This is a genomic window from Microbulbifer elongatus, assembly GCF_020524885.1.
In the GTDB taxonomy this organism is placed as follows: Bacteria; Pseudomonadota; Gammaproteobacteria; order Pseudomonadales; family Cellvibrionaceae; genus Microbulbifer; species Microbulbifer elongatus_A.
This window is the reverse complement of the sequence record NZ_JAIVKJ010000002.1, coordinates 1,036,073-1,093,743: the sequence shown is the minus strand read 5'-3', so window position 1 is coordinate 1,093,743 and position 57,671 is coordinate 1,036,073. Positions and strand designations below refer to the sequence as shown.

The window sequence follows — 57,671 nt, the reverse complement described above, 5'->3', positions numbered from 1 at the left end:
CTCGACGGACTGGCCGGATTCGAAATAAATGGCCTTCACTTTGCCCTGGGCCTGGGTTGTGACGTCGACACCATTCACCGCACGTAAGCTGCCAACGGCATTCAGGCGGGCCTGCCAACGCTGCTGCTGAACACGGCTCGCGGTCACGGTGGCGGGCGGCAGCGACATGTTGTCCATGGCTTGATTCATCATGTACATGCCGAAAAACTTGAAGCCGAAGATGCCACCGAAAACCACAAGGCAGCCCACGAGCATCCAGAACATGCGCCGATTAAAAAACTGCCTTGCCAGTGTCATACATCCCTTCCATTACCACCGACCCGTCCGTGGGCCTACCACCATGTCAACTGCGCGTCATTTGTTGAAAACCGCTTTATCTCCTTCAAGAGTTGCGTGAACGGTGTCGGCCGGAGCAAATTTTCCAGACAGCACATCTTGGGCCAGGGGGTTCTCGATCCACATCTGGATGGCGCGCTTCAACGGACGCGCGCCGTATACCGGGTCGAACCCGACATCAGCAAGCTTGTTGAGCAACTCCTCGGAGACTTCCAGCTTGAGATCCCGATCCGCCAGACGGTTGCGCAGGTTCTGCAGCTGTATCTCCGCAATGGAGCGTACTTCGGCGCGATCCAGGGGGTGGAAAACCACTACCTCATCGATACGGTTAATAAATTCCGGACGGAAGTGATTACCCACTACATCCATCACCGCCGCTTTCATCTGACGGTAGTGGATCTCACTATCCACTTCATCGTCGTCTTTGGCGCTAGCGTATTTCTGGATCAGGTCTGAGCCCAGGTTAGACGTCATCACCACTACGGTGTTGCGGAAATCGACGGTGCGCCCCTGGCCGTCGGTCAGGCGACCATCTTCCAACACCTGCAGCAGAATATTGAATACGTCCGGATGCGCCTTCTCCACCTCATCCAGAAGCAGCACCGAATAGGGCTTGCGGCGCACAGCTTCGGTGAGATAGCCACCCTCCTCATACCCGACATAGCCGGGAGGAGCGCCAATCAGTCGGGCGACCGAGTGCTTCTCCATGAACTCCGACATATCGAGGCGCACCATGGCATCTTCGGTATCAAACAGGAATTCCGCCAGCGCCTTGCACAGTTCGGTCTTGCCCACACCGGTCGGGCCGAGGAACAGGAAGGAACCATTGGGCCGATTGGGATCCGCAAGACCTGCACGGGAGCGGCGCACCGCATTGGATACCGCCTCTACCGCTTCGGCCTGCCCGATCACGCGATCGTGTATGGCACCTTCCATTTTCAACAGCTTTTCCCGCTCGCCTTCGAGCATCTTGGACACCGGGATACCGGTCCAGCGGGAAACCACTTCCGCCACCTCTTCATCGGTCACCCGATTGCGCAGCAACTGGTTGTCGCTGGTATCGCTGGTATCGGAGGCCAGCTTAAGCTGTTGCTCCAGCTGCGGAATTATTCCGTACTGGATTTCGGACATACGCGTCAAATCGCCAGCGCGACGCGCGGCATCCATATCCAGCTTGGCCTGTTCGAGCTTGTTCTTGATATCTGCACTGCCTGCGAGCTTGGCTTTCTCCGCCTTCCAGATCTCCTCGAGATCGGCGTACTCTTTCTCGATGCCGTCGATATCTTGCTCAAGCTTCTGCAGACGCTTTTTCGCTGCCTCGTCATCCTTGTCTTTTTTCACCGCTTCGCGTTCGATCTTCAGCTGGATCAGGCGGCGCTCAAGCTTGTCCATTTCCTCTGGCTTGGAGTCGATCTCCATACGAATACGGCTCGCCGCTTCATCGATCAGGTCGATGGCCTTATCCGGCAACTGACGGTCGGTGATATAGCGCTGAGACAGCTTGGTGGCAGCAATAATCGCGGAGTCAGTGATGTCCACGCCGTGGTGAACCTCGTAGCGCTCTTTCAACCCACGCAGAATGGCGATGGTGTCTTCCTCACTGGGCTCATCCACCAACACCTTCTGGAAGCGACGTTCCAGCGCCGCGTCTTTTTCGATGTACTGGCGATACTCATTCAGGGTTGTGGCACCGACGCAGTGCAGCTCACCGCGAGCCAGCGCCGGCTTCAACATATTGCCCGCATCCATGGCGCCTTCCGCCTTACCGGCACCGACCATGGTGTGCAGCTCGTCGATAAACAATATGACACGGCCTTCCTGTTTCGACAGTTCATTCAGTACCGCTTTCAACCGCTCTTCAAATTCCCCACGGAATTTGGCGCCGGCCAACAGGGAACCGAGGTCCAGCGACAGCAGGCGCTTGTCTTTCAGCCCTTCAGGCACTTCGCCGTTAACGATGCGCTGGGCGAGCCCCTCGACAATGGCGGTCTTACCAACGCCCGGCTCACCGATCAGTACCGGATTGTTTTTGGTGCGACGCTGTAGCACCTGGATGGTGCGGCGAATTTCATCATCGCGACCGATGACCGGGTCCAGCTTGCCAGCTTCCGCACGCGCCGTCAGGTCCATGGTGTATTTATCCAGGGCCTGACGGGCCTCCTCTGCCTGCGGATCATTCACTTTCTCATCACCGCGCACTTTGGTAATGGCATCCTGCAGATGTTTCAGGTCGCCGTGGGCATTGAGGATTTTGGATACTTCACCGGCAGCGGAATCAAAGGCTGCCAGCAGAACGGTTTCGCTGGCGATAAAACTGTCGCCGTTTTTCTGGGCTTGCTTATCCGCCAGATTGAACAGGCGCATCAATTCCTGGGACATGCCGACATCCCCGGTCGGCGCGCTAACGGTAGGCAAATTGTCGAGACGCTTGGCAAGATCATTACGCAGGCCGTTGATGTTAAAGCCAGCCTGATTCAGAAAGGCGGTCACACTACCGTTGGACTGATCCAGTAGCGCCTGCAGTAAATGTTCGGGATAAATTTGATTGTGGTCGCGCCCCACGGCGATGGATTGTGCGTCCGCTATTGCCGCCTGTAAGGGGTTGGTCATCCGATCGATGCGCATGGTGCTCTTGCCCTCTTATGATCATTGACGCGCCGGAAAATGGAAAAAACGGCGCTGGGAAACGCAATGACGAATACAGTCTAGTGCTGATCTTCAATTTGCGGGCTGGTGACGGGTTTTCAAGCTTTGTTGGTTTTCAGCCCCGAAGGAGGTGAAGTGGCGAAGCTGCACTGGGCAAAGGTTTTCGAAACCGCTGTGAATACGTCCATGTACGCTGTGTCGGCGACATCCCTGTCGCCGACGCTTTCGAAAACCTTCACCCAGCACACCTTCTTAAATTCAAAGCACACATACCCCGGGCGGGGTCTTTTCACAACGAACAGGAGAACTACGTGCTTACTTTTCAATCCAGATAAGTGAGGCCATACGCCCGGTATCCCCATCCCGGCGGTAAGAGAAGAATTTCGCCTCTTCGGTAACGGTACAACGATCACCACCAAATACCTGCGTCACCCCCAACTCAGCGAGCTCGGCACGACCGAGAGCGTAGATATCGGCGAGAAAGTGCAACGGCTTGCTCGTGTGGGGCACAAAGCACTTGGTAATAGCCTCGGCGTGGGATTCACTCATGGCTGATTCGAATGCCGCTTCGAGTACATCAACACCACACTCGAAAGCTTGGGGTCCAATAGCGGGCCCCAACCAGACCGACAGGTCCTCCGGCGCACTGGACATGGCGCGGATGGTTTCGCGAATCACCCCACCAGTCAGACCACGCCAACCTGCATGAATCGCAGCCACCTCCGATCCGCCGCGATTGCACACCAGTAGGGGCAGGCAGTCTGCCGTCAGCACTGCACACACGACACCTTTCTCGGTCGAAAAACTGGCATCGGCTGTTCGCACCTTGCCATCGCTGTGTGCCTGCACAGCCTTGTCGCTGTGGATTTGTTCCAGCCACTGGGGATCACTGGGCAGATTCAGCTCCTGCTTCATCTGCTCCCGGTTGGCCGTGACCGCCTCCGGCGTATCCCCCACGTGGTCTGCAAGATTGAATCCTTGATAGACCCCCTCGCTGTGGCCACCTTGTCGGAGCGTAACGAAGGCGCGCACATTGGCCGGGACGGGCCAGTCGGGCTTAAGGTAGTGATCGGCAGCCATGGGCAGTCCTGTTAATTCTCGGGTTTACATTCAGTCGTTATCGGCGCGCATCAGCTCGAGCAGCTGCAGCATATCCTCCGGCATGGGTGCCGACCAGTGCATGGGCTCTCCAGTTGCCGGGTGGATAAGTGCCAACTCCGCCGCGTGCAGGGCCTGACGGGGAAACTGTTGCAACGCTTCGACTAGCGCCGGTTCTGCCCCCGTCGGCAGTTTGTTGCGCCCGCCATAGAGCGGATCACCAACCAGCGGGTGCCGGATATGCGCCATGTGCACGCGAATCTGGTGGGTGCGGCCGGTTTCCAGCTGACAGCGCACCAGTGTGTGGCCGCGAAACCGCTCCTGCAGGCGGTAGTGAGTAATCGCTTCCTTGGCGCCCCCCATCCCGGCATTAGGCAATACCGCCATCTTCAGGCGGTGGGTGCGGTGACGCCCCATGGGGGCATCCACAGTCCCGCCGCCACTCAGGGTGCCCTGTACGATAGCGTCGTACTGGCGGCTCACGGTGCGGGCCTTGAGCTGGTCGACCAGGTCCGCCTGTGCCTGCAGGGTTTTTGCCACCACCATCAGGCCACTGGTGTCCTTGTCCAGGCGATGCACAATACCGGCACGGGGGATATTCTGCTGCCCGGCGCAGTGCGCCAGCAGACCATTCAACAGGGTCCCGTCGGGGTTACCCGCTGCCGGGTGTACTACCAGGCCCGCGGGCTTGTTCACCACCAGCAGGCTGTCGTCCTCATAGACGATTTCGAGGTCCATTGGCTGGGGCTGCCATTCGCCCTGAGGCTCCAGTTCCGCACGCAGTTGCAGCTGTTCGCCGCCAAATAACTTGTCCTTGGGTTTGCCGGAGCGCCCGTCGACCGTGAGTTGGCCGCCTTTGATCCACGCCTGCAGACGCGCGCGCGAGTAGTCAGGGATCAAATCCGCTGCGATCTGGTCAAACCGTTGCCCGGCATACTCTGCCGGCACTTGAATATCGAGTTGTATTTGATTGCTCATCCGAGAGGGTCTAATACTTTGGGCTGGCGGGGACGCTGTGGTTAAATAGCTGCCCTTCAGCCCCCGGTGAATTTTGGGCGGCTAGTTTAATAAGGTTGAGACAAATAATGATAGAGCGAGGGGCGATGTGGTCCTGGAATAATCAGGCCTGGAAAACGCTGTGGCTGGCATTGCTGGCCGTTTTGGTGGCCTCGTGCGCCAGCACGGATGAAGAACAAGAGGGTCTGCCCTCTGGCAACCGGACCGAACAGGCCTTCTATGAAGCTGCCCAGCGGCAGCTCAAATCGAGCCAGTGGGAAATGGCAATCAAGAACCTGCGGGCCCTGGAAGACAACTTCCCCTTCGGCAACTACGCCGAACAGGCCCAGCTGGAACTGATCTACGCCTATTACCGCGACTACCAGAACGATGCGGCCATCTCCGCTGCGGACCGTTTCATCCGCCTGCACCCGCAGCATCGCAACGTGGATTATGCCTATTACATGAAGGGACTGGCTTCGTTTACCGAGGGCAGCGGCCTGTTTGAACGCTTCCTGCCAACGGACATGACTCGCCGTGACCCGGGCTCTGCACGGGAATCCTTTGCCTATTTTGCCCAGCTGATGGCGCGCTATCCGGACAGCCGCTACGCTCCGGATGCTCAGAAGCGCATGATCCATCTGCGCAACCTGCTGGCACGCTATGAGATTCATGTGGCCAACTACTACTTCAAGCGCAACGCCTACCTGGCAGCCGCCAACCGCGGACGCTACGTGGTGGAGAACTTCCAGCAGACGCCTGCCGTGCCCGATGCCCTGGCAGTCATGGTGCAGTCTTACCACCTGCTGGAAATGCCGCAGCTGGAATCGACTTCCCTGTCGGTGCTGCGCACCAACTACCCGCACCATCCGGCGTTCCGCAAGGATGGCAGCTTCAATTACAAGTACTACGCCGGCGCCAGTGGCCGCAGCTTTATCCACCGCATAACCCTGGGCCTGTTCGAGAAGTCAGACCCCCGCGGGTTCGATAGCCGCGAGCTGTACAACGCCGAATATCGACCGGAAGAAGCACCGCTGCCGCCAGAGCTGTAAGCGGGTACGCTTCAAACAAAAAGGCCCCGCCGGGAAACCGACGGGGCCTTTTTGTTTCGCCCTCACGGGGCTGTATCTGTCGGCGTTATTCGCCGGCTTTCCAGCCATTGGTGATCGGGTAGCGCCGGTCGCGCCCAAAGCCGCGCTCGGAAATCCGCACCCCAACTGCCGCCTGACGGCGCTTGTATTCGTTGCGATCCACCAGCCGTACCACTCGCATCACGGTTGCCTCGTCAAAGCCTTTACCAATGATGTAAGCGGCGCTGTGATCTTCGTCGATGTAAAGGCGCAGAATCTCATCCAGCACCTCATAGGGTGGCAGGCTGTCGGAGTCCATCTGATCTGGCGCCAGCTCGGCACTGGGCTCACGGGTGATCACGGTTTCCGGGATAACCGGCGATACCGAGTTGCGGTAGCGGGACAGCTCGTAGACAAGCACCTTGGGCACATCCTTGAGTGCGTTGTAACCGCCAACCATATCCCCGTACAGCGTGGCGTACCCAACCGCCATCTCACTCTTGTTGCCGGTGGTCAGCACCATAAAGCCTTTTTTGTTGGAGATGGCCATCAGCAACATACCGCGGGCACGGGCCTGTAGGTTTTCCTCGGTGGTGTCACGCTCGCTGCCAGCAAATTCCTTTTCCAGTGCTGCCATGGCGGCATCGAAAATGCCCTCGATTCCGATCACCCGATAGTGGACGCCCAACCGGGTAGCTTGGTCGGCCGCATCATTTTTCGACAGGTCCGAGGTATAGCGGAACGGCATCATCACCGCCTCCACCCGGTCCGGGCCCAGCGCGTCCACCGCCACCGCCAGGGTCAACGCAGAATCGATACCACCCGAGAGCCCAAGAACCACACCCTTGAAGCCGTTCTTGTTCACGTAATCGCGCACACCAAGCACAAGGGCCTGATAGACCGAGGCCAGCCCTTCCAGAGGCTTGGCGTCGTTGCCTTTTGCCAGGGTGACCCCATCGCCTTCAGCCTCAACAGTCACCGGCAATAGGCTTTCAACAAATTCCGGCGCACGCGCGCACAACTCTCCACTTGCGTCTACCGCAAAAGAGCCGCCGTCGAATACCAGCTCATCCTGCCCCCCGACAGAATTCACATAGACAATGGGCATCTTGCCGGCTTGGGACTGTCGGGCAAGCAGCGCAAGACGTTCCTGGGCCTTGCCGCGATGGAAAGGGGATGCATTGATATTCAGCATCAGCTTGGCACCTGCGCGCTCCGCCTGGGCAATGGGCTCGGGGTGCCAGATGTCTTCGCAGATAGTGATCGCGGTGGGAATTCCCTTGATATCGATGACACAGGGTTGCTCGCCCGGCACGAAGTAGCGCAACTCGTCGAACACCTGGTAGTTGGGCAGCTTCTGCTTGGCATACTCAGCCACCAGCTCCCCCCCCTGAATGAGGCCTGCCATATTCAGCACAGTGCCAGCGATAACACGCGGGTATCCGACCAGTACCGCACAGGGAAGGTCAGCTTCCTTCAGCTTGGCCAGAGCCGCGTCAATACGCTTTTGCATACTTGGGCGCAGCAACAGGTCCTCGGGTGGATAACCACACAGAGTCAGCTCCGGGAACAGCACTATGTCCGCACCGTATTCACGATGCGCCCGCCGCGCGACTTCGACCACCTGGTCGGTATTACCGGGAATATCTCCCACCAGCAGATTGATTTGCGCCAGCACTAGCTGCAAAGTAGACATCTTTATACCCCATAGATTTCAGGCGGCTATTGTAGCTGCGGAGCCCGGGCAAACAATATCTGCGGGCCCGAACACTGCCGCCCCGACCAGGACATAACACCCTGGCGCACAGTACCCACTCACGAAAAGAGAATAAAAAGTGAGCAGCCGCCCTATCAGCGCTTCCGAACGCGATGGTATACCCCCAGCGGGTTCAGCGACGGAAACATCCCCAAGACCAACTTCCACGAGCCAACCACCACCCGTCGGTGGCGGCTTCCAGCTCAACTTGCTGCCGCGGGATCTGCTGAAAATATATGCATGGTACCGCGTGGTCATCGCCTTGATCCTGCTGGGGCTATTCGCTTCCGGGCTGAGCCGCGGCGCAGTAGGCACACTGTTTCCCGCACTGTACTTCAATACCGCCATTAGCTACGCGATTCTGAATATCGCCTGGCTGCTGTTTCTCTACCCTAGTCAGTTTCGCACCAGCCCGGTGCGGATCGGCAGTATCCTTAGCTGCGACATACTCGCCTTTCTATTGTTGATACAGGCCAGTGGCGGCCTAAACTCCGGTACCGGCTATCTGCTGCTCACTACCTGTGCCGTGGGGTCACTACTCCTCGATCGACGCATGGGTGCCTTCCTCGCCGCCATCGCCAGTATTGCGGTCATTACACAGCAACTGTTCCGCATACTGTATGGCCAGGCGGGCACCCAGGATATTGTCTCGGCGGGCAGCCTGGGGATACTCCTGTTCACTTGCGTAACCGCACTGCAGTACCTGTCCGCCCACATCCGCTTGGCCAATGAAAAGGCGGAGAAAGAACGCAGGCAGGCAGTGAGACAACAAAGGCTCACCCAACAAATTGTTGCGCAGATGCGCACCGGAGTAATGGTACTAAATGAAAATGGTAAGACAGAACTGATCAACCGCGCAGCGCAGCAGCTGCTCGGTCATCAACATTTGAGCGGCGGCCAGCCCGGAAACGAGTTACTCGAAAGTCTGGTAAAACTGCGGCAACAGGCCAAGGGCGCCAGCGGGGTAATCAAAGGTGCCGGGCAAGCAGATATCCGCGCGAGCCTCACCGAGCTGACCAGCAATATGCGGGACAGCACCCTGGTCTTTCTGGAAGACAATCGCAAACTGACCCAGCAGGCCCAGCAGTTGAAACTTGCCTCCCTGGGCCGCCTTACCGGCTCAATCGCCCACGAGGTACGCAATCCTCTGAGTGCCATCAACCACGCTGCGGAACTACTTGCCGAGTCCACTTCTATTACAGGTGAAGATCGACAGCTTACCGAGATCATCAGCAGGCACAGCCGGCGAGTAAACCAGATAATAGAAAATGTCATGCAGCTGTCACGCAGACAGGCGCCAAAAACCGAAGTGCTCGATTTATGTCAGTGGGTGAAGCAGTTCCTGCAGGATTACCATAGGGAATCTCCAGAGGAATACCAGATTTCGCTGATCTTACCGGTTAAACCGGTATACGCGCGCTTCGATCCCGATCAGATGGCACAGGTGGCAACCAATTTATGCAACAACGCCGTGCGCCACTCTCGCAAGGCCACAGGTGAATATTTTGCTATCGTAAGCGTCCATTTCAATCCTCAGCGCGAGTGCGCGCAGATGGACTTTGTCGACATCGGCCCTGGTGTCGCCGAGGAGCACAAGGACAAAATATTTGAGCCCTTTTTCACAACCGAACCTTCCGGTGCAGGACTGGGACTGTATATCGCCCGCGAATTATGCGAATCTACCCGGGCGAACCTGTACTGTTGTAGAGACCGCCATAAGCGCAGTTGCTTCAGGGTAGAGTTCGCTAACGTAGAACAGATTTTCTAATGAAGTTTGTGATTGTCGATCAATAATAACGCCGACGAATATGACCGACCGTCAACCCATCGCCCTGGTCGTAGATGATGAACCCGATATCTGCGACCTTATCTCAATGACGTTGCGCCGAATGAACGTTCGTGCCGACGTGGCTATGTCCATTGCAGAAGCCCGCAGACGCCTGTCGGAAAAGCAATACGATTTTTGCCTGACCGACATGCGACTGCCTGATGGTGACGGTCTGGAACTCGTGGAAACTATTCGGGACCGCCCGAAAGACCAATCTATCCCCGTCGCCGTCATAACTGCACACGGCAATATGGACACCGCGATCAGTGCGCTAAAACTCGGTGCCTTTGACTTCGTCAGCAAACCGGTCAACCTCGAGCGCCTCCGCGCCCTGGTGCAACTGGCGCTGCGCCTCGGCGAGGATCGCTTCTTCCAACAGCAGGAATTTCCACCCCTGCTGCAGGGGCAATCCCTGGCTATTCAGGCTCTGCGTACCGCCATTGAGAAAGTCGCTCGTAGCGATGCCCCCGTGCATATTAGAGGGGAAAGCGGTGCCGGAAAGGAACTGACCGCCCGCTGCATTCATGAGCTGGGACCCAGATCGGAAAAGCCGTTTGTGACCGTCCACTGCTCTTCCATTCCGCCACAGCAGCTGGAACCGCTGTTGTTTGGTGGAAGCAATGACGATCAAGATAAGGGTGGGCTTCTGCACGCTGCCAATGGCGGCACCCTGTACCTCGATGAAGTCACCGCGCTCCCTCAAGAGGTTCAGATAAAGCTTCTGGAGACCATTGAAAGTAAGCGCTTCCCACCCAGTGGCGGCGAGTCATCAAGGCCCGTGAATATCCGGGTAATGAGCAGTACGCAGAAAAACCTCGCCAACGAAACACGCAACGGTTTGTTTCGCAGTGATCTCTACTTCCGCATTAATGTGATTGAACTGACGGTGCCCCCTCTGCGCACCCGGATAGATGATATCCCCTTACTGACTCGCTACCTGCTGCGTCGCATTACGCAAAGCACCCAGGGCATTCCCCCCAGAGCAAGCGCCGATGCCATTTCCGCACTGCGGGGTTACCACTTCCCTGGCAACCTGCGCGAACTGGAGAATATTCTGGAGCGTGCGCTGGCGCTGTGTGAGTCAAGCACCATTCGGGCCGAGGATCTCGACCTGACCGCCCCCCCGCCGGCACCCGCCGACGAAGACCTGGAAAAAGTCATCGACCTGAGCCATGCGGCCCCCGCTGAAGAACTGTGGGATTCACCCCGCGAGGCCTATGCCGGACAGTTTGCCGTCGCTGGGTTTGATACCCTGGATGATTTCCTGCAGACCATCGAACGGGACGCTATCGAGTCCGCTTTACAACAGACCCACTGGAACAAAACCGCTGCAGCGGAAAAACTGGGGATCAGCTTCCGATCATTGCGGTACCGGCTGAAAAAGCTGGGGCTGGAAAACGAATAACCCGGCACGAAGCCGGGTCACTCTCTCCGTGATTCTCAAAAAATCACGCTTTAAATCCCTGAATATTTACCAGCAATCGGTACCAAGCGAGCCGGAGGCGCCCTTTACTCCGGCCTGAGTCAGCGTAAGGCTGCCACACTTGGTGTCGCCTGCCTGTGTTGTCCCAGTAACCGGTGCGGCGGTCAGGGTAAAGGTCGTCGCTGTGAGGGTGCCGGTTACCGTATACATCCTTTCACCAGAATTGACCGAATCACCATCGACGAGTGTCTGCCCTAAAGCGCAGTTGGCATTGGTGTAGTCACTATAGGCGGTAAAGCAGCGCTGTAGACGCTGCGACACATCATTCAAAGCAGCCTTGGCATCCGCACGATTACTCTTGCGTACCGACTCCATATAGGAAGGATACGCAATTGCAGAAATAATGCCGATGATCGCCACTACGATCATCACCTCAATCAGGGTAAATCCACGTTCTGCTCTTTTCATTTTTCTCTCTCTTTATCGCAACTGTCGCCAGGACATACGGCCCACAGCATCAATCGGGAAGTCACCTTCTTCCACATCCAGTTCACCTTTGATGTTACTGGTTGGCAAATAAGCCTTCTCGCCGCCACGGATAATGTCAGAATAACTGATTACCGCGTAATCTACCTCCACGCCATCTTCACCGAAAATGCTGTGGCTATCATAGCGGTCGCCAACCGCCACCAGCTCCATCAACCAGCCGCTGCCACCAAATGAACAGGGGTCCGATGAGGTGATCAGGGTCGGGAACAGCAGACGATCATAAACCAGCAGCGGTTTACTGGTGATCCGCTCGCCAGTGACACTACCACCAAAGCTCAAGTCCAGGTACCAACCTTTCTTGTTGGCCCACCATGAAGTGGTCTCGTTGTCCTGCACATCGCGCGTTCCATCCGCTTGTGTAGCAATGCTTTTCTCCATCAACGCCAAACGGCCACTAATTACGGCATCCTGGTCCGCCAGTGCGTAGAAGCTGTTTATCACATCCCCTACCGCATTATCCGCGCTGGAAATATAACTGCCGGTGCCGAAGTACACCATGACAGCACCACTCATCTGGTTGTTGAGACCAAGTGTCGGGGTGGCAGTGATCGGCTGCACTTTGCCATTCGGGTCAACCGCGGTGAAAAATGGATCCTTGGCGCCACCGTTGCCGAATGCGACGTCCCAGTTGCTGGCATTGTTGGCACTCAGATCAAACTTCCACATATTGCCCAACAGGTCGCCGGCGTAGGCCGCCACCACTTCACCATCACCATTGGTCAAAAGTGCTGGGCCGGCGAGCCCGTTGTTACTTGCATCGCTCACCTCAATCACCTGGGTCTCATTGAGCGGATCATTCAGGTCTATCGCGATAAGACGGGCACGGGTATTTTCCGAGTTATAGCCATTGCCAAAAATTAGCTTCCAGCCGTCGTTGGTGGGTGCAATGATTGGCTCGCCGATGATATTACCGATGCCGGGAAACTCTGCTTCGGTAAGTTCAAACAAAACGTCACTCTCGTCAAACCCATCCGGATTGGTGACGTCGAGCGCAAAGATACCCCGGCCGCCAGCACCCAGAGAGCCCACTAAAATATTCTTCCAGGCGCCATTGACGTACGCATCGCCCACGAACAGCTTGCCGTCCATACTGTATGCGTGTGGGTTGGTACTGGTTCCGTAATCCGCGGCGCTCATGTCTGCCAGCTGCTCGTACACGCCTGATGGGATATAGGCAAACAATTCAGATCCCGTCGACGCATCAAACGCGTGCAACATACCGTCATTCGCGCCCACATAAATCACATCTCGGCGATTCTCCTTCTGACCGGAGTAATAAGTCTCGTAGGCCAGACCTCCGAGTTCCTCGGAAAGCAGGTGGAAGTTGTATTTCTTGTCGCCGGCAAAGACCGGGCTCGAGTTGACGATATCGCCAAGAATTGATTCGCGATCCCGCAGCCCGGTCACATCCAGCCCGCGCACCCAGTTTAGCCGTGCCTGGCCCTCGAGGTCGGTACCACCGTCTTTCAATGCGTCCTGCTGTGCGGTGGAGAGGTTGGCCCAGGCAAAGTCCACACCGCCACCGTTGTAAGTGACGATGTTACGCATGGCATAGCTGCTGAATTTGGAATCGTCCGTTTTCCACTTGGTAGAACCTACGGTACCGTCACTGTTCAGATTCAGGGCCCTCAGCTCACCACTCCAGTTGGTGCTGTTAAACAGCGCCTGATAAATCACGGTGTCGGTACCAAGACGGGTGGAGTTGGTCGCTACCGAAGACGCAGAGCCGTCAGTTCGACCCACGATGTTTTCCAGTACCTCTGACAGATCACTTGCAAAAGCTTGTGGGTCTGCAGCACTAAAGAAGCCACCGCGACCATTTAGCGAGGCATGCAACAAGTCATCAATCTTGTCGGAATTACCCGAGCTGGGGTCAGGCCAGGTGATGGTGTCACCGGACTCTATCGCCGCGAAGGCATCGTCACTATCAATAGAGCCTTCCACCCCCAAGCCAACGCCAAAAGTGACCATGTGCTGCCAGAACGCGGGGTCAATACTGCTATCCTTTACCGGAACATCATTGCTCAGGTCAGTTCGCAGATCCCGACTCCAGTAATACATAGCAACATCCGCAAGCGTATTACTGTTGCTATCTGAGAAGGGCGATACCGCGCTATAGGTATACGATTGACCCTCTGGGCCCGTTATTTCACTACCCGCAGTACCATCAACGTTGGCCCGAGCATCCACGGTGCCGGCCTGGTTACCATTCCAATAGCCATCAGTCATCAGGATTGTATAGCTGGCGCGACACGCCAGGTGCCCAGTGCTGTCATCCACACCGGGGTCCGCCCCCCAAGGCCCCTTGTTATCGGTGCGCGAAAAATACTGCCCGGCATCATCGAGAGCCTGCCGTAATGGGGTACCGGAAGTGGGTACATCTCGGGCGTATAGCTCGTCGAAAAAGTTCTGGCGGTTGGACCCAGAAAAGGTTCGCACGCCATCGACGATAGTGCCTGTATTCACGCCATCGACATCACCATTGCCCTTGTTGATGGCGCCAAAACCAACGCGCATGTCTTCGCCTTGCTCCGAAAACGCGCGACCGATACCGGCACGCGCCGCAAGTGTGCGCGAGCGATAATAGGTATACCAGTTGGCAAAGTTCTGGATTTCCTGATCGTAGGTACAAACTCCGGCAATACAGTCCGTACGCTCGGTGCGGTCATGACCAGTGTAAGTAGCCGTAGTAGACCTGATTTCAACCTTTGAATAGTTGTCCCAGTCCCACGCGCTACCGCTTCCGCTGTGCCAGAAGTATGTAGCGGGCCAGTAAGTCTTATCTTCACTTGTCGAGCTGCAGGTTATGCTGCCGTCAGTCCCCTGGCTACAACTACGCCAGCCATTGCTGTTGTAGTTTCCGTTGGTCACCGTGAGATCCCGGGCATTTTCATTTACCGAGTCAGTACCACTGGGACAGTCCCCGGTATTTTCGGGATTGTGCAATGCGCAGCTAGGTGTGGCATTAGGGTACAGGCTCCCGTCGTACTTTACCCAAGGCGTATAAGTTACCGAAGGGTCATAATAACTTTTGTTGTACTGAGGCGATCGGGTCAGAGCATTGTATGCATTATTACTATCTACAGTGGGTACCTGATAATCGCCATTTTCAGTCTGGTTGTATCCGTTATTCCCATACACACCGTCCGCGCGCGGAAAAATATAAGCTGTATCCCGTCGATACTCTTCCGGGGTAATTTCAAAATGCATGGAGCCCGAATCATCAATGATAAACATCACGTTCGGCGGCGCACCGTTACTGAGAAACAGCGGACTTTGCGCCAGATCCAGGGAGACAGCGCTGTGAGAAGCTCCTAGAGACAAAAGGGTCGCCACTAACGCACTACTGAACTTTTTGATGATCACATTCTTGGCCATGAATTCTTTCCTCTGCCAAACTCAGCGTTTGTATGTGGACTGCAGAATAACGACGGCACCATTGGTACCCCCCTCTCCGCGACTGGTTACGCGGTAAAAAGTCGTATCTTCGGTTTTCAGCGTGCTTGCAAAGTCGATCGCACCACCATCCATACTCAGAGTTGAGGAGCTGGTAACCTCCTCAATCACATAGCGCGGCTGGGATGTCACATATTCCAAGCCCATGCTGGTCGTCGCGGAGGCCGCGGCCCAACCATAGGTGTCCCAAAAGCCGGTACTGCTGGAGCCATCAATGGCGTCGTACAAACCGACAGTTGTGCCATCAAATACAGGTAGAGTGGCATTGGTCAGCAGGTTCTCACCTTGCCGTAGGCCGGCTTCCGCCGCCTGAAATGCGAGGTTGCGATCACGCATATTACCGGCCATTAACTCCTGCATATTGCTGCCGCGAATCGCAGCCATACCGACCAGCGTCATTAACAGCACCATAATCAGCCCGACAATAAGGGTCATTCCCCTTTGTTTCCCGAGCGAGCGACTAACCGATCCAAGGTTCGAATTAGCTTGCATTATTCTATCCAGCGATCATTTATTGATTATCAGGGCAAACGACTACGGATACCGACAGTGTTAATAAATACCTGTCGTAACCGGCGGTCGCCGGGGGCATTATTGGTCGTTCCGTTAAACGTGTACGGCTGGGCATCCTCAAGCACATTGTCGTCGGTACTCTGCACCAACAACTGAACGCGCACCGCGGATACGTCTTCCCAGGCATTGGCTGTGGTAATTACATCCGCTTCTTGATAGGTATCAGGTACGTTATCGCCTGAAGTATCACGACCATAAAGCAGCTGCATGTCCTGCACGCCTTCCAGTAGTTCCTGCGCCGTACCACCATTAATCTGCTGCCACAGGCTGGGCATGCCGGACGTACCAGCGGCGACGTAGTAAATCGAGGTATTCATCTTGATGATTTCAGAATCCGGGCCAAAGGTTTCTTCCGGATTACTATTCCCGCCCCAAGACGTCTCGGCATTTCCGGGGTCCGCGTCCGCACCAGAATGCACGACATTGACTTCGAGCGTTCCGCCCGTCGTCTGCAGGTTGGTCACCTGAAAAACCCGCGCTTTGGAACAGTCGGAGACAACGAGAATATCGTTTTCACACAGCCCACTGAAGCTATCCTCACCCGTATCACAGGTGGCCGTCACGCCGGTGTTCTCGGCAAACAGCTGTGCGCTGTCATTGTTCTTGGTCACTCCGACACTGTTTCCGCCGGCACTGCGGACGACCAGTGCATCGGTGCCTTGCAAGATATTCGCGGGATACTCAGCGTCAGGGGTCGCACCGACATCATCCAGGCCCTCAATCGAAACACCAAAGTCATATTGCAGGCTGCTGGCGTTATTCAGGGTATTGTGGAAATTCAAATTCCGGCTCATACACCCCATATAACCCGCCATACGGATATCATCCGCGAGAAACTCCATAGCCAAACGGCCGGTTTCCTGCACGCGGGAAAGGGCCTGCTGGGTAGAGAAGGTAGCGCGGCTGGATAAAAACAGCTGCACTACCCCTGTCATCAAAATCAGGCCGATGGTGATGGAGATCATCAGTTCGACCAGAGAAATACCGCGTTGGTTACGCATACGCATTGCGACCTCAAATTCGAGTGGTATAAACGAAGGAGCCCTGATCTTCGCTCGCTTCGCCGGAACTGTTCTGCTCAGCCCACTGTACAGTCACCGTACACAGGCCACTTGCAGCCACACATTGCACCGCGCCATCGGCACCGGGAAGCATGGTTTCAATGTTGGTTAACCATTCCGACATATCGGTTTGCGCTGTGGTAGTGCCACTTGGCTTGTCTGCAGCCATCGTCTGGGAGTAGGCCGACATATTGGCGCGATTGATGCGCACTCGATCCAGGATATCGTAAGCAAGAATGTTGGCTTGAGAGCGCAGATAAGCGCTATGGTTATATTGCAGGGACCGGCTCTGCAGTGCAGCCAGCGCCAACAGCGAGGTTCCGAGAATCAGTACGGTAACCAACACTTCAATCAGTCCTGCACCCTGTTGTTTGTTCACTCTGTTACTCCCTTACACTTTTATGGGCAGCCGGTGGTGCTTTTTGCCATATTCAGCAGGCCCGCAACCCCCACAGTGACATCTCTGGCTGTCACACATCCACTGGCACTCGCATTGATCGTTACGGCTCCGTTTGCAGAGCGCCCTAACATACCCTTACGGGTAAAGCGGATAAACGTCACCGCATTGCCGCCCTGGGAAGCCGCCACGGCTTCATTAGTGCCCGGCGCCTCCCATTGTCTCAGTACCGTATCCACAGTAACCGCAGCAGCATCATCAGAGGCCGCGCTATCCACTACGACTAGCCAGCTATCTGCAAAAGAACCATCGCAGGCGGCGCCATCGGTACTGCCGCAGAGAGACACCCGAGCCCCACGTTTAACGGCCTCGGTGCGAGCAAAACTCAGGGCAGTCGCCATGTCTTCCCCCAGCGACAAAGTACGGTTGTTAGCGACCATGGTATTAAAATTGGGGATAGCGATGGCCACGACAATCGCAAGGACCGCCATCGTTACCATCAATTCGATCAGGGTTAGCCCCCGCTGTTTGAACCCCATGGAAAACTCCCCTTCCTATAAACGGGACAATTTTTATATTTTTACCGGAAAAGTTCTGCGTAAAAGTACCACTCACGAGTCACTCACTTTTTGCACAACCTGGTACAGAAAGCGACCAAATACTGGCGCAGATTCCTCTTTGGACCAGTTTAACCCGATGAACCCGGTGGATATACAGCGACCCCGATGATAATTTTTTCGCACCCTACCATGTCGATCGCACAACGCAGACGCGCAGTCGACAAGCGGTATGATCAGGGGAGCAAACGGTTGCCAGGAAGGCAACCGATTAAAATTTACACACATTTCAGGGAAGAAAAGTGCACTCTCGAGGCCTCACGCTGCTTGAGCTACTGGTCACGCTCAGCATACTGGCGATTCTCGCTGCGGTCGGTATACCCAGCTTTACCAACCAGGTTGAATCCAGTCGCACCCGCACAGCCGCAGACCAGCTCTACCAGGCCATTCAGCTGACCAGGGCGAAAGCCGTCACCGTAAATCGGCGCGCGACCATTCGGCATCTAGGCAGCTGGAATACCGGCTGGGAAGTATTTCTTGATCGGGATTTTGACGGGGTGCGGGATTCAGGTGAAGAGCTGTTGTTTACTAGTGGCGCTGTAACCGGGGCCAGCATTTACGCCAACAACCCTCTCGCCAATTATGTATCTTTTGTTGGCAGTGGGGAGAGCCGGTTCGCCGGAAGCGCATCCGGTGGTGGCTTTCAGGCCGGCACCTTTACCGTATGCCCCACTGGCGGTGGAGAGGGCTTTCGGCTGGTGCTGGCCCGCAGCGGAAGAGTGCGGCACAGCCGTGCATCCTCCACCGACTGCCAGCAAGCGGCAGGCAACTAAGCGAGACGTATCAGGCCCGCAACTCTTTCGGCAGGCTGAAGCTGATGTTTTCCGGGGTGCCTACGATTTCGCTGGGAGCATCGGCACCGAGTTCGCGCAATTTCTGGATCACCTGTTCTACCAGCACTTCTGGTGCGGAAGCGCCAGCGGTGATTCCGATAGTGTTCTTGCCTTCGACCCAGCGCGCATCGATACACTCCGGGCCGTCGACCAGATAGGCTTCGGCTCCACAGCGCTCGGCCAGCTCTCGTAGTCGATTGGAATTTGAACTATTGGGGCTACCCACCACCAGTACCAGATCGCACTCCAGCGCCAGCTGCTTCACCGCATCCTGACGATTCTGGGTGGCGTAGCAGATATCGTCCTTGCGCGGGCCACGGATGTTGGGGAATTTGCTCCGCAGGGCATCAATCACCCGGGAAGTATCGTCTACAGACAGAGTCGTCTGGGTAACGAAAGTGAGATTATCCGGGTCCTCAACCTCCAGCTGCGCCACGTCCTGCTCGTCTTCCACCAGATAAATGGCACCGCCATTTCCGGTGTCGTACTGCCCCATGGTGCCCTCCACTTCCGGGTGGCCCTCGTGGCCGATCAGGATGCACTCGCTGCCGTCGCTGCTGAACTTGCTCACCTCCATGTGGACCTTGGTCACCAGCGGACAGGTAGCATCAAAAACTTTCAGCCCGCGGCTGGCCGCTTCCTGCTGCACCGCCTTGGACACGCCGTGGGCACTGAAGATGACAATCACATCGTCCGGCACTTCATCCAGCTCGTCGACAAATACCGCACCGCGCTCGCGCAGGCTATCCACTACGAATTTGTTGTGGACTACTTCATGGCGCACGTAGATGGGTGCACCGAACACATCGAGGGCACGGTTGACGATGTCGATAGCGCGATCAACACCGGCACAGAAACCGCGGGGATTGGCGAGGCGAATTTGCATCTTGCGTTGTCCTTGACCTTTCTAACCAAACAATTAGTTGACGGAGGCCACTTCGAGAATTTTCACGTGAAAGAATACGGTCTGGCCGGCGAGCGGGTGGTTGAAGTCCACTTCCACATCGTCTTCGCCAATTTCCCGGATCACGCCCGGCAGTTCGCCGTCGCCATTATCGAAGGAGACAACCAGCCCCTCCTCCAATTCCATGTCCGGTGAGAAATGCCCTTTCTTCACTTTCTGGATATTGGACGGGTTGCGCTGGCCGAAACCTGCCTCCGGGGGAATCTCAATTTCCGCCTCGTCGCCAGCCTTTAGGCCGAACAGGGCGTGTTCAAAACCGGGCAACAGGTTGCCGTCCCCCACCATAAACGTGGCCGGCTCGCCCTCAAAGTTGGAATCGATCTCGGAGCCATCGTCCAACTTGAGGGAGAAATGCAGGGTTACACGGCTGTGTTCGCCAATTACGTTATTACTCATAAACTGCTCTGAATTCTTACACTTCTGCGCCGTTCTTGCCGGGCTCTTCGCTTTTGTCTTTGAAAAACAACAGCTCGATAACCAGCATGGCGGCACCGACGGAGATGGCCATGTCCGCGACATTGAATACCGGGAAGTGCCAGCTGCCGTAATAAACGGAAATAAAATCGCGCACGTAGCCCAGTACCATACGATCCCACAAGTTGCCGAGGGCACCGCCTAGAATCAGCCCCAGGGCGATCGGTTCCCAGCGTTTTTCTACCGGCAGTCGCTTGATCCAGACAACGACCACGCCACTGAAAATCACCGCAACGGCACCAAAGAACCAGCGCTGCCAACCGCCGGCATCGGCGAGAAAGCTGAATGCCGCACCGTAGTTCTCCGCATAGGTAAACTGCAGGAGACCGGGGATAATCTGCAGCGCCGGGCCGTACATAAAGCGCTCTACCGCCCACACCTTGGTGGCGATGTCGATAACGATCACTACCAGCGCCAGCAGGTACCAGCGCCAGGGGGAAGAGAGAACTCTAGGCATAGTGGCGCACCTCACCCTTGCCGCTCACATTCTCCACGCAGCGGCCACACAGTTCCGGGTGCTCGCTGTTACTGCCCACATCTTCACGGTAGTGCCAGCAGCGACCGCACTTGGGCGCATCCACCTTGTGAACGGCGACACGCAGACCCGCCAGCTCGGTTTCTTCGGCGCCGGCGGCGTCAGAAATTGGCTGCACAGAGGTCGATGAGCAAATCAGCACGAAGCGCAGCTCGTCTTTCAGTAAATCGAGTTTCTGCTGCAGTGCCGGGTCCGCAAACAGGGTGACGGACGCCTGCAGAGAGCCGCCGATATTGCCGGCACCGCGCTGCTCCTCAAGCACCTTGTTCACTGCCGTTTTCACATCAGCGATGGCATCCCAGAATTCGCCATCCATTTCCGCGTTTTGCGGCAGTTCCGGGAATTCGTGCCACTCCGCCAGCATCACACTGTCTTCGCTGTTGCCCGGTACAAACTGCCACAGTTCTTCCGCAGTAAAGCTCAGGATCGGCGCAACCCAGCGCACGAAGGCCTGCATAATGTGGTACAGCGCAGTCTGTGCAGAGCGACGCGCAACGCTGTCTTCCTGGGTGGTGTACTGACGATCCTTGATGATATCCAGGTAGAAACCACCCATTTCCACTACACAGAAGTTGTGCAGCTTCTGGTAAATCTGGTGGAACTGGTAGCGGTCGTAAGCCCCGACAATTTCTTCCTGCAGCTTCGCAGCCTGCTCCAGCGCCCAACGGTCCAGTGCCAGCAGTTCATCTGTCGGCAACAGGTCTGTTTGCGGGTCGAAGCCGGCCAGGTTGGACAGGAAGAAGCGCGCGGTGTTGCGCAGGCGGCGATAGGAATCCGCCGTGCGCTTAAGGATTTCGTCGGAAACCCCCATCTCGCCACTGAAATCGGTCGCAGCCACCCACAGGCGCAGCACATCCGCACCCATCTTGTTGATCACGTCCTGCGGTGCCACTACGTTGCCGATGGACTTGGACATCTTGCGGCCCTGCGCGTCCACAGTGAAACCGTGGGTCAGTACCTGCTTATAAGGTGCACAGTCGTTGATAGCGATAGAAGTCTTCAGGGACGACTGGAACCAGCCGCGGTGCTGGTCAGATCCTTCCAGGTACAGATCCGCCGGGAAGCGCAGTCCTTCACGGCGATTCAGTACCGCGTAGTGGGTCACACCGGAGTCGAACCACACATCCAGGGTGTCGGTGACCTTCTGGTAGTTATCCGCATCGTCGCCCAGCAGCTCTTTGGCATCCAGCTCGAACCAGACGTCCATGCCGCCCTGCTCGACTTTCTGCGCGACCTTTTCCATCAGCGCAGGGGTATCCGGATGAATTTCATGGGTCTCTTTATGTACAAACAGCGCGATAGGAACGCCCCAAGTGCGCTGACGGGAGATACACCAGTCCGGGCTGGCGTCGAGCATGGAATCAATGCGCGCCTTGCCCCAGCCGGGAATCCACTGCACTTCATCCGCCGCTTTCTGCGCATGCTCGAGCAGGTCGTTCTGTTGCATGCTCACGAACCACTGCGGAGTCGCGCGATAAATCAGCGGGGTTTTGGTGCGCCAGCAGTGCGGGTAGCTGTGTACCAGCTTGTCCTCAAACAGCAGTACGTCTTTTTCTTTCAATAGCTCGACAATCTTGCCGTCCACCTTGTACACGTGCTCACCGGCGAACAGCGGTACCGCATCGCGGAAGAGACCATTGTCATCGACGTAGTTCAGGGTCTCGATGCCGTAGCGCTTACCCACATTGAAGTCATCCGGGCCATGATCCGGCGCGGTGTGGACGCAGCCGGTACCGGCGTCGGTGGTGACGTGGTCGCCGAGGATGATCGGCAGCTGCTTGTCATAGAAAGGATGGTTGACCTTCAGGTGCTCAAGTGCGGCGCCCTGAATCCGACCTACCACTTCACCGCTCACGCCAGCGGCTTCCAGCACGGCATCTTTCAATTCTGCAGCAACCAGCAAACGCTCGTCGCCCACCTGCACTACTACGTATTCGAGATCCGCGTTGACAGAAACCGCCTGGGAGGACGGCAGGGTCCAGGGAGTAGTCGTCCAGATCACGACGGAAAGTTTGCCATCACCGGCATGACCACCCGCGGCATCGGCGATTGCCAGCGCGGTTTCTTCTGTGGCCGGGTATTTCACGTAGATAGAGAAGGAGGTTTTATCCTGGTACTCCACTTCCGCTTCCGCCAGCGCGGAACCGCCCACCACACTCCAGTAAACCGGTTTGAAGCCGCGGGACAGGTGGCCATTTTTCACCACACCGCCGAGGGCGCGGATGATGTCTGCCTCGAACTGGAAGTCCATGGTGCGGTAGGGGTTGTCCCACTCGCCGTATACGCCGAGACGGATAAAGTCTTTCTTCTGACCTTCTACCTGCTTGGCGGCGTACTCGCGGCATTTCTGACGGAAGGTTTTGTGATCCACCTTGACGCCGGCTTTGCCGACTTTCTGCTCGACCTTGTGTTCGATGGGCAGACCGTGGCAGTCCCAGCCGGGCACGTAGGGAGCGTCGAAGCCGCTAAGGGTTTTCGACTTGACGATGATGTCTTTCAGGATCTTGTTAACCGAATGCCCGATGTGAATATCGCCGTTGGCGTAGGGAGGGCCATCGTGCAGGATAAATTGTTCACGACCGGCACGGGCTTCACGAATCTTTTCGTAAAGCTTGCCTTCCTGCCATTTTTTCAGAATCTCCGGCTCCCGGTTGGGCAGGTTGCCACGCATGGGAAAGTCGGTCTGGGGAAGATTCAGGGTCGCTTTGTAATCGGTCATTGGCTATCTACTTCGGTTGTAGCTCAGAAATTTTCACTAATATGATCTGCGTTTCGCGCTTTCTCGAAGCTCCCGAGCTTACGGAGCACGAAACTAAAAATTGAAGCGGGAGTAATGGGGATCAGGTTTCAAAACCGTCGGTGACAGGGACGTCACCGCCGGAGCGTACATGGATGTACTCGCAGCGATTTTGAAACCTGATACCCATTGCTTCCGCGCCACCGGACTCGAACCAGAGTTCTGATCCCGGGTTTCGGGGCCCCACTTAACCAAGGGCTGTGGCAACAGACCACCGGGTACAGGTTTTCAGGATCGCTATGAACCCATCCCTGGGCGCTGCGGCGGCGACGTCCTGTCGCCGACGCTCCTGAAAACCTGTACCCGGCGGTCTGTCTTCGCATCTGAACTTTCGGCGCTGTCAGATACGAAAAGGTAGTTCCTGTTACTCAAGCAAGTTTGCGATTCGCAAACCAGACTTTCGCGTTTTCGATATCGTCGGCGATTTTCTGCTTGAGTATTTCCAGAGACTCAAACTTTTCTTCATCGCGCAATTTATGGCAGAAGGTAACCGCGATTTCGCGGCCGTACAGGTCGCCGCTGAAATCGAACAGGTGCACTTCCAGCAGTGGCTTTGCACCTTCGCCCTCTACCGTTGGGCGGAAGCCAACATTGGCAACGCCGGCGACTTCCATACAGCTGCCACTCATTGGACTGCCGTTTGTGCGCTTGGCAGTGACGGTGTACACCCCCACCAACGGCGAACGGTAGCGGTGTAACCGCACATTCGCCGTAGGAGCGCCCAGCTGCCGGCCCAAGGCGCGGCCGCGGGCTACCAGGCCGGTGATTCTGTAGGGTTTGCCCAACAGCTGCTCGGCCAATTCAAAATCTGCATTCTGCAGCGCTTCGCGGATACGCGTGCTGCTTACCCGCTCACCCGCTATTTCCAGGGTCGCGGTGTCTTCAACACTGAAACCAGCATTGGCCCCTGCTTTTTGCAATAACCCGTAATCGCCGCTGCGATCACAGCCGAAACGGAAGTCATCACCCACTACAAGGTGGCGCACGCCGAGGCCCTCGACCAGCACCTGCTGGATAAATGCATCGGCACTCAGGCTGCGCAGGCGCTCGTTAAACTGCAGGCAAAGCACCCGGTCTACGCCGGCATCGAACAGCGCCAGCACCTTCTCTTTAAAGCGCATCAACCGCGCTGGCGCTTTCTCGCCCGAGAAATACTCGTGGGGCTGGGGCTCGAAGACTATCGCTACCGAGGGCAGTTTGTGTTCCGCCGCCCGCGCCCGCAACTGGGTAATGATGGCCTGGTGGCCCAGGTGTACACCGTCGAATGAACCGATGGTGGCCACACAGCCCTGGTGGCGCGGCCGCAGGTTGTGCAGCCCGCGAATCAGCTCCCGTTGCTCGGTCACAGTGCTTCAACCACCTTTCGTCGCCATTGCAAAATCAAGCGGCGCAGTATACCGGATTTCCATGGCTTCTGGGCACCGTCGGAGGTCATGAAGCGGCGCGAAAATGTCGCGGCCGCAGGCCACTTGCCAGCAGGATAAGGCCATAGGTGGCACCACCGACGGCTACCAGGGCGCCCATGCGCCAGGCGCGCTCCCACCAGGCCCACTCGTTCCAGGCGGGCCAGTAGTGGAGTATGGAAAGCAAAACGGCCGCCATAGCCAAATTCGCCAGCAGCAGGCGCACCAAGTAACCCCGCCAGCCGGGCTCCGGCGCGTAGACGCCGCCCTGACGCAAACCACGATATAACAGGAAGGCGTTGATCGCCGCCTGTCCGGCAGTGGCCGCAGCCAGTCCCATGTGGCCGAGCTGGAAATACATATGCAACGGGACCACAAACAGCAGGCTAAGCACCATTTTCGAGGCGATGGCAATCAGTCCGAATTTTACCGGGGTGGCCGTGTCCTGACGGGCGAAGTAGCCGGGTGCCAGCACCTTGATCAGCATGAAAGAAAGAAGGCCGAAGGTATACGCACGCAATGACCAGGCAGCCATGGTCATATCCCGTGGGGTCATGTTGCCGTACTGGAACAGCACGGTGAGCAGGGGCTCGGCCAACACAAACAGCGCAACCGCGGCGGGCAGTGCGATCAGGGTGACGCTGCGCAAGGCCCAATCGATGGTGTGACGGAATTTTACCGGATCTCCGCCGGCGTGCTGACGGGACAGGTTCGGCAGGATTACCGTGGCCACAGCAACCCCAAACACCCCCAGCGGAAGCTCGACCAGACGATCGGAGAAATAAAGCCAGGTCACCGACCCCGTGGGCAGGAAAGATGCCAACACTGTGTCCAGCACCAGGCTGATCTGGGTCACGGATACGCCAAAAATGGCCGGCGCCATCAGGCGCAGAATCTTGCGCACCCCTGGGTATTGCCAGTCCCACTTCGGGCGCGGTAACAACCCCTGGTGCATCAGGAATGGTATCTGGAACAGCAGCTGCACGACGCCTGCGACCAGCACCCCCCAGGCGAGCGCCATCACCTGTGGCTCAAACCAGCCGGCGGCTACCGTGGCCGCGGCAATCAACACCAGATTCAGGAGAACCGGCGTCAGCGCCGGAATCGCGAAGCGGTCGAAGCTATTGAGGATGGCCCCCGCAAAGCCGGTCAGCGAAATCAGCATCAGATAAGGAAAGGTGATGCGCAGCATTTCGGTGGCCATGGCGAATTTCTGTGGCTCGTTGCCGCCCCACCACCAGCCGAAGGCAAAAATGCCGGCAACCAACGGCGCGCACAACACACCGAACAGGGTCACCAGTAACAGAGTGCCACCCAGGGCGCCGGCCACTCGGTCATTCAGCTCTCGGACCGCGGCAAGACCACCATTCTGTCGATATTCGGCCAGCACCGGAACGAACGCCTGGGCAAAAGCGCCTTCGGCGAATAGCCGGCGGAAGAAATTGGGGATTTTGAACGCCACAAAGAAGGCGTCCGCCGCGTCACTGGCACCGGTCAGTCGCGCAAATACCACGTCCCGTGCCAACCCCATCACTCGCGACAACAATGTGGCACCACCGACCACGGATGTTCCGCGCAATAGCCCCCGTTGCGGGCTATCTTTCTGGGCCTGCGGAGTCTGATCCTTTGAATCCTGTTCGGGCGAAGATGCTGCCACGTCGCGATTTCCTAGTTATTCGTTCCCAGTTCCTGGTAACCGATAGCCGATTTGTGGCCGGCAAGTCTACCGCAATCCACTTTCCCGGCCACCTTCACCGGGAAACCTCCCGATATTTTGCGAACCGCGAACCTACGGTTGGCGCACAGGGGAACTATACTCAATTTGAGCAGTTGGCGAGCCACAGGGAGTGGTGGCAACAGAGGAGAAACGGAATGACCATCAACGCATTGATCATTGCTCTGATTCTGGCGGTGCTTCTGTACGCCGCGGTCGCTCTGGGCCCACGCCCTCAGAGGATTCGGGTGCGTATCGACCAGCCCCGGGATCAGCGCTACCGGCGCCGCCAGCAGTGACGTCTGCCCCTGAGCGCGAAACGAGGTCCAGGTACTTTTGGCGGCTTGGCTCAGGGGTTGAACCACGTCACGGGGCAAGCTGCCACATTTCGCCATAATTGCTGCGGAATTTGCCCTACGGGCGCCATGCCAGTGCCTCCTTGCAGGAGTTAAATGACTCTCAACCGAAGCGGGAAACCTACCCGGTCGGATCCAAAGAGCAGTCATTTCAATCCAATCGCAAGGAACACGATCATGAAAAAGATGTTGATGGCAGTAACCCTGAGCAGCATGGCCCTGAGCGGTCTGACCCAGAATGCAACCGCTTCCGCTGAAGCCGCCACTGACACCGAGAAAGAATTACAGGGCTCAGCCCTGACTCCGGCCAAGCAGGCCACTGTATTTACAGGCGCTGCAGTAACGGGCGCCGCCGTAGGTGGACCGGTTGGCTTTATTGCCGGCGCCCTCGGTGGAGCCTGGCTGGGCGAACAGATCAAGCAAGCAGAAGAGGCAGACATGCTCGCAACTCAACTGACCGAAAGCCGCACCGAACTGGGCAACCTCGCACAACAGCTGGATGCGGCGCGACTGTCCGCCAACGACGCCCGTGAACTGGCACTGGAAAGCCTCGAGTTCCAGATGCTGTTCACCACCGGCGACGACGAGCTCCAGGAAGCCCAGGAGCGTCAGGTAGCCGCCATGGCCGACTTCCTTAACCGCCACCCACAGCTGCAAGTTCACCTTGAGGGGCACTCCGACCCCCGCGGCAGCGACGGTTACAACAATGTTCTCTCTGACCAGCGTGCGCTCAGCGTACAACGCGCCCTGGAAGCCTACGGCGTAGCGCCGGAGCGCATCGAGCGCCGCGCCCTGGGTGCCAGCAAGTCCAAGGCCCGCAAAGGGGATCTGGACGGCTACGCCCTGGAGCGCCGGGTAGACATCCACTTCGGCATGCCCGAAGCGGTTGCCGGCTCCTTCTAACAGCGGCCCCTTCTTTTACACCACCGTTTAATCCACCGGTTATCGCTCTGCAAAAGCGACAGCCGGTGGCGCTCCCGAGCAACCTCAAGTGCAACCCTGTAAGCTGTAACCTTGCGCGCAGCCAGCCTGTCTGCGCGCTTTTTTGCACTTGTCGATCACTTACCTTTGCCTATAGCCCTACTGTTCGGGCATGATTTTCCGCACTAACCAATACCCGCGCATGCCAGTAAGCGGTTTAAAGACCGTCGGAACCTTCGCGAACAGCACCCAAAAAAGCCGCAAGATAAGAACAGCCCATGAGCAGCCCCACCATTGCCATCGTTGAAGACGAGATCGCCATTGCCGAGAACTACCGCGATGCCCTCCGCCGCACCGGCTACCAGGTCAATCTCTACCACACGCGTCCGGATGCACTGGCCGCCTTCCAGCAGCGCCTGCCAGACCTGGCGGTAATCGATGTCGGTCTTGGCGCGGAAATCGAGGGTGGTTTCGACCTTTGCCGGGAGCTGCGCGCCATGGCGCCGACCCTGCCGATCCTGTTTCTCACCGCGCGGGACTCGGAGCTGGACATCATCTCCGGCCTGCGCCTGGGCGCCGACGACTACCTCACCAAAGACATCTCCCTGCCCCATATGCAGGCGCGCATCAGCGCCCTGTTGCGGCGGGTCAGCGTCATGCAGTCCCAGAGCGATGAGGGAGAAATCCTGACCCAGGGCGACCTGACCCTGGACGTCTCGCGCCTGCACTGCCATTGGAAGGGGGAACCGGTAGACCTGACGGTGACGGAATTCTGGATTGTGCACGCCCTGGCCAAACGCCCGGGCCATGTAAAATCCCGCAGCCAGTTGATGGAGGCTGCGCGAGTGGTGCTGGATGACAACACCATCACCTCACATGTGAAGCGTATCCGGCGCAAGTTTCAGGCCATCGACAGTAGCTTCGACGCCATCGGCACTGCCTATGGCATGGGCTACCGCTGGCAGGTTTAACACGCCAATTATGAATCTGCGACGTCAACTGGTCCTGTTGAGCCTCTGCACCTTGGCACTTCCCTGGGCGGGCTGCCAATACCTGCGCCAGGTAGACAAGGCCCTGAGCCAGGGGCAGATACAGACCCTGGAGGCCACCGGCAACGCCATTGCCGCGCGCCTTGCCAGCGCACCGGAACTGGTCGCGCCGGATCCTCGCCGCACAGGTCGCCCGCCGGGCGCACAGTTGTACCTCAACCCACTGTCCCAGGCACCCACTCTGGACGGCTACGGTGAAGAGTGGCGCGCGCTCAACCTGCGCCCCCGACAGCTACCGGACCAGAATGACGAGGCATTTGCACGGGTTACCCTGGGCAAACACAGCGACCGGGTGTACCTGTTGCTGACTACTGAAGACCGCAGCCCCAGTTACCACGACCCTCGCAGCAGCAGCCTTTCCAGCGGTGACACCGTGGAGATCTACACCGCGCGACAGCACTACACCCTGCCCGTCGCCAGTCAGGGACCGGTGCGCGCGCTCTACTACAACGCACGGCGCGGCGACTACGAGCGCGAACTGCGCCTGCGCGGGCGCTGGACCGCTTCCCCCCGCGGTTATCAGATGGAACTCTCAATCCCTTTCGCCCTCACCGGTGGCGAGCTCGCCATCCGCGTGCTCGACCGCACCCGGAGCGACGGCGATACCCCTGCGCGCTTCGCCTCAACCTTGCCGGCGGATGGCCGTCCCGGCGCCCTGGTAGAACCCCTACCTGCCCTTCAGCAGGAGCTGGAACACTTCGCGCGACCTGAGCTGCAATTGACGGTGGTGGATCAGGAGGGGTTTGTATTGGCGCGCTCTGGAGACGTTTCGGGAAGCGGCAGCGGTAGCAACAGTGAGGGCGACATTGAGAGCGCCCCGCTGGAGGATGGCCGCTGGATTCGCGACTGGTTCTACCGCCAGGTGCTGGCCACCGATCAATTGCCCCCCCTGCCCGAAGGCGAATATCCGAACACCCTTACGGAAAACAAGGAAACCGCCTCGCAGTGGTTCAGCGCGCCTGCAGGTTCGCAGCGCACCGCAGGGGACCAGCGTATTGGCGCCGTAAGCGTTCCGGTGGTTACCCGCGCAGACGACATTATCGAGCGCCCGCTGCTGGGCCGGGTGATTGCCGCCCAGTCGGCAAGCGCACTACAGTCACTCACAGAGTCGGCCGCCCGCCGCCTGTGGCTGACCACCGCCGGCGCCGCCGGCCTGGTTCTGCTGTTACTACTGGGGTACGCGAGCTGGCTGTCCTGGCGCATCCGCCGCTTGCATCGCGCCGCGCGCAACGCCGTGGATGCCAGCGGCCGCCTGCGCGGCGATTTCCCACGCCCCTACTTAAACGACGAGCTCGGCGCCCTGAACCGGGCTTTCGCCAGCCTGCTGGCCGAGCTGGACCACTACCACCAGTATCTGCGCAGCCTGGCGAGCAAGCTTTCCCATGAGCTGCGCACCCCGCTGGCAGTTGTGCGCTCGTCCCTGGACAACCTCGCTGCCGGGGAGCTGGATGAGGACAGCCGGCGCTACGCCGAGCGCGCCGCGGACGGCGGCGCCCGGCTCTCATCCATACTCAACGCCCTGTCCGCCGCCAACCACCTGGAAGCCAGCATCAGCCAGGCGGACAAGGAGACCTTCGATCTCGCGGACCTGTTGCAGCTTCTTACCCAAAGCTATGCCGACGCCCACCCGCAACACCGCTTTGACCTGCAATGCCCGCAGCCCCCCCAGCACTATTGCGGAGCGCCCGAGCTACTGGCGCAATTGCTGGACAAGCTGGTGGACAACGCGGTGAGCTTCGCCCCTGAAAACAGCGAGATCGACCTGGCGCTCGATGTGCATCGCCAGGAATACCATGTAAGCGTGCGCAACGAGGGGCCGCTGCTGCCGGAGGGCTTCGGCCAGAAGCTGTTCGACTCCCTGGTTTCGGTGCGCGACGACGGCGGCAAGGCGGGCCACCTGGGACTGGGACTGCATATCGCACGCCTGATTGCGGACTTCCATCAGGGCACCCTGGAAGCCACCAATCGGGACGACGGGAAAGGGGTGGTCTTCACCCTGCGACTGCCGACCTGATCCCCACCCGAGCATACGGTTTCACAAGGAATCCCCCCGGTCACAAACTGCCCGCCACAGCGGTTGACAAACAACCAATGCTGGGGATAATGTCGCGTCCCAAACGGGCCCCCGGCCCGATGTTCGAGTTTTACAGATTCCAGACAGGAGCAACCGGTGGCCAATTCACCTCAAGCGAAGAAACGCGCGCGCCAGAACGAAAAGCGCCGCAATCACAACGCCAGCCTGCGCTCCATGGTGCGCACCTACATCAAAAAGGTAGTTGCAGCCATCGATGCAGGTGATGCAGAAAAAGCCAAGACCGCTTACGCGGAAGCTGTGCCGGTTATCGACCGCATGGCCGACAAAGGCATTATTCACAAGAACAAGGCTGCTCGTCATAAGAGCCGCCTGAATGCCCAGATCAAAGCACTGGCTGCCTGATTTTCAGCAAGCCCGCTTTCTGAGCAATAAAAAACCCCGCAAAAGCGGGGTTTTTTATTGCCTGAAACTTGTGAACACAGAACCCTTTACAGCAGGATCAAATTGTCTCGGTGGATCAACTCGTCGTCATCGCGGTAGCCGAGCAGGTCGACGATACGATCGGAAGGCTGGCCACAGATTTTCTGCGCTTCGCCACTGTCGTAATTCACCAACCCCCTGGCCACTTCCACGCCCACCTCGTTGACACAGCTCACCAGTTCACCGCGGTGGAAGCGCCCCTCGACACCCACCACACCCACCGGCAGCAGGCTTTTACCCTGATTGCACAGCGCGCGCGCGGCGCCAGCGTCCAACTGCAACTTTCCACGCACCTGTAACTGGCCTGCCAGCCAACGCTTGCGGGCGGTCAGTGGATCCGCCTCCGGTAACAGCAGCGTGCCCAGCTCCTCGCCAGATACCACACGCTCGATTACTGAATCGCTGGCGCCACCCACAATCACCGTTCTCGCCCCGGAGCGCGCCGCCAGCTGTGCCGCGCGCACCTTGGTGGCCATGCCACCGCGGCCGAGGCCGCTACGGGAATCCCCTGCCATTTCCACCAATCGCGGATCTGTGGCAACCGCCTCACGCACCAGCTCGGCAGCGGGATTGTCGCGGGGGTCCTCGGTAAACAGGCCGTCAGCATCTGTCAGGATCAACAGCACATCCGCCTCCACCAGGTTCGCCACCAGCGCACCCAGGGTATCGTTATCGCCAAAACGAATCTCGTCAGTCACTACCGTATCGTTTTCATTGATGATGGGTACCGCCCCCAGGGACAGCAGTGTCCTGATGGTACTGCGCGCATTGAGGTAGCGGGTGCGATTGGAAAGGTCGTCATGATCCAGCAGGATCTGCGCGGTGCGGCAGTCGTACTGACCGAAAGCGTGCTCATACACCTGAACCAGGTGACTCTGACCTACGGCGGCGGCCGCCTGCAATTGATGGATGGACTCCGGGCGCTTGCGCCAGCCGAGGCGATCCATCCCGGCAGCTACCGCACCAGAGGACACCAGCAGCACCTCGATACCCTGGCGGCGCAGGGCGCTGATCTGACCGGCCCAGTTGTAGATGGCCGCGCGGTTAACGCCGCGACCATTGTCGGTAAGCAGTGCACTGCCGATTTTGATAACCCAGCGCTTGCTGGCGGAAAGCTGTTGGCGCGACGACGAGATGGAATCCATTTCTTCCTCTATCAGGACGCGCCCCCACAGGAAAACCTTCAAGCAGGATATATCGCTGAAGGGGCGGATAACTCAGGGACGATATTCTACATCGACGTCGTAGTCATCGTCGTCCCAATCTTCGTCATCTTCATCAACTTCGCCGGATTCTTTCGCAGCCTTGCGCTTGGCCCGCTGCGTATCACGCAACTCCTCGATGCGCTCACGCGCCTCGCGTTGCATTTGCCGCTGCGCTTCCTGCTCCGCTTCGAACAATTCGCCATCACGTTCTTCCCGCTCCTTGAGCTCCTCCAGGAAGTCCATCAGCTGACCGGACAGCACATCAGTGCCCTCACCGCGAATGGCGGCAACGCGGAACACCGGCCCCTGCCAGCCCAGCGCATTGACCACGGACTGACAACGCTCTTCCAGCTCATCCGCCGGCACCAGGTCGGTCTTGTTCAGCACCAGCCAGCGCTCACGCCCGGCCAGTGTCGGACTGAAACTTTCCAGCTCGCGCTCAATGGCCAGCGCATTCTGCGCGGGGTCGGAGCCGTCAAACGGCGCCAGGTCGACCAGGTGCAGCAGCACGCGGCAGCGCGTCAGGTGCTTGAGGAAACGGATACCGAGACCGGCACCCTCGGCCGCCCCTTCGATCAGGCCCGGAATATCGGCAATCACAAAGCTGCGGTACTTCTGCACCTTCACCACACCAAGATTCGGCACCAGTGTGGTAAACGGGTAATTGGCCACTTTCGGCTTGGCCGCGGACACTGCACGAATAAACGTGGACTTGCCCGCATTGGGCAGACCCAGCATGCCCACATCCGCCAGCACCTTCAGCTCCAGCTTGATGTTGCGGCGCTCGCCCTCACTGCCCGGCGAGGTCTGCCGCGGAGCGCGGTTGGTGCTGGACTTGAAGCGGGTATTGCCAAGCCCGTGCCAGCCGCCCTGGGCCACCAGCAGCTTTTCACCAGGCTCCAGCAGGTCACCGAGGGTCTCACCGGTGTCCACATCGATAGCGGTGGTACCCACAGGCACCTTGAGCTCCAGGCTCTCACCCTTGGCGCCGGTACAATTGCGACCGCGCCCGGCCTCGCCGTTCTGGGCCTGATAGTTGGGCTGGTACCGGTAGTCCACCAGGGTATTCAGTGACTCATCGGCCACCAGATAGACCGAACCACCGTCGCCGCCGTCACCACCGTCCGGGCCACCCTTGGCGACGAATTTCTCGCGCCGGAAGCTCAGACACCCGTTACCGCCGTTGCCGGCCTGCACCGTAATCGGCGCTTCATCTACAAATTTCATGACTCTACTTACCGGGTAATCCGGTCTTCAGTGTAATTTGCGGCAGATCAATACAAAAAAGCCCCGCAATTGCGGGGCTCTTCGATCGGGCGTTATGACCGCTTAGGCTGTTTCGATGGAAACAAACTTGCGGTTGTTGGCGCCTTTCACCTCAAACTTCACTACGCCATCAGCGGTAGCGAACAGGGTGTGATCTTTGCCCATACCAACGTTTACGCCAGCGTGGAACTTGGTGCCACGTTGACGAACGATGATGCTGCCTGCGGAAACCGCTTGGCCGCCAAAGCGCTTAACGCCCAGGCGTTTACTCTCGGAATCGCGACCGTTGCGCGTACTACCGCCAGCTTTCTTGTGTGCCATGAGTAGTTACTCCTCTTCTATGACCTGGTGATTAGCCTTTGATGCCAGTGATTTTAACTTCGGTGTACCACTGACGGTGGCCTTGACGCTTCATGGAGTGCTTACGACGACGGAACTTGATGATCCGTACTTTTTCGCCGCGGCCGTGGCTCAGCACTTCTGCAGTCACCTTGGCACCTTCCACTACCGGCGCACCGATGTTGATGGTGTCACCGTTCACTACCATCAGAACCTTGTCGAAATCGACAGATTCGCCAGTAGCAACTTCAATTTTTTCCAGGCGCAGAACTTCGCCTTCTTCTACACGGTGCTGTTTACCACCGCTTTCAATAACAGCGTACATATTTCTATGCTCCAACAAAATGGACGACACGAAGCAGCGGCGGGATCACAAAGGTGAAAAGTGACCGGTTAGCCAGCATTTTGGGAGCTTGCGCCGTTGATGATTGATACTTCTTTCCCAACTCACAAGCCTGCCACAGGGCTGACCCGGTTCGAGCGGGGCGCAGATTCTAATCAATTCGCACGATTGATACAATAGTGCACTTTTCCGGCAGACTGCCTTTCCGCCCGGGGCCAAAACAGCTAGGCTTGCCGCCGTAAACCGACCAGACAAAGAAAGATAGAAGTATAAGGACCCTGCATGTTGCCCTTTCATCAGGTAGCCGCGGACGACTTCGCCGCCGTCAACCAACACATTCTCGACCAACTGCACTCTGATGTCCCCCTGGTGGAGAACATCGGTCACTATCTGGTCGAAGCAGGCGGCAAGCGCCTCCGCCCCCTGCTGGTGCTGCTGTGCAGCCGTGCAGCTGGCTACCGTGGCGCAGAGCATATCGGCCTCGCCACCATCATTGAATTCATCCACACCGCGACCCTGCTGCATGACGACGTGGTGGACACCTCTGACATGCGCCGCGGCCGCCTCACCGCCAATGCCCAGTGGGGCAATGCGCCAGCGGTGCTGGTGGGCGACTTCCTGTACTCCCGCGCCTTCCAGATGATGGTTGCTCTAAAGGACATGGACATAATGTCCATTCTCTCCGACACCACCAACACGATCGCCGAGGGCGAAGTACAGCAGTTGGTGAACGCGGGCGACCCAGCTGTCACCGAAGCCAACTACCTGAGCGTAATCCACAAAAAGACCGGCGCCCTGTTCGAGGCAGCCTGTGAGACCGCCGCGGTACTGGCCGGTTGCAGTGCGGACGAGCGCGAATCCCTCAAGCTATACGGCCGCCACCTGGGCTCCGCCTTCCAGCTGGTAGACGATGCCCTGGATTACCGCGGCAACTCGGAAGAGCTGGGCAAGAATGTGGGCGACGACCTGGCCGAGGGAAAACCCACCCTGCCACTGATCTACGCCATGGCCAACGGCACTGCCGAGCAGGCGGCACTGGTGCGCGAGGCAATCGAGCAGAAATCGGCCGACAAGCTGGAGCAGATTGTCACCGCCATCGAAGCCTGCGGCGCACTGGACTACACCTTTGAACGCGCCCGCGCCGAGGTGGACCTGGCCCTGGAAAAGCTTGAGTTCCTGCCCCAGGGAGAGCACAAAACCGCCCTGCAACAGCTGGCCCGCTTCGCCATAGAAAGAACTGTCTGAACAAACACTCAGGCAATAAAAAACCCGGCAGATTCACCGGGTTTTTTATTTTACGACTTTGGTAATTTCCGTGACGCTCGCGCTTAGAGCTTCATATCCCCAAAGAAGTTTTTCACCCCTTCAAACCAACCGGTCTGGCGCGGTGAGTTTTTCTTTTCACTCAGGGTGCCAGAAAACTCTTCCAGCAGCTCTTTCTGCTTGGTCGACAGATTCACCGGGGTTTCCACCACCACGCGACACAGCAGGTCGCCGGGCGCACCGCCGCGTACCGGGGTTACCCCCTTGCCACGCAGACGGAACAGTTTACCGGTCTGGCTTTCTGCCGGAATCTTGAGTTTGACCTTGCCATCCAGGGTCGGCACTTCCATCTCGCCGCCGAGGGCCGCAGTGACGAAGCTGATCGGCACTTCGCAATACAGGTTCTTGCCGTCGCGCTGGAACAGTTCGTGCTCGCGCACCATCACCTGCACATACAGGTCGCCCGCGGGGCCGCCGTCCGGTCCGGCCTCACCTTCGCCGGCGAGGCGGATGCGATCACCGGTATCCACACCAGGTGGCACCTTCACGGACAGGGTCTTGGTCTCTTCCACCCGGCCGCGACCGTGACAGCTGCCACAGGGGTCGCTGATTACACTACCGCGTCCGCGACAGTTGGGGCAGGTCTGTTGCACAGAGAAGAAGCCCTGCTGCATACGCACCTGACCGGCGCCACCACAGGTACCACAGGTCTGGGGCTGGGAGCCGGCCTTGGCACCGGAGCCGTGGCAGGTGCCACAGTTGGCTAGGGTGGGCACCTTGATCTTGACGGTGGTGCCGCGCACCGCGTCTTCCAAGTCCAGGTCCAGGTCGTAGCGCAGGTCGGAACCGCGCTGCGGGCCACGGCGGCCGCCACCGGCGCCACCACCAAAGATATCGCCAAACACATCACCGAAGATGTCGGAGAAGCCACCGAAGCCGCCGGCACCGGCGCCGCCCGCCTGACCGTCAACGCCGGCGTGGCCGAACTGGTCGTAGGCCGCTTTCTTCTGCGGGTCGGACAGGACTTCGTAGGCCTCGTTGGCCTCTTTGAATTTGTTCTCCGCCTCTTTGTCGTCTGGGTTGCGGTCCGGGTGATATTTCATCGCCACCCGGCGATAGGCTTTTTTCAGCTCTTTTTCGTCCGCGCCTTTGCTGACACCGAGGACTTCGTAGTAATCGCGTTTGGACATAGCTCTGTGTGTTCTATTTAAACTGAAGAAGGCGCGAGAGCTCCGCTGAACCCCCGCGCCTTTTTATTACCCATTTTTGTAGGAGCCTGCTTGCAGGCTCCTACATCAGAGGGCTAGGACAAGTTGGGATTACTTGTCTTCTTTCTTGTCGTCTTTGACTTCTTCGAACTCAGCGTCCACTGCATCGTCACCGCCGGACTGGGCCTGCTCGGCCTGTTCCGCGGCCGCTTCGCCGGCCTGCGCCTGCTCTGCGTACATCTTCTGGGCTACCGGGCCAGAGGCTTCGGTGAGCTTGGTGGTAGCAGCTTCCATGGCAGCCTTGTCGTTGCCCTTCACCGCTTCCTCGGCTTCCGCCAGTGCGGCGTCGATTGCGGCTTTCTCGTCCGCAGTCGCCTTGTCACCGGCTTCTTCCAGGGTCTTGCGGGTGGCTGAGATCAGGCCGTCGAGGGTGTTGCGGGTAGTCACCAGCTCCTCGAACTGCTTGTCCGCTTCGGCGTTGGCCTCGGCGTCCTGCACCATTTTTTCGATCTCGTCATCGGACAGGCCGGAAGAGGCCTTGATCACAATGGACTGCTCCTTGCCGGTCGCCTTGTCTTTGGCGTGCACGTGCAGGATGCCGTTGGCATCGATATCGAAGGTCACTTCGATCTGCGGCATGCCGCGCGGTGCCGGCGGGATGTCGGCCAGGTCAAAACGACCCAGGGACTTGTTCTGCGCCGCCTGCTTGCGCTCACCCTGTACCACGTGAATGGTCACGGCAGTCTGGTTGTCATCGGCAGTGGAGAACACCTGGGACTTCTTGGTCGGGATGGTGGTGTTCTTGTCGATCAGCGGAGTCGCAACACCACCCATGGTTTCGATACCCAGGGTCAACGGAGTTACGTCCAGCAGCAGTACGTCTTTCACGTCACCGCCCAGAACCGCGCCCTGGATCGCCGCACCAACGGCTACCGCTTCATCCGGGTTTACGTCTTTGCGGGGCTCTTTGCCGAAGAATTCGGTTACCTTGGACTGCACCAGCGGCATACGGGTCTGACCGCCCACCAGAATCACTTCGTCGATGCTGGAAGCAGACATGTCTGCGTCGGCCAAGGCAGTTTTTACCGGCTCCAGGGAGCGGGTTACCAGTTCTTCTACCAGGCTTTCCAGCTTGGCACGGGTCAGTTTTACAACCAGGTGCTTGGGACCGGTGGCATCTGCGGTGATGTACGGCAGGTTCACTTCGGTCTGCTGGCTGGAGGACAGCTCGATCTTGGCCTTTTCGGCAGCTTCTTTCAGACGCTGCATGGCCAGGGGGTCGCCCTTCAGGTCGATGCTCTGTTCTTTCTTGAACTGCTCGGCCAGGTAATCGATCAGGCGCAGGTCGAAGTCTTCACCACCGAGGAAGGTGTCACCGTTGGTGGACAGCACTTCAAACTGCATCTCGCCGTCAACGTCAGCAATCTCGATGATGGAGATATCGAAGGTACCACCACCCAGGTCGTACACCGCGATGGTGCGGTCGCCGCCCTTCTTGTCGAGGCCGTAGGCCAGCGCAGCCGCAGTCGGCTCATTGATAATGCGCTTAACATCGAGACCCGCAATACGGCCAGCGTCTTTGGTCGCCTGGCGCTGGGAGTCGTTGAAGTAGGCCGGCACGGTGATTACCGCTGCGTCTACTTTCTCACCGAGGAAGTCTTCCGCGGTTTTCTTCATTTTCTTCAGCACTTCGGCAGAGATCTGCGGCGGTGCTTTCTTGTCGCCCTTCACCTCTACCCAGGCGTCGCCGTTTTCGGCTTCAACGATGGAGTAAGGCACCATTTTGATGTCTTTCTGCACAACGTCGTCTTTGAATTTGCGGCCGATCAGGCGCTTCACCGCGAACAGGGTGTTGGTGGGGTTGGTCACCGCCTGACGCTTGGCAGACTGGCCTACCAGCACTTCGTTGTCGTCGGTGAATGCAACGATGGAAGGCGTAGTGCGATCGCCTTCGGCGTTTTCAATAACGCGGGCCTTGTCGCCGTCGAGTACCGCTACACAGCTGTTAGTGGTACCCAGGTCGATGCCGATGATTTTTCCCATGGATCTGATTCCTCACTTTTCGGCGCACGCCCGCTCTATGCCTGGCGCTACGCGGTTTAATTCGGTTGCTGCTTATATTGGTGCCGCCGTTCACATTTCAAGGGCGACTCTTAAATTCGACGGCACATGGATGTGCCGCTCGCGAAACAGAGCCACGCACTGATCGCGGAAAACTGAACTAGGGCGCTTTGCTGACCACGACCATTGCCGGGCGTACCAGACGACCATTCAGGCGATAGCCTTTCTGGAAGACGTCGAGCACGGTATTCGGCTCCACATCCGGATTGGGCACCTGGGTCATTGCCTGGTGCAGTTCCGGGTCGAAAGGCTCGCCCGCCGGGTCAATTACTTCGACTCCGGACTTGGTCAGGGTGTCGATAAAAGACTTCTGAGTCAGCTCAATGCCTTCCACTACCGCTTTCTGCGCTTCGTCACCACTGTCGATGGTCGAGAGCGCACGCTCCAGGTTATCCACAACCGGCAGCAGATCCTTGATTAGCTTCTCCACACCAAACTTGTGCGCCTTCTCCACATCCTGCTGGGCGCGGCGACGGGCATTCTGCACCTCAGCCTGGGCGCGCAGCACCATGTCTTTGTGCTCTGCCAGCTGCTGATGCAGGGAGCCGATCTCCTCGACCAGTGCACTTTCCCCACCAGCATGCTCATGGTCGGCGGCCAGCTCTTCCGCGAGAGCCTCCTCGGCGGCCTGCTGCTCATCCACGCTGGGTTGCTCAATTTCGGCCTTTTCGCCGGTTTGATCTTCTTCGCTGCGCTCTTTGGCCACTGCTTTCTCCGTCTGTGTCCGTCGGTCTACTGCCAATTGGTCAAATCGATAATTGAAACGATGTTTAAACAAAGTTCCCCGCGGTAATCTGTGCAGTTACCGGGGATGCAGGGCTATATGGGGGCTGCACCAGTCACTTCAAGTGGCCGCACGCCAGAGGGGGCGGTACGGGGGCGGGCAGCGGACGGAAAGGACAGGGTAGTGTGGCGCGAAGCGAGCAACGAAGTGCGATTTGCGCACATTCAACGCCCGGGGTGATTGAAAGGGCGCGGTCAAATACTGTATAAACAACCACTATTCGGATAGCCACGAAAATAATCTCATGTTGCTGCACCTGTCTATCAGTCAGTTCACCCTGGTCGACCAGCTGGAGCTGGAATTCGGCCCCGGTACCAGCACCCTCACCGGCGAAACCGGTGCGGGCAAGTCCATCACCCTCGATGCGCTCGGTCTCGCCCTCGGCGACCGCGGCAACGGCGAGCTGGTGCGTGCCGGTGCCAAGCGCGCCGATATCCACGCCACATTTGATATCAGCAATCACAAAGAGGCACACGCCTGGCTGGAAGAGCAGGAAATGGACGCCGGGCGCGAAGTGATCCTGCGCCGCACCATCAGCGCCGACGGTCGCTCCCGCGCCTATATCAACGGCCAGCCGGTGACCCTGATGCAATTGCGCACCCTGGGCGAGCAGCTGATTGATATCCACAGCCAGCACGAACACCAGTCGCTGCTGAAGAGAGACACCCACCGCCGCCTACTGGATGAATACGCCCATGCGGAGGGCCAGAGCGCCGAAGTACGCATTCACTACAAGACCTGGCAGGACCAGTACCGCCGTTACCGCAAACTCGCGGACAGTGCCGAGGAAACCCAGGCCCGGCGCGACCTGCTGGAATATCAGTTAGAAGAATTGGAGCAACTGGATCTCAAGCCCAGCGAACTGGAAGACCTGGAAAGCGAGCAACGCCAGCTGGCCAATGCCGGCGATATTCTGAACGGCAGCTACCAGCTGGCGGCACTGCTGAACGGTGGTGAGGGTGATATCGCCGAGCAGCTGCACCGCGCACTGCAATTGGTCGGCGCCATGCCCGAGCAGAGCCCGGCACTGGCGGAAGTCGCGCAGATGCTCGACAGCGCCCGCATCCAGATCGACGAGGCCGGCAGCACCCTTTCGCGGTATATCGACCGCTTTGAAATGGACCCGGAGCGACTGGCCGAAGTGGAAGAGCGCCTGTCCGCGATCTATTCCCTGGCCCGCAAGCACCGCGTACAACCTGATCAGCTGGCAGAGTTGCAGCAACAGTGGCAGCAGGAGCTGGAGGAGATTGGCGCACCGGATGCACTGGACAAACTCGCCGGCGAGTGTGAAAAACTTGAACAGACCTTCCGTGACAGCGCTGCAAAGCTCAGCAAGCTGCGTGCGGCGGCGGCGATCAAGCTCGCCAAGGCAGTCAACGGGCAGCTGGCCGATCTCGCCATGCCTCACGCGCGCGTGGAGCTCGCGCTCACCGAGCTGGACAAGCCAACAGCCACCGGACTGGAAGAAGTGGAAATCCTGATTTCCACCAACCCGGGCCAGCCCCCGCGACCACTGGGCAAGATAGCTTCCGGCGGCGAACTGTCGCGGGTCAGCCTGGCCATCCAGGTGATTACCGCACAAACCTCGCGCACCCCCACACTGGTCTTTGACGAGGTGGATGTGGGCATCGGCGGCGCCACCGGCGATGTGGTGGGCAAGCTGTTGCGTCAGCTGGGCGAACGCGGCCAGGTGATCTGCGTCACCCACCTGGCACAGGTGGCCGCCCGTGCCCACCGCCAGTATCTGGTGGAAAAGCACAGCGATGGCGAAGCGGCCTTTGTGGCCCTGCGGGAGCTGAAGGATGCAGAACGCAGCTCCGAGATCGCGCGTATGCTGGGAGGGGAAGCCACCGCGCAATCCCTCGCCCATGCCGAGGAAATGCTGAGCAGGGCCTGATTTTCACCGGCTGCCCCCCCCCTATCCGGCACCCGGGCCGCGAGAACCAGCCGGTCCCAGATATTCGGCCCGGGCCATCCGCCAGGGCCGAAATTGACTGAAAATGGCGTTAAATTCACTCTATACTCCCGCGCCACCATATAAGCCCATACACAAGCCCATATACAAGACCCCAAGAATCTTGCTGGAGGCAGCTACCTGCAGGATCCGGCTACACTAACGGGCAAAGAACTCGGTCAAACCATGCAGATAACCATTTTTAACACCCCTATCCTGACGCCCTGCCTGCGCCTGCTGGCACGCCTGCTGCTCAAACTGCACGGCTGGAGAGTCGTGGCGGATGAGCGCGCACTGAAACTCAAGAAGTACGTGCTTCTCGCAGCCCCCCATACATCCAACTGGGACGGCTACTTCTTTATCCTCGCCGCGCTCAAATTGAAGGTGAACCCGCAGTGGATGGGTAAAGACAAGTTGTTTCCGTTCCCTATCGGTGGCGTGGTGCGCTGGTTTGGCGGCATCCCTGTCGACCGCAGCAAGGCGAACAACCTGGTAGATGCCACCATCAACCAGTACAACACCCGCGAAGAGTTGATTATCGGCATTCCGCCGGAAGGCACCCGAGGCAAAGCCGAGCGCTGGAAAACCGGCTTCTACCACATTGCGCGCGGTGCCGCGGTACCCGTGGTTTGCGGTTTCATCGATTTCGCCAAGAAAGAGGCCGGACTGGGACCGGTAATGGAGATGGGCGAAAATTTGGCCAAGGAACTGGCACGGTTTGGTGAATACTACGCAAACAAGGTGGGGAGATACCCGAACGATTACACACCACCGGTGTGACGTTCACGGTTTACCAGAATCAAAAAGGGGAGCAACGGCTCCCCTTTTTCATCGCGAAGGTTAATGGCGAAGGTTCTGAGGTGAAGGACTAACTCTCGCCCCTCCTCCTCTCTTTTTACTTCAGCCTTCTTTCTTCTTCACGTAAAGCACCAGGCTGTGGCCGGTCAGCTCGTAACCGTGCTCTTCCGCAATCTGGTGCTGCAGCTCTTCGATCTGCTCGTTGTGGAATTCGATTACCTTGCCGCTATCGGTGCACACCATGTGGTCGTGGTGGTCTCCGCGGTCCAGCTCAAACACCGAGTGGCCGCCATCGAAATTGTGGCGCATTACCAGGCCAGCACTTTCAAACTGGGTCAACACGCGGTATACGGTGGCTAGCCCCACATCCTCTCCGGCATCCAGCAGCATTTTGTACACATCCTCTGCGCTCAGATGCTGTTCACTGGCGCCTTCCAGCAGTTGGAGAATTTTCACTCGCGGAAGAGTGACTTTTAGACCTGCCTTGCGCAGTTCCTGATTTTCGTTCGGCATGGGTAATTAGGTTCCGGATGTGTGTGCTCGTAATCGCTATATCGTATTCGCGCGCACCGCCTGTTGGCGGGCGAACAGTTCGGGTATTATCCACGCCCAGCAAAGATAGAGGAACCCCATCCGGCCAATCAGTCTCAATACCAAAGGCCAGCAAGTGAGCCACCACTCACAAACAGCCAATGTGGCGTTGCATAAAGGCTGGGCAAGCTGGGTTGGATCCATTTTCTGAGCGTGGCTGCCGACATTTGCCGGGCACCGGGGAACTATCTCGGCGAAATGACGACTATCACTCATTGGCCAGAGCGTCTATGGTGTGCTCAGGCGATCCGAGGGTATGCGCACCCCGGTAAAATGGCTGACATCCCCGGGACACCGGGAACAGCCGACTACGGAACCCAATAAAAATTCAGATGGAGCATTCAATGCCATCAGTTGTACGAATTCTACTGATTACCGCACTTTGCAGTGTTGCAACGGCCTGTAGCCTGTTCAAGTTTCCCGGCGTACACCGCATTCAGGTACAGCAGGGCAATATCGTCACCCAGGAAATGGTGGACCAGCTGAAACCCGGCATGACCCGTCGCCAGGTGCGCTTTGTACTGGGTACCCCGCTGCTGGAAGACACCTTCAACCCGAACCGCTGGGACTATATCAATCGCGTCCGCACCCCCAAGGGTGAAGAGTCCCAGAAGCGTTTCAGCGTCTATTTCAACGGCGACCAGCTGATCGAAACCAGCGGCGACTGGCAGCCCAGCGGCTGGCCCTGATCTCCGCCGATAATATTGACCACGTGATTTGAGAAGCGCGCAGGGCTCATCCGCCCTGTGCCTGGCGCTTCGCCTTCTCCGCGCGCTGCTTTCGCGCCTCCTTCGGATCGGCAATCAACGGCCGATACACCTCCACCCGGTCTCCCGGCTGCAGCACATACTCGGAAGCAACCGCCAGTCCCTTGGTGCCCAGAGCCTGGCCAAAGATGCCCAGCTTCGCATTGGCGGGGTCAACTTCAGGGTACTCACGGGGGATTCCCGACAGCTCCAGCGCCTGCAGGGCGGTGGTGCCGGGCTCCACCAGCAGGCTCATCAGGCGCTGCTCGTGCGGCAGGGCGTACACCACTTCCACGGCGATGGTTTTCTGGTTGCTCATGCATTTTCTCCATAAATCTGCTTGGCCCGCTCGCACATGGCGTCAACCATTTGGTTGGCAATGCCGCTGAACAGTTTTCCCGCGGCAGCGCCCAGTAGACGGTTCTGGGCACGGAACTCCAGGGCAAACATCACCTTGCAGGCATTCTCCGCCAGCGGCGTGAAGGTCCAGCAACCGCTGAACTCATTGAAGGGGCCATCCACCAGCACCAGCTCCATTCTTTCCGGGCGATATAGGCGATTGCGGGTAATAAAGCTCTGGCTAATCCCCGCGCGCGCAAGGTCCAGCCGCGCTTCCAGGGTGTCCTCATCCCGGTGCAGGATCTCGGCCCCGCGGCAACCGGGCAAAAACTGCGGATAACTGGCCACGTCGTTGACCAGGTCAAACATCTGCTCTGCGCTGTACATCACCAGCGCGCTACGCTCAATTTTTGTCATCGATCAAACTTTACTCATCACTCACGGATTGCCCCACGCGGGCGGGTTTCTTGCCTATCCTGTGTGCCATAGGGCAAATTTCGCTCGCGACGCTACTCAAGGCGGATAAATCCTGCAACAATCGGCCTTTTGCTGCGCCGCAGAACCGGGCGGTACTGGGCATTTTCGGCCCAACAGGTTCACGGCTTTATATGCCGATTGCAGGCCACGGCAACCCTTCAGACGACAAGAATAACAGGCAAGCGAGAAATCTATGTCCGCAGCTAGAGAACATTTTGGTTCCCGTCTCGGTTTTATCCTGGCCGCCGCCGGCTCCGCGGTCGGCATTGGCAACCTGGTTTCCTTCCCGGTAGCCGCCACCAAAAGCGGTGGTGGTGCCTTCCTGCTGGTATACGCACTTTTCGTATTCTTCATCTGCCTGCCGGTGATGATGGCGGAGCTGGCGCTCGGCCGCAAAACCGATAAAGACCCCGTAGGTGCTTACCGGCAGCTTTCTGGCGGCTCTCGGCTGTGGCGCATCCCCGGCTGGTTCGCGCTGATCACGCCATTCATGATCGCCGTATTCTATATGGTGGTCACCGTCTGGGTACTCGGCTACCTGGTAGAAGTCTTCAAGGGCAACCTGACCTCCCTCACCACTCAGGCCTACTTCGGCGAGTTCATCAATTCCAAGACCGTCTTCTTTTACCTGATCGCGCTGATGCTCATCATCAACGGCGTACTCTCGCTGGGTGTAAAAGACGGGATTGAGCGCGCGGCCAAAACACTGATGCCGCTGTTGTTTGTGATGCTGATGGTGCTGGTGCTGTTTGTACTTACCCAGGAGAACGCCATTCTGGGCGTGAAGTATTACCTGATCCCGGACTTCTCCAAGCTCACCGGTGAAGTGGTCAGCAAGGCCATGTCTCAGGCCTTCTTCTCCCTGTCACTGGGCATGGGTATCATGATTACCTACGGTTCCTATATGAAGAGGCAGGACTCGATCCCGGGCTCTGCCAAGGCCGTGGCCCTTACCGACACCATGGTCGCTTTCACCGCAGGCCTGCTGATCCTGCCGAGCATTTTCCATTTCAACCCGCAGATCGACACCGCTTCCCTGAGTGACTCCTCGGCCGGGATGATCTTCCTGTTCCTGCCGAAGATCTTCCTATCCCTGCAGGACAGCATCGGCTACACCGGCGCGAGTATTTTCGCCGCTGCCTTCTTTTTCCTGGTATTTGTAGCTGCGCTCACCTCGCTGGTTTCCATCATCGAAGTGCCCGTCGCTACCCTTCGTGACGAGCGCGGAATGAGCCGCAAGAAGGCTATCTACACCGTTGCCGCGGTCCAGCTCGTTCTCGCCATCTGCTGCGCCATGTCATTTGGCATGGCAGACTGGCTGACCCAGTTTGTGACCCTCGCTGGCAGCGATAAATCCTTTTTCGATCTGGTAGAAATCCTGTTTTACGATACCATTCTGCCGCTGAACGGCCTGCTGGTGTGTATCTTCGTGATCTACAAGTGGAAGCGGGCCAATTTCGACCAGGAGCTCACAGTGGGAGATAGCGGCTTCGCCGGCTCCCTGTCGCAGAAGTATGTAAACTTCGCACTCGGTACCTTCATCCCGGCCATCCTGCTGGTGATCTTCATCAACACGGTTGCGCTGAAGTTTTTCGGTACGAGCTTTATCTGAGCATCAAGACGAGACATTCGCCCTTATAAGGCACATAGAAGTATTCATGGCAAAAAAGAAAAAGGCCCCGTCCTCAAACACGATCGCCCTCAACAAGAAGGCCAAGCACGATTATTTTATCGAGGAGAAATTTGAGGCGGGTATGGAGCTCCAGGGCTGGGAAGTAAAGTCCTGCCGCGAGGGCAAGGCCCAGCTCACCGACAGTTACGTCCTGTTCAAAGATGGCCAGGCGTGGCTGCTGGGTGCGCGGATCCAGCCGCTCCCCAGCGCCTCCACCCACTTCGTCACCGAACCGGACCGCACCCGCCGCCTGCTGCTGAACAAGCGCGAGATCGCCAAACTGGTGGCCGCGGTCAACCAGAAGGGCTACGCCTGTGTATGTACCGCCATTTACTGGAAGAAACACCTGATCAAGTGCGAGATTGCGCTGGCCAAGGGTAAAGCCTCCCACGACAAGCGCGAGACCCTGAAGGAGCGCGACTGGAACCGCCAGAAGCAGCGGGTCATGCGCACCGAGCACCGTTAACGCAAAGGTCAAAAACAACCTCGCGTAGGAGCCCGCCTGCAGACGGGCCCTGCGGAAACCGACACAGAAGAATAACGACGAGATTTACCCATGAGTGCACCGCGAGGACAATTCAGCTCCAACTTCGGCTTCCTGATGGCCGCCGCCGGCTCCGCCGTCGGTCTCGGCAATATCTGGGGCTTCCCCACCAATGTGGCCACCAATGGCGGCGCCGCCTTTGTGGTGGTCTATCTGGTGTTGGCGTTTATGCTTGCCTACCCGGTGCTGATGGCAGAGCTCTCCATCGGCCGCTACGCCCGCAGCAATATGGTTAAGGCCTTGCGCGGCATCTCTACCGGCCCCGTAAGCCGTGGTATCGGTACCCTTGCAGGTTTTGGTGGTATTTTTGTTGCCTCGCTCATCCTCAGCTTCTACGCCATTGTTGCCGGCTGGATGGTCGCCCATCTGGCGGATCCATTCGCCACTCTTATGGGTGCTTCAGAAACCGCCGCCTGGCTCACCGGCGACAGCACCACCCGCAACTTCACTTTCACTGCTATTTTCAGCGGCCTCACCATGCTGATTATCGCCAGTGGTGTTGAGAAGGGTATCGAGCGCTGGTCCACACTGCTGATGCCGGCCCTGATCATCCTGCTGCTGATGCTGATCGTCTATGTGCTCTCCCAGCCCGGAGCCATGACCGGCCTGGAAGCCTACCTGATCCCGGATTTCAGCAAGTTGTCACCCGAGCTCCTCCTCTCCGCCATGGGGCAGGCCTTTTTCTCCCTGTCTCTGGGTGTAGGCACCATGCTGATCTACGGCTCCTACCTCAGCAAGGAAGAAAGCCTGCCGCGCCTGGGTGCGCTGGTCACCCTGATCGACGTGGGCATCGCCTTCACCGCAGGCCTGCTGATCCTGCCCGCCATGTATGTGGCCCAGGAAGCCGGTACCCAGATTTTCTCCGAAGCAGGTGAGCTGATCGCCGGGCCTGGGCTGATCCTGCAGGTATTGCCTGCGCTGTTCGACACCATGGGCACCAGCGGCCTGTTTGTGGCCATCGCCTTCTTTGCGCTGATGGTGATTGCCTCCCTGACCTCATCCATCTCCATGCTGGAAGTGCCGGTGGCCTTCTCCATCGAAAGCCTTGGCCTGAAGCGCAAGCCCGCAACCCTGCTGACCGGCGCGATTATTTTTGCTATCAGCACGCTGATCATCTTCAATTTCGAGGCGCTGTTCGGCCTGGTGATTTCCATCAGCACCGAATACGGGCAGCCGCTGCTCGGTGTGGCCCTGTGTATCTTCGCTGGCTGGATCTGGCGCCGCGACCAGCTGTTGATGGAACTGAAGGAAGGTCACCCGAACATCGAGAAAACCCTGTTCTGGACAGTCTGGCCCTGGTATGTGCGAATTGTCTGCCCGCTGCTGATCCTCGCCGCATTTGCGCAAACTGTGCTGTAATTACCCCCGATGTACCCGCCGGGCTGCCGATCAACGCAGCCCGGCACGCCTCTACCTGAATCGCTCCCAGAATCCCTATGCCTGCCAGAAAGCCCCCGTCGATCTTTCGCAACCGTAATGCCGCCGCTAATGCCAAGCGCCCAGGTAAACGAAAAGACCAACAAAAGCCCCCGCAGGGCACCCCGGAAGTCGATATCGAGCGTTTCAGCCATGAGGTTCGCGGCATCGCCCGCTACCAGGGCAAAACGCTTTTTGTGGATAACGCACTGCCGGGTGAGACTGTTCGGGTAAGGTTTACCGCCAGTCGCGCAAAATTCGATGAGGCAGTGGCTATCGAGATTCTCTCGCCCTCTGGCGACCGCCAAACGCCACCCTGCCCCCATGCAGAAACCTGTGGCGGTTGTGCACTCCAGCACATGCAGCCAGCCGCGCAGATCGCCGCCAAACAGCAGATCCTGCTCGACCAATTGCAGCGCTTTGCCGGTGCCACCCCCGAACAGGTAATGCCGCCACTCACCGCCGACATCGCCGGCTACCGCAGCAAAGCGCGCCTCGGCGTTCGCTATGTCAAAGAAGCCCATAAAAAAGGCGCGGCCAATAAACCAAAGCTGATCCTGGGTTTCCGCGAAAAGCGCTCCAACAACCTGACCGACATTCGCGAATGCCTGGTAATGCCGGCGTCTTTCTCCAGCCAGATACCGGAGCTGCACCAGCTCGTGGACCAGTGCCGGGAAGGCAAGCACATCTCGCACATCGAAGTCGCCGCCGGCGAAGACGCCACTGCGCTGGTGGTACGCCACCTCAAGCCCTTGCCGGAAAGTGACCGGCAACTGTGGCTCAACTTTGTGCAGCAGCAAGGTTGGCACCTGTACCTGCAAGCGGAAGACACACCCCACAAAGTCTGGCCAGAAGACAACGAGGAAAGACTCAGCTACACCCTGCCGGAATTCGGCCTGACGCTGCACTTCCATCCGCAGGATTTTGTCCAGGTGAACTTTGCCATCAACCGCCAGATGGTGCACCGCGCGATCGAATTGCTGGATCCACAGCCAGACGAACGCGTGCTCGACCTGTTCTGCGGCCTGGGCAACTTCACCCTGCCGCTGGCCAAGCGCGCGGCGGAAGTGGTGGGTGTAGAGGGCGCCCTCGACCTGACCCGCCGGGGGCGGGAAAACGCCGCGCGCAACCAGCTCGACAATATCCAGTTCCAGGCGGCAGACCTGACCGAGGACTTCTCCACCAGCCCCTGGGCGCGCGGTGGCTTCGACAAAATCCTGCTGGATCCACCGCGCACCGGCGCGCTGGAAGTGGTGCGCAACATCGCCCACTTCGGCGCCAAGCGCATCGTCTATGTCTCCTGCAACCCGGCCACCCTGGCCCGGGATACCGCGGAACTTCTGCAGCGCGGCTATCGTCTAACTAAAGCGGGCGTAATGGACATGTTCCCCCACACCACCCATGTGGAGTCCATTGCCCTGTTTGAACGCCAGTAACTAACAGTAGCCAAGGCAGTAGCCAAGGAAGGTACCGGATAGTCACAAAATTCTATCCTCACTCTATGGTGACAAGTGACCTTCAGGTATACTGCGCGTTACGCAAATGCGTTTCGTACTGACCGGCGAACAAAGCCTGTTCACTGCGTAGATTCCGGGGATGACTTGGATTCGACGTTGGTTGCGAAACCATGGGTGCATGCCGTGAGGGTAGCGAATCACGTAAATCCAAAGCTGCATTTTATTAGTTGCCAACGACGACAACTACGGTGCCCAACTGGCTGCGTAAGCGGCCCGTGACGCACTAACTAAGGGTTCGTCCCTTAGCGGCCTTCAGCAAGGTTCCAGTACCGCGCTGCTGGCTGTTATACAGAACTGGATCGCCGTGAAATTTATCTGAGGTGGATCGGTTAAAAATTTTTCAGACTCGTCTGCTACGTCCTGCCCGTTGGGCTGTAGTGGATTAAATCAATTAACGGACCTAAGCATGTAGAGCCTCTGGCAGAGTGCTGACGGACGCGGGTTCGACTCCCGCCATCTCCACCAAAAAATCGTCTAAGACGACCTACAGAAGCCCCGAAAGCCCAGTGTTTTCGGGGCTTTTGCTTATCTAGCCCATCCCAGTTAGTCTAACCGGACCCCACCAAATCCAGCCATATTGGGTGGGGTTATTGGTGGGTTCCTGAAATCGTAGCGTTTCGACCCCACCAAATCGCCGGAAAGCCCCACATCACGCCGGATTGGGCCGACCACCCCCAGAATTACCTGTACGGAGCAGAGCCGTGGCCCTGTCGGATACCAAAGCCAAAGCACTAAAGGCGCGAGAGAAGAAATACCTGGAAGCTGACGAAAAGGGGCTCTACCTGGAAGTGAAACCCAATGGCACTAAGCGCTGGGTCTTCCGCTTTCGCCTGCACGAAAAGCGCTGTGATTTGGCCTTAGGTATATACCCCGACGTCGGCCTTGCTGAAGCGCGTCGCGCACGGGATGAAGCCCGGAAGCACGTAGCCGCAGGTATTGACCCACGGGACGTAAAGCGTGCGCGCAAAGAGTCCGCCCTTGAGACAGCCCGCAACAGCCTTGCAGCCGTGAGCGAGGAGTGGTTCGCAGCCAAAATGGCCCACCTGTCCAAATCCTCTAAAGACCGCGCCAGACGCGCGCTGGACAGCGACCTGCTGCCCTACCTGGGCAAACGTCCCATTGCAGATATCACCCCGCCTGAAGTGCTGCGCTGCCTGCGACGTATTGAAAGCCGGGGTGCTCTCGAAACCGCGCATCGCGTTAAGCGGGTTGCCAGCCAGATCTTCCGCTTTGCAGTTGCCACCGGGAAAGCTGACCGCGACCCCACAACAGACCTCACTGGCGCCCTCAAGCCCACCAAGAAGAAACATCTGGCCGCGATTACAGACCCCGTGGAGGTCGGCAAACTGATGGTAGCCATCGAGGGCTATCAGGGTACCCCCGTGGTAAGAACCGCCCTCAAACTGTCACCACTGCTGTTCTGCCGTCCGGGGGAGCTGCGCAAGCTGGAATGGGTAGAGGTCAACTGGGAGGCCCGACAGATAGAGATACCGGCGGAAAAAATGAAGATGGGCGAGCCGCATATCATCCCGCTCGCAGAACAATCGCTGACACTTTTGCGCGAACTGCAACCGCTTACCGGCCATGGCAAATACGTTTTCCCTTCCGCCCGGGGTCAAAGCCGCCCACTATCTGACAACGGCGTCAGGACAGCACTACGCTCACTGGGATACGACAACGACACAATGACCGCCCACGGCTTCCGGGCTATGGCGAGAACGTTACTAGACGAAATCCTAGGCTTCCGCGTCGACTACATCGAGCACCAACTGGCCCATGGGGTGAAGGACGCCTTGGGACGCGCCTACAATCGAACAAAGCACCTGCCACAACGCGCCGAAATGATGCAAAAGTGGGCCGACTACCTCGACAACCTTCGCAAACAGACAAACGCCGGTAACGTGATTACTGCGCAGTTCGGCACCTGAGGGCGAAAAGAGCAAACATGAAACCATCGAAAAAGTTGCCCAAATGGGTGCCGCCGGCCTTTGCCAACCATTACGACCGTATCCTCACCGGGGAGGATGGCGAAGTCTGGAAGAATGGCCCTTATGGTGGCGGCTACGGCCTTCTTGCCGAATATGGCTACACCAAACAGCAACTGGTGCCCACGATTACAAGCCTGTGCACAGCAACGGAGATGGAGTCGGTGTGGCCCCGCCTTGAGAAAACGTTTGAAGAGAATGATTGGAAAGGCTGGGAGTGGCACTTCCTGTGCCACCTTCTATTCGCTCGCTACCGCCGCAGCCCTTGGGACACGCTTACACCCAAGCAACGCCAGGACAAGCACGCAAGTATCATCAATCAAGTACGCGAGCTGGCAGCTAGCCTGCGTGACTACGAGCTTGATCACCCCGTCTGGAAATTCATTCAGCCCACTGAGTTTGAGGGGGCGATTAACCGGCACCCTTTTACAAGTTTTACGTCCGGTTACCGTGAATCGGACATCGAAGGTAGGGAAAAACCAAGCCTGTTTTTGCCCGGAAACCCTCCGTACGTAGCTGACATTCTGGAGCGTCTCAGCGAAAAGGCTTCCACAGAAAAGCTACACGAGCTTCCCTTGGTGAAGCGCAATGCTGGGCTCGGACGTGACTACATCATCTTCGTCCGCCGCATGGGTACTTACTTCACTCGGTATCTGGACAGCCCCCACTATGAAACTGTTGCAGCCCTCGCACGCGTTTTACTTTGTATCGAAGTAGACGCGGACACCGTGAGGAAAACTATCATCGGCTCACCGCACGATAAAGAGAAAATGTTCTACAGAGAGTAAATTCCTGCCCCCCACTGGAACTAAGCCCCGGTTTTTTGGCTGCTTAGTTCCATTACGCCCCCCAGCCTTCATGGGAAGAATACGTATCGATCCAGTACAACCCAAACAGGAATCGATACATGCCTGACAATCCATCCCCATCCATCGACCCCGCAGCAATGTACCGCGCCCGCGCATGCGCCAGATTTTATTCAATCGGCCTTTCAACCTGGTGGCTCTGGACTAAAACCGGCAAGGCCAAGCCTGGCATAAAGCTAGGCCCCCAGACCACGGTCTGGGAGGGTGCATATCTTCTTGAACTAAAGCAGAAACTGATAGCGGAAGCGCAAGGCTGAGGGGCGAGAGCGATGAAAAAAAACAGAACTGCCCCGAAGGGCAGCCCTACAAACAGAACGACGACTAATTATACCAACAGGAACCTCCATATGCTTACCCCGCGCCAGCGGCTGGTAATGAATGCCCTTCTGGACGGGCCACACAGCCGCTGGGAAATCGACCTATTAACCGGCGGCTACAACGGACCTGGGGTGATATATCAGCTCAGAGAGCTTGGAGTCGCCATTGAGTGCCATATGGTGCCTTACATCGACGGTTTCGGCCGCCTGGGGCGTCGCGGTGTGTATCGACTAGCCGGAAAAAGCAATCGACGCAAAGGAGGTAGAAGATGACGAGCTCTCCTGCCGCCATAAACAGTTCAAATATGACCCCCGATCAGGATTTTGTAATTGGCACGTTACCGGAAGCTCGTTTGCCAGCAGATCCGGTACGCGCCATTCGGGATGCCATGATTAACGCAGGGATCACGCCCCCGGACTACCTGGAACCGGACGGAGAATTACATCGCTTCCATATCGGTGGCGACAGGCACGGTCAGAAAAACGGCTTTTATGTTTTCCACCTTGACGGGGTGGCCGCTGGTTACTTTGGCTGCTGGAAACGCGGCATATCCCAAAACTGGTGCGCTAAAGAACGACTAGAGATGACCCCCACAGAGCGGAAGGCCCATACCCAACGGGCGGCCGAAATGAAACGCAAACGTGATACGGCAACGGCAGAACGACATGCGGAAGCTAGAACAGAGTGTCAGGCAGCGTGGGACAAAGCAGAAGAAGCTACCGGAAGCGCCTACCTTACCCGCAAGGAGGTGAAGCCCTATGGCCTTCGCCAAGCGACGGAATGCCTGCTGGTGCCCATGCGGGACATATCCGGCAATCTTTGGAGCCTGCAACGGATTTATCCCAATGGCGTTAAAAAGTTTTGGACTGGCGGCAAGATGCAGGGCTGTTTTCATCTAATCGGCAAACCTCGCAATCGCCTTTTCATCTGCGAGGGCTACGCCACGGGGGCAAGTATCCACGACGCCACCGGGGAAGCTGTAGCGGTAGCCTTCAACACTGGCAATTTAAAGCCCGTGGCCGAGGCCCTGCAAAAGAAATACCCGCAACTTCAAATGGTGGTAGCAGCGGATAATGATCATGCCACCGACGGGAACCCAGGCATAACAAAGGGCACAGAAGCAGCAGAGGCCGTGGGTTCACTTTTAGCGGTCCCTGACCTGTCAGGGGATGAAGGCACGGACTTTAACGACCTATCAGCCCTACGTGGTCTTAAGGCGGTTCAGGAGGCCCTGGAAGCGGCAACTGTCGTCCGCGGGGCGAAGAAGGGCCGGTTTGACCTAGCCAACCACTTTGAAGGCTACGACCAGGAGATCAACTATCTGGTGAAGGGCTGGCTTCCTGCAGAGTCATTCGGCGTAGTCTATGGCGCATCTGGGACATTCAAGAGCTTTTTCGTTCTGAACTGGGCTCTTCACATTGCCCTGGGTCGCCAGTGGAACAACTGTAAGGTTGTGCAAGGCGCTGTTCTCTATATCGCAGGCGAAGGCGGGCTGGGGGTGCGGCAGCGTATCAAAGCCCTGGCCGACGAATACAATAATGGGAAGGGAATCCCTGACCTGTACCGTCTGGACCACCCGGTATATCTGGACGGTGACGAGAGTGAACTACAGGGCCTACTAGCCGCTATCAACCAGAAGCGCTGTGAGGCCGGAAAGGACTTCGGACTCATCATATTCGACACCACTGCACGGTGTATGACAGGCGACGAAAACAGCAATACCGACATGGGCCGCTTAATCAGGGCCTGCGACGGTCTCAAGGCGCGAACAGGCGCAACCGTATTGCTGGTGCATCATACGGGCAAGGGCGACTCCAAGACTGCACGGGGGGCTTCGGCGCTGCGTGCTGCGTGTGACTATGAGTACCTGATAGAGAGAGCTCAGACGCCGGACCTGCAAGTGGTAGCGAAGTGCAAAAAAATGAAGGATGGCAAGGACGACCATGCCGCCCAGTTCACTCTAAAGGAACGACACCTTTTTAATGACAGCGACGGAGATCCGGTTATAAGCCTGGTGTGTAGTGACTCAGGAAAACCCGTTATGGCAAGCGCGGTAGCCGACGCAGATGGGCCATCACTTACACAGCGCCAGCAATCTATCTGGCAAGCAGTCCGCTCTCGACAACAGCATGGCGACTCCACGGCACGCGCAGTTGTGCGGGACGATATAAAAGCTCAGGGTGCCTACACAAAAAACTACTCACGCGACCTGCAGTCCCTAATTGTCAAAGGAATGCTAAAGGAGCGGGAAGGCAGCCTGTACGCCGTACTACCTGATGGCGAGCCGAACGAAGACCCTTAGTGCGTTTCCTCACTTCAGAGTGAGGAGCAGAGGTGAACCACTGAAAAAAAAACCATTCTGACTCCTCACCTCACCTCACCCCCCTTAGGGGGTGAGTGAGTGAGGCAATGGGTGATGAAACAGCCACCTAATCTTCTCGGCATACGCGCACGGGCATACTTTTAGGGTAACGACCCACGTAAAAAGCCAAAGATTGGAGATATAGTGCGTAGAAAAATCCACCAAACTGCTGGCGCTGTCTAACCCGTCAACCGGCGTATGTAGTCGCTGCTGGCTATCCCCCTACACCCACCTGCCCTACAATTATCCAAAAGCGTGTAGACGTACATTCAAAAAATAATTAGGTGGGAAAGAAATTGAAGTACCTCTGTGTTTTGGCAAGTGCAGGTCTTGCCTTGTCAGCCTCTTTAACTGAAGCAATGGAAACAACTTTCGGTAATTGGCAGACCGGTTTAGATGGCAGCACCTCTGCATCAATGATCTATACAAACAATGATCTAGGGGAAATTTTTGCGCACATCTGTGAGTTTGAGTCAGAAAAGTGCCACTTCAGAGTAAGCTTTCCTCTCACATGCACTGAGAAAGCCAAAAGCCCTATTCTTATAAATGGCTACCTTGGCTCTCAAAGCTCTGTTGCAGAATGCGTCCGCGGTGAAAGAGGTGTTTTCGAGCTCAAAGACTTCAAGCTGGTAGATGACTTAGTTCGCAGCTCAGGAAGCATAGGTTTTGCAATACCTGAGGGAAAGAGTGGATTTAGCGTTGTTGAATTTTTAACACACGACTCCAAAAGGGCACTCAATTTCAACACAAGCCAAATTACCTTTCATAAAGTTGCTTCTAAGGCATGGGAAGAGCACTGCCGTTCAAGCGGCGGTTGCTAGGTATGAGAGCTAAAGAGAGCCGGACGTATCTATCGCCGCTTACGAGAGTAAGCTTCTATGAGGCAAGAGGGTACTTCCCTTTGGAGCACCCTATGTAGGTACGCGGCCGCGCGGGATATGAATTCTGCGTGACAGAATAATTTTTAACCAACCCACCCCGTGAACTGTCTCCACAGGCGACGGGAGAAGCAGTTATGGGGAGGGGGGGCTAAATCTCTAGGGCTTTTGGGGTACACCATGCGGGTAACGGAAAACACGCGCCCGCAAATTTAAGAGTGGGGGGGAAATAGACAATTTGCTTACGTTCCAAACAACCTGCGTAACGTGAATACAGTCACGTTTTATAAGTCTTGACGAACCCCCACCGGCCTAATTTAATGTTGATTATGGCGCCTTTCAGTACTGCCATACCGAACATAAAATAAACAATATTTGGGGAACTTATGAAGAAGCTACTTGCTGCAGTATCTGTAATTGCGCTGGCCGGTTGTGTAAGCAATGTTGAGATGGCTAACGACTTCGGAGAGTACGCACCGGTTAATGAAGCTAATTCTGACTGGCTGAAGGTTTCATACTTGGCAGAGGGAGCAAGCTTTGTACAGAAGTCCCGTCGTCAGGATGCATATAAGAAAATGCATGACCACTGCAACGGCAAGTACGAGCTGAAGGACTCAGAGCAAACAGGCGGAAATAACGCAATTGTAGGAACCGGTGCAAACATGACTGGTTACTATGAATCACGGCACGTTACTTTTTACTTCCGCTGTGTAGACGACGCGGCTAATCAGTAAACCGTGATGCAACCCCACTGCCTCCCCAAATGGAGTACCCACTGAGTACCTTGGGCAGGTGGTGGGGTTATTTGTGGGGTTGCCGACTACCCTGACCAGAATTGGCTGATTTTACGGGAACTCCAGGGACTTTTTCGACTCCCGCCATCCCACCAAATTAAAAAGGCCCGTTACCGCAAGGTAACGGGCCTTTTTAATTTGGTGGGATGCATGCAAAAGCGCCGGGTTAAATCCATGCTCCATGCGCAGAATAGATGGAGCACCAATAGAAGATTAAAGTGGCCAGCAGGCAAATACTTTCAGGCTATTCACCCATATGGCTCGTGGTCTTTTGCTCCTTCATCTGTTGGATGATCTGATCGAGGTTGTAGCTCGCAGGAGACTGCAGCGGTGGGAACTTCTTGTATGTCTCTAGTTCCTTTAACCACATCATTTGCCCGATCGGCAGCAGGTTCCAGTCGTAGATATAGGCTGTGGAAGGCGCACCCAGTGCACCGCCAACCATCAAGGCACTCTTGTCATTAAGCACGTTCTCTTCGAACGGATCACGCCTGATGTTGTTCACCTGGGTCCAGTGG

General features: G+C 57.6%; 50 protein-coding genes and 1 other RNA gene (2 of these 51 running past the window's edge). 23 read left to right on the top strand and 28 right to left on the bottom strand.

Going from position 1 to position 57,671, the window contains the following annotated elements:
* The 4 genes from LC059_RS12060 to rluD form a co-directional block, all read right to left on the bottom strand.
* On the bottom strand, positions 1-297 hold the start of the coding sequence (locus LC059_RS12060; protein WP_226704098.1) for an efflux RND transporter periplasmic adaptor subunit. It extends 897 nt beyond the left edge of the window; only the first 297 of its 1,194 coding nucleotides appear in the window; its start codon is at positions 295-297; the stop codon falls past the left edge of the window.
* A 57-nt stretch (positions 298-354) separates the two neighbouring features.
* Positions 355-2,961 (bottom strand): ATP-dependent chaperone ClpB, encoded by a 2,607-nt coding sequence (gene clpB / locus LC059_RS12055; RefSeq protein ID WP_226704097.1) that lies wholly within the window; start codon positions 2,959-2,961, stop codon positions 355-357.
* A gap of 336 nt (positions 2,962-3,297) precedes the next feature.
* Entirely contained in the window at positions 3,298-4,062 is a 765-nt protein-coding gene (gene pgeF / locus LC059_RS12050) for a peptidoglycan editing factor PgeF (protein WP_226704096.1), read from the bottom strand.
* A gap of 30 nt (positions 4,063-4,092) precedes the next feature.
* The gene (rluD, locus tag LC059_RS12045; RefSeq protein WP_226704095.1) at positions 4,093-5,058 is read right to left on the bottom strand and encodes a 23S rRNA pseudouridine(1911/1915/1917) synthase RluD; all 966 of its coding nucleotides are present in this window, start codon (positions 5,056-5,058) and stop codon (positions 4,093-4,095) included.
* A gap of 125 nt (positions 5,059-5,183) precedes the next feature.
* Between rluD and LC059_RS12040 the strand changes: the two genes are divergently transcribed.
* The gene (locus LC059_RS12040) at positions 5,184-6,128 is read left to right on the top strand and encodes an outer membrane protein assembly factor BamD (RefSeq protein WP_226704094.1); all 945 of its coding nucleotides are present in this window, start codon (positions 5,184-5,186) and stop codon (positions 6,126-6,128) included.
* Between the two features lie 85 nt (positions 6,129-6,213).
* On the opposite strand, the gene LC059_RS12035 is transcribed toward LC059_RS12040, so the two are convergent.
* The gene (locus LC059_RS12035; RefSeq protein ID WP_226704093.1) at positions 6,214-7,842 is read right to left on the bottom strand and encodes an NAD+ synthase; all 1,629 of its coding nucleotides are present in this window, start codon (positions 7,840-7,842) and stop codon (positions 6,214-6,216) included.
* Positions 7,843-7,981: 139 nt separating this feature from the next.
* Between LC059_RS12035 and LC059_RS12030 the strand changes: the two genes are divergently transcribed.
* Both LC059_RS12030 and LC059_RS12025 read left to right on the top strand, forming a co-directional pair.
* The gene (locus LC059_RS12030; protein ID WP_226704092.1) at positions 7,982-9,670 is read left to right on the top strand and encodes a sensor histidine kinase; all 1,689 of its coding nucleotides are present in this window, start codon (positions 7,982-7,984) and stop codon (positions 9,668-9,670) included.
* A gap of 40 nt (positions 9,671-9,710) precedes the next feature.
* The gene (locus tag LC059_RS12025) at positions 9,711-11,135 is read left to right on the top strand and encodes a sigma-54-dependent transcriptional regulator (RefSeq protein WP_226704091.1); all 1,425 of its coding nucleotides are present in this window, start codon (positions 9,711-9,713) and stop codon (positions 11,133-11,135) included.
* A 66-nt stretch (positions 11,136-11,201) separates the two neighbouring features.
* Here the strand turns inward: LC059_RS12025 and LC059_RS12020 are convergent, their stop codons facing one another.
* The 6 genes from LC059_RS12020 to LC059_RS11990 form a co-directional block, all read right to left on the bottom strand.
* On the bottom strand, positions 11,202-11,621 hold the full coding sequence (locus LC059_RS12020; RefSeq protein WP_319005104.1) for a type IV pilin protein: 420 nt from the start codon (positions 11,619-11,621) through the stop codon (positions 11,202-11,204).
* Positions 11,622-11,633: 12 nt separating this feature from the next.
* On the bottom strand, positions 11,634-15,080 hold the full coding sequence (locus LC059_RS12010) for a pilus assembly protein (protein ID WP_226704090.1): 3,447 nt from the start codon (positions 15,078-15,080) through the stop codon (positions 11,634-11,636).
* 21 nt (positions 15,081-15,101) lie between these two features.
* Positions 15,102-15,593, bottom strand: coding sequence for a PilX N-terminal domain-containing pilus assembly protein (locus LC059_RS12005; protein ID WP_226704089.1), 492 nt, complete (start codon positions 15,591-15,593; stop codon positions 15,102-15,104).
* Between the two features lie 86 nt (positions 15,594-15,679).
* Entirely contained in the window at positions 15,680-16,738 is a 1,059-nt protein-coding gene (locus tag LC059_RS12000; protein WP_226704088.1) for a PilW family protein, read from the bottom strand.
* 7 nt (positions 16,739-16,745) lie between these two features.
* The gene (gene pilV / locus LC059_RS11995) at positions 16,746-17,171 is read right to left on the bottom strand and encodes a type IV pilus modification protein PilV (protein ID WP_226704087.1); all 426 of its coding nucleotides are present in this window, start codon (positions 17,169-17,171) and stop codon (positions 16,746-16,748) included.
* A 20-nt stretch (positions 17,172-17,191) separates the two neighbouring features.
* Positions 17,192-17,728, bottom strand: coding sequence for a GspH/FimT family pseudopilin (locus LC059_RS11990; RefSeq protein ID WP_226704086.1), 537 nt, complete (start codon positions 17,726-17,728; stop codon positions 17,192-17,194).
* Between the two features lie 320 nt (positions 17,729-18,048).
* Here LC059_RS11990 and LC059_RS11985 point away from each other — a divergent pair, with 320 nt between their 5' ends.
* Positions 18,049-18,579: a GspH/FimT family pseudopilin gene (locus LC059_RS11985; protein ID WP_226704085.1), complete on the top strand. Its 531-nt coding sequence runs from the start codon at positions 18,049-18,051 to the stop codon at positions 18,577-18,579.
* A 10-nt stretch (positions 18,580-18,589) separates the two neighbouring features.
* Here the strand turns inward: LC059_RS11985 and ispH are convergent, their stop codons facing one another.
* The 6 genes from ispH to murJ all read right to left on the bottom strand — a co-directional run bounded on the left by ispH (position 18,590) and on the right by murJ (position 26,469).
* Positions 18,590-19,525: a 4-hydroxy-3-methylbut-2-enyl diphosphate reductase gene (gene ispH, locus LC059_RS11980; protein WP_226704084.1), complete on the bottom strand. Its 936-nt coding sequence runs from the start codon at positions 19,523-19,525 to the stop codon at positions 18,590-18,592.
* Positions 19,526-19,558: 33 nt separating this feature from the next.
* Positions 19,559-19,999 (bottom strand): FKBP-type peptidyl-prolyl cis-trans isomerase, encoded by a 441-nt coding sequence (locus LC059_RS11975; RefSeq protein WP_226704083.1) that lies wholly within the window; start codon positions 19,997-19,999, stop codon positions 19,559-19,561.
* Between the two features lie 16 nt (positions 20,000-20,015).
* Positions 20,016-20,534, bottom strand: coding sequence for a signal peptidase II (lspA, locus tag LC059_RS11970; RefSeq protein WP_226704082.1), 519 nt, complete (start codon positions 20,532-20,534; stop codon positions 20,016-20,018).
* Positions 20,527-23,331 (bottom strand): isoleucine--tRNA ligase, encoded by a 2,805-nt coding sequence (gene ileS, locus LC059_RS11965; RefSeq protein WP_226704081.1) that lies wholly within the window; start codon positions 23,329-23,331, stop codon positions 20,527-20,529. The genes lspA and ileS overlap by 8 nt, the downstream gene beginning before the upstream one ends.
* A 446-nt stretch (positions 23,332-23,777) precedes the next feature.
* Positions 23,778-24,755 (bottom strand): bifunctional riboflavin kinase/FAD synthetase, encoded by a 978-nt coding sequence (ribF, locus tag LC059_RS11960; RefSeq protein WP_226704080.1) that lies wholly within the window; start codon positions 24,753-24,755, stop codon positions 23,778-23,780.
* A gap of 85 nt (positions 24,756-24,840) precedes the next feature.
* Entirely contained in the window at positions 24,841-26,469 is a 1,629-nt protein-coding gene (murJ, locus tag LC059_RS11955) for a murein biosynthesis integral membrane protein MurJ (RefSeq protein ID WP_226704079.1), read from the bottom strand.
* Positions 26,470-26,684: 215 nt separating this feature from the next.
* Between murJ and LC059_RS11950 the strand changes: the two genes are divergently transcribed.
* The 5 genes from LC059_RS11950 to rpsT all read left to right on the top strand — a co-directional run bounded on the left by LC059_RS11950 (position 26,685) and on the right by rpsT (position 31,289).
* Positions 26,685-26,825 carry a hypothetical protein gene (locus LC059_RS11950; RefSeq protein WP_226704078.1) on the top strand — a complete coding sequence of 47 codons (141 nt, stop codon included), beginning with the start codon at positions 26,685-26,687 and terminating at the stop codon, positions 26,823-26,825.
* Between the two features lie 234 nt (positions 26,826-27,059).
* The gene (locus LC059_RS11945) at positions 27,060-27,785 is read left to right on the top strand and encodes an OmpA family protein (RefSeq protein WP_226704077.1); all 726 of its coding nucleotides are present in this window, start codon (positions 27,060-27,062) and stop codon (positions 27,783-27,785) included.
* Between the two features lie 296 nt (positions 27,786-28,081).
* On the top strand, positions 28,082-28,774 hold the full coding sequence (gene pdsR, locus LC059_RS11940) for a proteobacterial dedicated sortase system response regulator (protein WP_226704076.1): 693 nt from the start codon (positions 28,082-28,084) through the stop codon (positions 28,772-28,774).
* A gap of 10 nt (positions 28,775-28,784) precedes the next feature.
* Entirely contained in the window at positions 28,785-30,866 is a 2,082-nt protein-coding gene (locus LC059_RS11935; RefSeq protein ID WP_226704075.1) for an ATP-binding protein, read from the top strand.
* A 156-nt stretch (positions 30,867-31,022) separates the two neighbouring features.
* Positions 31,023-31,289 (top strand): 30S ribosomal protein S20, encoded by a 267-nt coding sequence (gene rpsT, locus LC059_RS11930; protein WP_226704074.1) that lies wholly within the window; start codon positions 31,023-31,025, stop codon positions 31,287-31,289.
* A gap of 86 nt (positions 31,290-31,375) precedes the next feature.
* Here rpsT and proB read toward each other — a convergent pair whose 3' ends face one another.
* The 4 genes from proB to rplU form a co-directional block, all read right to left on the bottom strand.
* On the bottom strand, positions 31,376-32,512 hold the full coding sequence (proB, locus tag LC059_RS11925; protein WP_226704073.1) for a glutamate 5-kinase: 1,137 nt from the start codon (positions 32,510-32,512) through the stop codon (positions 31,376-31,378).
* A gap of 72 nt (positions 32,513-32,584) precedes the next feature.
* Positions 32,585-33,799: an Obg family GTPase CgtA gene (gene cgtA, locus LC059_RS11920; protein ID WP_226704072.1), complete on the bottom strand. Its 1,215-nt coding sequence runs from the start codon at positions 33,797-33,799 to the stop codon at positions 32,585-32,587.
* Positions 33,800-33,901: 102 nt separating this feature from the next.
* Positions 33,902-34,159 carry a 50S ribosomal protein L27 gene (gene rpmA, locus LC059_RS11915; RefSeq protein WP_010132157.1) on the bottom strand — a complete coding sequence of 86 codons (258 nt, stop codon included), beginning with the start codon at positions 34,157-34,159 and terminating at the stop codon, positions 33,902-33,904.
* 31 nt (positions 34,160-34,190) lie between these two features.
* On the bottom strand, positions 34,191-34,502 hold the full coding sequence (rplU, locus tag LC059_RS11910; RefSeq protein WP_010132159.1) for a 50S ribosomal protein L21: 312 nt from the start codon (positions 34,500-34,502) through the stop codon (positions 34,191-34,193).
* 300 nt (positions 34,503-34,802) lie between these two features.
* Here rplU and ispB point away from each other — a divergent pair, with 300 nt between their 5' ends.
* On the top strand, positions 34,803-35,765 hold the full coding sequence (gene ispB, locus LC059_RS11905) for an octaprenyl diphosphate synthase (protein ID WP_226704071.1): 963 nt from the start codon (positions 34,803-34,805) through the stop codon (positions 35,763-35,765).
* 83 nt (positions 35,766-35,848) lie between these two features.
* On the opposite strand, the gene dnaJ is transcribed toward ispB, so the two are convergent.
* The 3 genes from dnaJ to grpE all read right to left on the bottom strand — a co-directional run bounded on the left by dnaJ (position 35,849) and on the right by grpE (position 39,818).
* Positions 35,849-36,973, bottom strand: a complete 1,125-nt coding sequence (gene dnaJ, locus LC059_RS11900; protein WP_226704070.1) for a molecular chaperone DnaJ — start codon at positions 36,971-36,973, stop codon at positions 35,849-35,851.
* Between the two features lie 129 nt (positions 36,974-37,102).
* The gene (gene dnaK / locus LC059_RS11895; RefSeq protein ID WP_226704069.1) at positions 37,103-39,034 is read right to left on the bottom strand and encodes a molecular chaperone DnaK; all 1,932 of its coding nucleotides are present in this window, start codon (positions 39,032-39,034) and stop codon (positions 37,103-37,105) included.
* A 178-nt stretch (positions 39,035-39,212) separates the two neighbouring features.
* Entirely contained in the window at positions 39,213-39,818 is a 606-nt protein-coding gene (gene grpE / locus LC059_RS11890) for a nucleotide exchange factor GrpE (RefSeq protein ID WP_226704068.1), read from the bottom strand.
* Between the two features lie 322 nt (positions 39,819-40,140).
* On the opposite strand from grpE, the gene recN reads away from it, so the two are divergent.
* Positions 40,141-41,793 (top strand): DNA repair protein RecN, encoded by a 1,653-nt coding sequence (recN, locus tag LC059_RS11885; protein ID WP_226704067.1) that lies wholly within the window; start codon positions 40,141-40,143, stop codon positions 41,791-41,793.
* Between the two features lie 243 nt (positions 41,794-42,036).
* Positions 42,037-42,630 (top strand): 1-acyl-sn-glycerol-3-phosphate acyltransferase, encoded by a 594-nt coding sequence (locus LC059_RS11880; RefSeq protein ID WP_226704066.1) that lies wholly within the window; start codon positions 42,037-42,039, stop codon positions 42,628-42,630.
* Between the two features lie 120 nt (positions 42,631-42,750).
* On the opposite strand, the gene fur is transcribed toward LC059_RS11880, so the two are convergent.
* A complete protein-coding gene (fur, locus tag LC059_RS11875; protein ID WP_226704065.1) occupies positions 42,751-43,161 on the bottom strand; it encodes a ferric iron uptake transcriptional regulator in 411 nt (136 codons plus the stop codon).
* 422 nt (positions 43,162-43,583) lie between these two features.
* Here fur and LC059_RS11870 point away from each other — a divergent pair, with 422 nt between their 5' ends.
* Complete coding sequence (locus LC059_RS11870) at positions 43,584-43,928, top strand: outer membrane protein assembly factor BamE (RefSeq protein ID WP_226704064.1); 345 nt, start codon at positions 43,584-43,586, stop codon at positions 43,926-43,928.
* A 46-nt stretch (positions 43,929-43,974) separates the two neighbouring features.
* Here LC059_RS11870 and LC059_RS11865 read toward each other — a convergent pair whose 3' ends face one another.
* Both LC059_RS11865 and LC059_RS11860 read right to left on the bottom strand, forming a co-directional pair.
* The gene (locus tag LC059_RS11865) at positions 43,975-44,304 is read right to left on the bottom strand and encodes an RnfH family protein (protein ID WP_226704063.1); all 330 of its coding nucleotides are present in this window, start codon (positions 44,302-44,304) and stop codon (positions 43,975-43,977) included.
* A complete protein-coding gene (locus LC059_RS11860; RefSeq protein ID WP_226704062.1) occupies positions 44,301-44,741 on the bottom strand; it encodes a type II toxin-antitoxin system RatA family toxin in 441 nt (146 codons plus the stop codon). Before LC059_RS11860 ends, LC059_RS11865 begins: the two co-directional genes overlap by 4 nt.
* 253 nt (positions 44,742-44,994) lie before the next feature.
* Here LC059_RS11860 and LC059_RS11855 point away from each other — a divergent pair, with 253 nt between their 5' ends.
* The 10 genes from LC059_RS11855 to LC059_RS11810 all read left to right on the top strand — a co-directional run bounded on the left by LC059_RS11855 (position 44,995) and on the right by LC059_RS11810 (position 57,093).
* Complete coding sequence (locus LC059_RS11855) at positions 44,995-46,413, top strand: sodium-dependent transporter (RefSeq protein WP_226704061.1); 1,419 nt, start codon at positions 44,995-44,997, stop codon at positions 46,411-46,413.
* 46 nt (positions 46,414-46,459) lie between these two features.
* Positions 46,460-46,939: an SsrA-binding protein SmpB gene (gene smpB / locus LC059_RS11850; protein WP_226704060.1), complete on the top strand. Its 480-nt coding sequence runs from the start codon at positions 46,460-46,462 to the stop codon at positions 46,937-46,939.
* A gap of 90 nt (positions 46,940-47,029) precedes the next feature.
* Entirely contained in the window at positions 47,030-48,376 is a 1,347-nt protein-coding gene (locus LC059_RS11845; protein ID WP_226704059.1) for a sodium-dependent transporter, read from the top strand.
* 77 nt (positions 48,377-48,453) lie between these two features.
* The gene (gene rlmD, locus LC059_RS11840; RefSeq protein ID WP_226704058.1) at positions 48,454-49,869 is read left to right on the top strand and encodes a 23S rRNA (uracil(1939)-C(5))-methyltransferase RlmD; all 1,416 of its coding nucleotides are present in this window, start codon (positions 48,454-48,456) and stop codon (positions 49,867-49,869) included.
* Positions 49,870-50,025: 156 nt separating this feature from the next.
* Positions 50,026-50,415: a transfer-messenger RNA gene (gene ssrA / locus LC059_RS11835) on the top strand.
* A 236-nt stretch (positions 50,416-50,651) separates the two neighbouring features.
* Positions 50,652-51,878: a tyrosine-type recombinase/integrase gene (locus LC059_RS11830; RefSeq protein WP_226704057.1), complete on the top strand. Its 1,227-nt coding sequence runs from the start codon at positions 50,652-50,654 to the stop codon at positions 51,876-51,878.
* A 17-nt stretch (positions 51,879-51,895) separates the two neighbouring features.
* The gene (locus LC059_RS11825; RefSeq protein WP_226704056.1) at positions 51,896-52,723 is read left to right on the top strand and encodes a hypothetical protein; all 828 of its coding nucleotides are present in this window, start codon (positions 51,896-51,898) and stop codon (positions 52,721-52,723) included.
* A gap of 664 nt (positions 52,724-53,387) precedes the next feature.
* Positions 53,388-55,421 (top strand): AAA family ATPase, encoded by a 2,034-nt coding sequence (locus tag LC059_RS11820; protein ID WP_226704055.1) that lies wholly within the window; start codon positions 53,388-53,390, stop codon positions 55,419-55,421.
* 356 nt (positions 55,422-55,777) lie between these two features.
* The gene (locus tag LC059_RS11815) at positions 55,778-56,302 is read left to right on the top strand and encodes a hypothetical protein (protein ID WP_226704054.1); all 525 of its coding nucleotides are present in this window, start codon (positions 55,778-55,780) and stop codon (positions 56,300-56,302) included.
* Between the two features lie 443 nt (positions 56,303-56,745).
* Positions 56,746-57,093, top strand: coding sequence for a hypothetical protein (locus tag LC059_RS11810; protein WP_226704053.1), 348 nt, complete (start codon positions 56,746-56,748; stop codon positions 57,091-57,093).
* Between the two features lie 304 nt (positions 57,094-57,397).
* Here LC059_RS11810 and LC059_RS11805 read toward each other — a convergent pair whose 3' ends face one another.
* On the bottom strand, positions 57,398-57,671 hold the final stretch of the coding sequence (locus tag LC059_RS11805; protein WP_226704052.1) for an arylsulfatase. The gene runs 1,469 nt beyond the window's last position; 274 of the gene's 1,743 nt are visible here — the last part of the coding sequence; its start codon lies beyond the right edge, outside the window; its stop codon occupies positions 57,398-57,400.

Bases quoted from the DNA above. Each gene is read 5' to 3' on its own strand.
- clpB (WP_226704097.1), bottom strand. From the start codon at position 2,961: ATGCGCATCGATCGGATGACCAACCCCTTACAGGCGGCAATAGCGGAC.
- pgeF (WP_226704096.1), bottom strand. From the start codon at position 4,062: ATGGCTGCCGATCACTACCTTAAGCCCGACTGGCCCGTCCCGGCCAAT.
- rluD (WP_226704095.1), bottom strand. From the start codon at position 5,058: ATGAGCAATCAAATACAACTCGATATTCAAGTGCCGGCAGAGTATGCC.
- LC059_RS12040 (WP_226704094.1), top strand. From the start codon at position 5,184: ATGTGGTCCTGGAATAATCAGGCCTGGAAAACGCTGTGGCTGGCATTG.
- LC059_RS12035 (WP_226704093.1), bottom strand. From the start codon at position 7,842: ATGTCTACTTTGCAGCTAGTGCTGGCGCAAATCAATCTGCTGGTGGGA.
- LC059_RS12025 (WP_226704091.1), top strand. From the start codon at position 9,711: ATGACCGACCGTCAACCCATCGCCCTGGTCGTAGATGATGAACCCGAT.
- LC059_RS12020 (WP_319005104.1), bottom strand. From the start codon at position 11,621: ATGAAAAGAGCAGAACGTGGATTTACCCTGATTGAGGTGATGATCGTA.
- LC059_RS12010 (WP_226704090.1), bottom strand. From the start codon at position 15,080: ATGGCCAAGAATGTGATCATCAAAAAGTTCAGTAGTGCGTTAGTGGCG.
- LC059_RS12005 (WP_226704089.1), bottom strand. From the start codon at position 15,593: ATGACCCTTATTGTCGGGCTGATTATGGTGCTGTTAATGACGCTGGTC.
- LC059_RS12000 (WP_226704088.1), bottom strand. From the start codon at position 16,738: ATGCGTATGCGTAACCAACGCGGTATTTCTCTGGTCGAACTGATGATC.
- LC059_RS11990 (WP_226704086.1), bottom strand. From the start codon at position 17,728: ATGGGGTTCAAACAGCGGGGGCTAACCCTGATCGAATTGATGGTAACG.
- ispH (WP_226704084.1), bottom strand. From the start codon at position 19,525: ATGCAAATTCGCCTCGCCAATCCCCGCGGTTTCTGTGCCGGTGTTGAT.
- LC059_RS11975 (WP_226704083.1), bottom strand. From the start codon at position 19,999: ATGAGTAATAACGTAATTGGCGAACACAGCCGTGTAACCCTGCATTTC.
- lspA (WP_226704082.1), bottom strand. From the start codon at position 20,534: ATGCCTAGAGTTCTCTCTTCCCCCTGGCGCTGGTACCTGCTGGCGCTG.
- ileS (WP_226704081.1), bottom strand. From the start codon at position 23,331: ATGACCGATTACAAAGCGACCCTGAATCTTCCCCAGACCGACTTTCCC.
- LC059_RS11950 (WP_226704078.1), top strand. From the start codon at position 26,685: ATGACCATCAACGCATTGATCATTGCTCTGATTCTGGCGGTGCTTCTG.
- LC059_RS11945 (WP_226704077.1), top strand. From the start codon at position 27,060: ATGAAAAAGATGTTGATGGCAGTAACCCTGAGCAGCATGGCCCTGAGC.
- pdsR (WP_226704076.1), top strand. From the start codon at position 28,082: ATGAGCAGCCCCACCATTGCCATCGTTGAAGACGAGATCGCCATTGCC.
- LC059_RS11935 (WP_226704075.1), top strand. From the start codon at position 28,785: ATGAATCTGCGACGTCAACTGGTCCTGTTGAGCCTCTGCACCTTGGCA.
- proB (WP_226704073.1), bottom strand. From the start codon at position 32,512: ATGGATTCCATCTCGTCGTCGCGCCAACAGCTTTCCGCCAGCAAGCGC.
- cgtA (WP_226704072.1), bottom strand. From the start codon at position 33,799: ATGAAATTTGTAGATGAAGCGCCGATTACGGTGCAGGCCGGCAACGGC.
- rpmA (WP_010132157.1), bottom strand. From the start codon at position 34,159: ATGGCACACAAGAAAGCTGGCGGTAGTACGCGCAACGGTCGCGATTCC.
- rplU (WP_010132159.1), bottom strand. From the start codon at position 34,502: ATGTACGCTGTTATTGAAAGCGGTGGTAAACAGCACCGTGTAGAAGAA.
- ispB (WP_226704071.1), top strand. From the start codon at position 34,803: ATGTTGCCCTTTCATCAGGTAGCCGCGGACGACTTCGCCGCCGTCAAC.
- dnaJ (WP_226704070.1), bottom strand. From the start codon at position 36,973: ATGTCCAAACGCGATTACTACGAAGTCCTCGGTGTCAGCAAAGGCGCG.
- dnaK (WP_226704069.1), bottom strand. From the start codon at position 39,034: ATGGGAAAAATCATCGGCATCGACCTGGGTACCACTAACAGCTGTGTA.
- recN (WP_226704067.1), top strand. From the start codon at position 40,141: ATGTTGCTGCACCTGTCTATCAGTCAGTTCACCCTGGTCGACCAGCTG.
- LC059_RS11880 (WP_226704066.1), top strand. From the start codon at position 42,037: ATGCAGATAACCATTTTTAACACCCCTATCCTGACGCCCTGCCTGCGC.
- fur (WP_226704065.1), bottom strand. From the start codon at position 43,161: ATGCCGAACGAAAATCAGGAACTGCGCAAGGCAGGTCTAAAAGTCACT.
- LC059_RS11870 (WP_226704064.1), top strand. From the start codon at position 43,584: ATGCCATCAGTTGTACGAATTCTACTGATTACCGCACTTTGCAGTGTT.
- LC059_RS11865 (WP_226704063.1), bottom strand. From the start codon at position 44,304: ATGAGCAACCAGAAAACCATCGCCGTGGAAGTGGTGTACGCCCTGCCG.
- LC059_RS11860 (WP_226704062.1), bottom strand. From the start codon at position 44,741: ATGACAAAAATTGAGCGTAGCGCGCTGGTGATGTACAGCGCAGAGCAG.
- LC059_RS11855 (WP_226704061.1), top strand. From the start codon at position 44,995: ATGTCCGCAGCTAGAGAACATTTTGGTTCCCGTCTCGGTTTTATCCTG.
- smpB (WP_226704060.1), top strand. From the start codon at position 46,460: ATGGCAAAAAAGAAAAAGGCCCCGTCCTCAAACACGATCGCCCTCAAC.
- LC059_RS11845 (WP_226704059.1), top strand. From the start codon at position 47,030: ATGAGTGCACCGCGAGGACAATTCAGCTCCAACTTCGGCTTCCTGATG.
- rlmD (WP_226704058.1), top strand. From the start codon at position 48,454: ATGCCTGCCAGAAAGCCCCCGTCGATCTTTCGCAACCGTAATGCCGCC.
- LC059_RS11825 (WP_226704056.1), top strand. From the start codon at position 51,896: ATGAAACCATCGAAAAAGTTGCCCAAATGGGTGCCGCCGGCCTTTGCC.
- LC059_RS11820 (WP_226704055.1), top strand. From the start codon at position 53,388: ATGACGAGCTCTCCTGCCGCCATAAACAGTTCAAATATGACCCCCGAT.
- LC059_RS11810 (WP_226704053.1), top strand. From the start codon at position 56,746: ATGAAGAAGCTACTTGCTGCAGTATCTGTAATTGCGCTGGCCGGTTGT.